Origin of the sequence: Kitasatospora mediocidica KCTC 9733, from assembly GCF_000744225.1 — a bacterium.
In the GTDB taxonomy this organism is placed as follows: Bacteria; Actinomycetota; Actinomycetes; order Streptomycetales; family Streptomycetaceae; genus Kitasatospora; species Kitasatospora mediocidica.
The window spans coordinates 397768-453068 of the sequence record NZ_JQLN01000006.1 but is presented as its reverse complement, the minus strand read 5'-3'; the positions used below and the strand labels follow the sequence as shown (position 1 = coordinate 453068).

The 55301-nt window shown below is 72.6% G+C and carries 59 protein-coding genes and 2 pseudogenes (2 of these 61 only partly in view); 42 read left to right on the top strand and 19 right to left on the bottom strand.

Features of this window, described 5'->3' with window-relative positions; translation table 11 throughout:
• On the bottom strand, positions 1-53 hold the start of the coding sequence (locus tag BS80_RS38115) for a hypothetical protein (protein ID WP_051967293.1). The gene continues 925 nt to the left of window position 1, outside the view; the window shows 53 of its 978 coding nt (coding positions 1-53); the start codon lies at positions 51-53; its stop codon lies beyond the left edge, outside the window.
• A gap of 117 nt (positions 54-170) precedes the next feature.
• On the opposite strand from BS80_RS38115, the gene BS80_RS28345 reads away from it, so the two are divergent.
• Positions 171-575 (top strand): hypothetical protein, encoded by a 405-nt coding sequence (locus tag BS80_RS28345; RefSeq protein ID WP_051967292.1) that lies wholly within the window; start codon positions 171-173, stop codon positions 573-575.
• A gap of 22 nt (positions 576-597) precedes the next feature.
• Here BS80_RS28345 and BS80_RS28340 read toward each other — a convergent pair whose 3' ends face one another.
• Positions 598-1098 carry a pyridoxamine 5'-phosphate oxidase family protein gene (locus tag BS80_RS28340; RefSeq protein ID WP_035804139.1) on the bottom strand — a complete coding sequence of 167 codons (501 nt, stop codon included), beginning with the start codon at positions 1096-1098 and terminating at the stop codon, positions 598-600.
• Between the two features lie 241 nt (positions 1099-1339).
• Here BS80_RS28340 and BS80_RS28335 point away from each other — a divergent pair, with 241 nt between their 5' ends.
• From BS80_RS28335 to BS80_RS28325, 3 genes are read left to right on the top strand one after another with little or no spacing between them, the layout of a single operon-like run.
• Positions 1340-1522, top strand: coding sequence for a hypothetical protein (locus tag BS80_RS28335; protein ID WP_035803431.1), 183 nt, complete (start codon positions 1340-1342; stop codon positions 1520-1522).
• On the top strand, positions 1519-5505 hold the full coding sequence (locus BS80_RS28330; protein ID WP_051967291.1) for a DUF6531 domain-containing protein: 3987 nt from the start codon (positions 1519-1521) through the stop codon (positions 5503-5505). Before BS80_RS28335 ends, BS80_RS28330 begins: the two co-directional genes overlap by 4 nt.
• Complete coding sequence (locus BS80_RS28325) at positions 5506-5817, top strand: hypothetical protein (protein ID WP_035803429.1); 312 nt, start codon at positions 5506-5508, stop codon at positions 5815-5817. It begins immediately after the preceding gene.
• Between the two features lie 5 nt (positions 5818-5822).
• Here the strand turns inward: BS80_RS28325 and BS80_RS28320 are convergent.
• A pseudogene (locus BS80_RS28320) lies at positions 5823-6193 on the bottom strand (DUF4280 domain-containing protein).
• Positions 6194-6388: 195 nt separating this feature from the next.
• Between BS80_RS28320 and BS80_RS28315 the strand changes: the two are divergent.
• The 4 genes from BS80_RS28315 to BS80_RS28300 all read left to right on the top strand — a co-directional run bounded on the left by BS80_RS28315 (position 6389) and on the right by BS80_RS28300 (position 9989).
• The gene (locus tag BS80_RS28315) at positions 6389-6919 is read left to right on the top strand and encodes a hypothetical protein (RefSeq protein WP_051967290.1); all 531 of its coding nucleotides are present in this window, start codon (positions 6389-6391) and stop codon (positions 6917-6919) included.
• A gap of 216 nt (positions 6920-7135) precedes the next feature.
• The gene (locus tag BS80_RS28310; protein WP_035803427.1) at positions 7136-7708 is read left to right on the top strand and encodes a hypothetical protein; all 573 of its coding nucleotides are present in this window, start codon (positions 7136-7138) and stop codon (positions 7706-7708) included.
• A 260-nt stretch (positions 7709-7968) separates the two neighbouring features.
• Complete coding sequence (locus BS80_RS28305; protein ID WP_051967411.1) at positions 7969-9318, top strand: sensor histidine kinase; 1350 nt, start codon at positions 7969-7971, stop codon at positions 9316-9318.
• Positions 9315-9989 carry a response regulator gene (locus BS80_RS28300; protein WP_035803426.1) on the top strand — a complete coding sequence of 225 codons (675 nt, stop codon included), beginning with the start codon at positions 9315-9317 and terminating at the stop codon, positions 9987-9989. The genes BS80_RS28305 and BS80_RS28300 overlap by 4 nt, the downstream gene beginning before the upstream one ends.
• A 384-nt stretch (positions 9990-10373) precedes the next feature.
• Here BS80_RS28300 and BS80_RS28295 read toward each other — a convergent pair whose 3' ends face one another.
• On the bottom strand, positions 10374-11933 hold the full coding sequence (locus BS80_RS28295; RefSeq protein WP_051967289.1) for an ankyrin repeat domain-containing protein: 1560 nt from the start codon (positions 11931-11933) through the stop codon (positions 10374-10376).
• A 463-nt stretch (positions 11934-12396) separates the two neighbouring features.
• A complete protein-coding gene (locus tag BS80_RS28290; protein ID WP_232246711.1) occupies positions 12397-12837 on the bottom strand; it encodes an Lrp/AsnC family transcriptional regulator in 441 nt (146 codons plus the stop codon).
• Positions 12838-12988: 151 nt separating this feature from the next.
• Here BS80_RS28290 and BS80_RS28285 point away from each other — a divergent pair, with 151 nt between their 5' ends.
• The 14 genes from BS80_RS28285 to BS80_RS28220 all read left to right on the top strand — a co-directional run bounded on the left by BS80_RS28285 (position 12989) and on the right by BS80_RS28220 (position 26485).
• On the top strand, positions 12989-13876 hold the full coding sequence (locus BS80_RS28285; protein ID WP_035803417.1) for a tryptophan 2,3-dioxygenase: 888 nt from the start codon (positions 12989-12991) through the stop codon (positions 13874-13876).
• A gap of 43 nt (positions 13877-13919) precedes the next feature.
• Positions 13920-15212 (top strand): kynureninase, encoded by a 1293-nt coding sequence (kynU, locus tag BS80_RS28280; RefSeq protein WP_157536645.1) that lies wholly within the window; start codon positions 13920-13922, stop codon positions 15210-15212.
• The gene (locus BS80_RS28275; protein ID WP_051967288.1) at positions 15209-16558 is read left to right on the top strand and encodes an FAD-dependent oxidoreductase; all 1350 of its coding nucleotides are present in this window, start codon (positions 15209-15211) and stop codon (positions 16556-16558) included. Before kynU ends, BS80_RS28275 begins: the two co-directional genes overlap by 4 nt.
• Positions 16555-18126, top strand: coding sequence for a 2-hydroxymuconic semialdehyde dehydrogenase (locus BS80_RS28270; protein WP_083975468.1), 1572 nt, complete (start codon positions 16555-16557; stop codon positions 18124-18126). Before BS80_RS28275 ends, BS80_RS28270 begins: the two co-directional genes overlap by 4 nt.
• A complete protein-coding gene (locus BS80_RS28265) occupies positions 18123-18923 on the top strand; it encodes a 2-keto-4-pentenoate hydratase (protein ID WP_035803414.1) in 801 nt (266 codons plus the stop codon). The genes BS80_RS28270 and BS80_RS28265 overlap by 4 nt, the downstream gene beginning before the upstream one ends.
• Positions 18920-19867 (top strand): acetaldehyde dehydrogenase (acetylating), encoded by a 948-nt coding sequence (locus tag BS80_RS28260; RefSeq protein ID WP_035803412.1) that lies wholly within the window; start codon positions 18920-18922, stop codon positions 19865-19867. Before BS80_RS28265 ends, BS80_RS28260 begins: the two co-directional genes overlap by 4 nt.
• Positions 19864-20904 (top strand): 4-hydroxy-2-oxovalerate aldolase, encoded by a 1041-nt coding sequence (gene dmpG / locus BS80_RS28255; protein WP_035803410.1) that lies wholly within the window; start codon positions 19864-19866, stop codon positions 20902-20904. The genes BS80_RS28260 and dmpG overlap by 4 nt, the downstream gene beginning before the upstream one ends.
• Positions 20885-21667, top strand: a complete 783-nt coding sequence (locus tag BS80_RS28250; RefSeq protein ID WP_035803408.1) for a 2-keto-4-pentenoate hydratase — start codon at positions 20885-20887, stop codon at positions 21665-21667. Before dmpG ends, BS80_RS28250 begins: the two co-directional genes overlap by 20 nt.
• On the top strand, positions 21660-22100 hold the full coding sequence (locus BS80_RS28245) for a RidA family protein (RefSeq protein ID WP_035803406.1): 441 nt from the start codon (positions 21660-21662) through the stop codon (positions 22098-22100). Before BS80_RS28250 ends, BS80_RS28245 begins: the two co-directional genes overlap by 8 nt.
• A complete protein-coding gene (locus BS80_RS28240; protein WP_035803404.1) occupies positions 22097-22621 on the top strand; it encodes a 3-hydroxyanthranilate 3,4-dioxygenase in 525 nt (174 codons plus the stop codon). Before BS80_RS28245 ends, BS80_RS28240 begins: the two co-directional genes overlap by 4 nt.
• On the top strand, positions 22621-23625 hold the full coding sequence (locus BS80_RS28235; RefSeq protein ID WP_035803402.1) for an amidohydrolase family protein: 1005 nt from the start codon (positions 22621-22623) through the stop codon (positions 23623-23625). The genes BS80_RS28240 and BS80_RS28235 overlap by 1 nt, the downstream gene beginning before the upstream one ends.
• A gap of 5 nt (positions 23626-23630) precedes the next feature.
• The gene (locus BS80_RS28230; RefSeq protein ID WP_035804125.1) at positions 23631-24383 is read left to right on the top strand and encodes an alpha/beta hydrolase fold domain-containing protein; all 753 of its coding nucleotides are present in this window, start codon (positions 23631-23633) and stop codon (positions 24381-24383) included.
• Positions 24384-24560: 177 nt separating this feature from the next.
• On the top strand, positions 24561-25808 hold the full coding sequence (locus tag BS80_RS28225) for a 2-isopropylmalate synthase (RefSeq protein ID WP_035803400.1): 1248 nt from the start codon (positions 24561-24563) through the stop codon (positions 25806-25808).
• Complete coding sequence (locus BS80_RS28220) at positions 25805-26485, top strand: hypothetical protein (protein WP_051967287.1); 681 nt, start codon at positions 25805-25807, stop codon at positions 26483-26485. Before BS80_RS28225 ends, BS80_RS28220 begins: the two co-directional genes overlap by 4 nt.
• A gap of 1 nt (position 26486) precedes the next feature.
• On the opposite strand, the gene BS80_RS28215 is transcribed toward BS80_RS28220, so the two are convergent.
• Positions 26487-26903 (bottom strand): hypothetical protein, encoded by a 417-nt coding sequence (locus BS80_RS28215; RefSeq protein ID WP_157536644.1) that lies wholly within the window; start codon positions 26901-26903, stop codon positions 26487-26489.
• A gap of 180 nt (positions 26904-27083) precedes the next feature.
• Between BS80_RS28215 and BS80_RS38110 the strand changes: the two genes are divergently transcribed.
• From BS80_RS38110 to BS80_RS28175, 8 genes are all read left to right on the top strand, one after another.
• Complete coding sequence (locus BS80_RS38110) at positions 27084-28430, top strand: TolB family protein (RefSeq protein WP_051967286.1); 1347 nt, start codon at positions 27084-27086, stop codon at positions 28428-28430.
• Positions 28431-28558: 128 nt separating this feature from the next.
• Positions 28559-28780 (top strand): hypothetical protein, encoded by a 222-nt coding sequence (locus BS80_RS28205; RefSeq protein WP_035803396.1) that lies wholly within the window; start codon positions 28559-28561, stop codon positions 28778-28780.
• A gap of 450 nt (positions 28781-29230) precedes the next feature.
• Positions 29231-30655 carry an aminotransferase-like domain-containing protein gene (locus BS80_RS28200; protein WP_051967285.1) on the top strand — a complete coding sequence of 475 codons (1425 nt, stop codon included), beginning with the start codon at positions 29231-29233 and terminating at the stop codon, positions 30653-30655.
• Between the two features lie 199 nt (positions 30656-30854).
• Positions 30855-31565: a heme oxygenase-like domain-containing protein gene (locus BS80_RS28195; RefSeq protein WP_035803394.1), complete on the top strand. Its 711-nt coding sequence runs from the start codon at positions 30855-30857 to the stop codon at positions 31563-31565.
• Position 31566: 1 nt separating this feature from the next.
• On the top strand, positions 31567-32820 hold the full coding sequence (locus BS80_RS28190) for an ATP-grasp domain-containing protein (protein ID WP_051967284.1): 1254 nt from the start codon (positions 31567-31569) through the stop codon (positions 32818-32820).
• Positions 32813-34063: an ATP-grasp domain-containing protein gene (locus tag BS80_RS28185; RefSeq protein ID WP_051967283.1), complete on the top strand. Its 1251-nt coding sequence runs from the start codon at positions 32813-32815 to the stop codon at positions 34061-34063. Before BS80_RS28190 ends, BS80_RS28185 begins: the two co-directional genes overlap by 8 nt.
• Entirely contained in the window at positions 34060-35673 is a 1614-nt protein-coding gene (locus tag BS80_RS28180) for an ABC transporter substrate-binding protein (RefSeq protein ID WP_035803392.1), read from the top strand. Before BS80_RS28185 ends, BS80_RS28180 begins: the two co-directional genes overlap by 4 nt.
• Positions 35670-37001 carry an MFS transporter gene (locus BS80_RS28175; RefSeq protein WP_035803390.1) on the top strand — a complete coding sequence of 444 codons (1332 nt, stop codon included), beginning with the start codon at positions 35670-35672 and terminating at the stop codon, positions 36999-37001. The genes BS80_RS28180 and BS80_RS28175 overlap by 4 nt, the downstream gene beginning before the upstream one ends.
• A gap of 6 nt (positions 37002-37007) precedes the next feature.
• Here the strand turns inward: BS80_RS28175 and BS80_RS28170 are convergent, their stop codons facing one another.
• Positions 37008-37715 carry a Clp protease N-terminal domain-containing protein gene (locus BS80_RS28170; protein WP_035803388.1) on the bottom strand — a complete coding sequence of 236 codons (708 nt, stop codon included), beginning with the start codon at positions 37713-37715 and terminating at the stop codon, positions 37008-37010.
• A gap of 192 nt (positions 37716-37907) precedes the next feature.
• Between BS80_RS28170 and BS80_RS28165 the strand changes: the two genes are divergently transcribed.
• Positions 37908-38375: an RICIN domain-containing protein gene (locus BS80_RS28165; RefSeq protein ID WP_035803386.1), complete on the top strand. Its 468-nt coding sequence runs from the start codon at positions 37908-37910 to the stop codon at positions 38373-38375.
• A gap of 3 nt (positions 38376-38378) precedes the next feature.
• On the opposite strand, the gene BS80_RS28160 is transcribed toward BS80_RS28165, so the two are convergent.
• From BS80_RS28160 to BS80_RS28145, 5 genes are all read right to left on the bottom strand, one after another.
• The gene (locus BS80_RS28160) at positions 38379-39533 is read right to left on the bottom strand and encodes a low temperature requirement protein A (RefSeq protein ID WP_051967282.1); all 1155 of its coding nucleotides are present in this window, start codon (positions 39531-39533) and stop codon (positions 38379-38381) included.
• 63 nt (positions 39534-39596) lie between these two features.
• The gene (locus BS80_RS43910; RefSeq protein ID WP_332262206.1) at positions 39597-39650 is read right to left on the bottom strand and encodes a hypothetical protein; all 54 of its coding nucleotides are present in this window, start codon (positions 39648-39650) and stop codon (positions 39597-39599) included.
• Between the two features lie 253 nt (positions 39651-39903).
• Positions 39904-40347: a DUF6325 family protein gene (locus BS80_RS28155; RefSeq protein ID WP_232246675.1), complete on the bottom strand. Its 444-nt coding sequence runs from the start codon at positions 40345-40347 to the stop codon at positions 39904-39906.
• Positions 40348-40445: 98 nt separating this feature from the next.
• On the bottom strand, positions 40446-41054 hold the full coding sequence (locus BS80_RS28150) for a hypothetical protein (protein WP_035803382.1): 609 nt from the start codon (positions 41052-41054) through the stop codon (positions 40446-40448).
• A 49-nt stretch (positions 41055-41103) separates the two neighbouring features.
• Positions 41104-43383, bottom strand: coding sequence for an alpha-N-acetylglucosaminidase (locus BS80_RS28145; RefSeq protein ID WP_083975565.1), 2280 nt, complete (start codon positions 43381-43383; stop codon positions 41104-41106).
• A gap of 161 nt (positions 43384-43544) precedes the next feature.
• Here BS80_RS28145 and BS80_RS28140 point away from each other — a divergent pair, with 161 nt between their 5' ends.
• Complete coding sequence (locus BS80_RS28140; protein ID WP_035803380.1) at positions 43545-43769, top strand: hypothetical protein; 225 nt, start codon at positions 43545-43547, stop codon at positions 43767-43769.
• Positions 43770-43821: 52 nt separating this feature from the next.
• On the opposite strand, the gene BS80_RS28135 is transcribed toward BS80_RS28140, so the two are convergent.
• The gene (locus tag BS80_RS28135; protein WP_035803378.1) at positions 43822-44244 is read right to left on the bottom strand and encodes a nuclear transport factor 2 family protein; all 423 of its coding nucleotides are present in this window, start codon (positions 44242-44244) and stop codon (positions 43822-43824) included.
• 132 nt (positions 44245-44376) lie between these two features.
• Here BS80_RS28135 and BS80_RS28130 point away from each other — a divergent pair, with 132 nt between their 5' ends.
• The 6 genes from BS80_RS28130 (at position 44377) to BS80_RS28105 (ending at position 47047) form a co-directional block, all read left to right on the top strand.
• On the top strand, positions 44377-44949 hold the full coding sequence (locus BS80_RS28130; protein ID WP_035803376.1) for a TetR/AcrR family transcriptional regulator: 573 nt from the start codon (positions 44377-44379) through the stop codon (positions 44947-44949).
• A gap of 53 nt (positions 44950-45002) precedes the next feature.
• Entirely contained in the window at positions 45003-45218 is a 216-nt protein-coding gene (locus tag BS80_RS28125) for a hypothetical protein (RefSeq protein WP_035803374.1), read from the top strand.
• Positions 45219-45288: 70 nt separating this feature from the next.
• Positions 45289-45648, top strand: a complete 360-nt coding sequence (locus BS80_RS28120) for a hypothetical protein (RefSeq protein ID WP_035803372.1) — start codon at positions 45289-45291, stop codon at positions 45646-45648.
• Between the two features lie 10 nt (positions 45649-45658).
• Positions 45659-45871, top strand: a complete 213-nt coding sequence (locus tag BS80_RS28115; protein ID WP_035803370.1) for a hypothetical protein — start codon at positions 45659-45661, stop codon at positions 45869-45871.
• Complete coding sequence (locus tag BS80_RS28110; protein WP_232246674.1) at positions 45868-46245, top strand: fic family toxin-antitoxin system, toxin component; 378 nt, start codon at positions 45868-45870, stop codon at positions 46243-46245. The genes BS80_RS28115 and BS80_RS28110 overlap by 4 nt, the downstream gene beginning before the upstream one ends.
• Before the next feature lie 112 nt (positions 46246-46357).
• Entirely contained in the window at positions 46358-47047 is a 690-nt protein-coding gene (locus BS80_RS28105) for a DUF6445 family protein (protein WP_035803367.1), read from the top strand.
• 43 nt (positions 47048-47090) lie between these two features.
• Here BS80_RS28105 and BS80_RS28100 read toward each other — a convergent pair whose 3' ends face one another.
• The 4 genes from BS80_RS28100 to BS80_RS28085 all read right to left on the bottom strand — a co-directional run bounded on the left by BS80_RS28100 (position 47091) and on the right by BS80_RS28085 (position 51870).
• Entirely contained in the window at positions 47091-49940 is a 2850-nt protein-coding gene (locus BS80_RS28100) for a M48 family metalloprotease (protein ID WP_035803364.1), read from the bottom strand.
• 14 nt (positions 49941-49954) lie between these two features.
• Entirely contained in the window at positions 49955-50440 is a 486-nt protein-coding gene (locus BS80_RS28095) for a hypothetical protein (RefSeq protein ID WP_232246673.1), read from the bottom strand.
• A 195-nt stretch (positions 50441-50635) separates the two neighbouring features.
• On the bottom strand, positions 50636-51142 hold the full coding sequence (locus tag BS80_RS28090) for an HAD domain-containing protein (RefSeq protein WP_035803360.1): 507 nt from the start codon (positions 51140-51142) through the stop codon (positions 50636-50638).
• Positions 51143-51681: 539 nt separating this feature from the next.
• Positions 51682-51870: a hypothetical protein gene (locus BS80_RS28085; RefSeq protein ID WP_035803359.1), complete on the bottom strand. Its 189-nt coding sequence runs from the start codon at positions 51868-51870 to the stop codon at positions 51682-51684.
• A 558-nt stretch (positions 51871-52428) separates the two neighbouring features.
• On the opposite strand from BS80_RS28085, the pseudogene BS80_RS28080 reads away from it, so the two are divergent.
• A pseudogene (locus BS80_RS28080) lies at positions 52429-53013 on the top strand (DDE-type integrase/transposase/recombinase); the annotation flags it as partial.
• Between the two features lie 9 nt (positions 53014-53022).
• Here BS80_RS28080 and BS80_RS43645 read toward each other — a convergent pair.
• The gene (locus BS80_RS43645) at positions 53023-53157 is read right to left on the bottom strand and encodes a hypothetical protein (RefSeq protein WP_269676131.1); all 135 of its coding nucleotides are present in this window, start codon (positions 53155-53157) and stop codon (positions 53023-53025) included.
• Positions 53158-53551: 394 nt separating this feature from the next.
• On the bottom strand, positions 53552-53707 hold the full coding sequence (locus tag BS80_RS41165; RefSeq protein ID WP_157536643.1) for a hypothetical protein: 156 nt from the start codon (positions 53705-53707) through the stop codon (positions 53552-53554).
• Positions 53708-53925: 218 nt separating this feature from the next.
• Between BS80_RS41165 and BS80_RS28075 the strand changes: the two genes are divergently transcribed.
• The 3 genes from BS80_RS28075 to BS80_RS28065 form a co-directional block, all read left to right on the top strand.
• Positions 53926-54141, top strand: coding sequence for a KTSC domain-containing protein (locus tag BS80_RS28075; protein ID WP_035803357.1), 216 nt, complete (start codon positions 53926-53928; stop codon positions 54139-54141).
• Positions 54142-54545: 404 nt separating this feature from the next.
• Positions 54546-54857 carry a hypothetical protein gene (locus BS80_RS28070; RefSeq protein WP_035803355.1) on the top strand — a complete coding sequence of 104 codons (312 nt, stop codon included), beginning with the start codon at positions 54546-54548 and terminating at the stop codon, positions 54855-54857.
• A protein-coding gene (locus BS80_RS28065) for a DUF6879 family protein (protein ID WP_408607438.1) crosses the window boundary here: on the top strand, positions 54850-55301 show its 5' portion. 10 nt of this gene lie beyond the right edge of the window; 452 of the gene's 462 nt are visible here — the first part of the coding sequence; the start codon lies at positions 54850-54852; the stop codon falls past the right edge of the window. The genes BS80_RS28070 and BS80_RS28065 overlap by 8 nt, the downstream gene beginning before the upstream one ends.

Genomic DNA, 55301 nt, shown 5'->3' with positions numbered 1-55301 from the left:
CGTCGACGCCGCCGGGGGGCGGCGGCGGGGCGCCCGCGAAGCCCGGCTCCCACCCCGGCGGCGGGGCCTCGCCCTCGGCGTCGTCGTCAGCGGCGGCAGCGGCGGCGGCGCTCGCAGCGGGCGGCGGACCCGCCACCGGCCCCGGGGGCGCCGGGGGCGCCGCAGGCGGTATGGCGGGCGGCCAGGCGGTCCAGGGGCAGTTCTCCACCCGGCTGGACACCGCGGTCAGCCCGGGCAAGCAGAGCAGCGCCACCTTCCAGGTCCCGGACGGCAGCCTGCTGCTGATCACCGACATCGTCGCCGACGCGCCCCAGGGCGACGAGGGCACCCTGACCGTGAGCATCAACGGTCAGCAGGTCACCTCACTGGCGCTGGAGAACTTCCGCGACTACCCCAGCCACTGGGTCACCCAGATCCAGGCGCCGCCGAAGAGCAAGATCGTCCTGACCGTGGCCTGCCGCAGGCCCGGCACGCCGCCCGACGAGTCCGCCCCGGCCACCTGCGCCGAATCCCTCTTCGTCAGCGGCAGTTCGGCCGCCGCGCCCTCACCGTCCCCGTCGGGCTCCGCGCCGTAGCCGCACGGCAGCCGCATGGCGCTCAGGCACTGCGCTGACGCTCCTCCTGCTGCCGGACCAGCTCCTCGACCGCGCTCGGGAGGGTCGTCTCGAAGTCGATCAGCTTCGCCCAGGTCGGGGTCACGACGATCCGGACCATGCCGTCGTAGAGCGAGCGGACGCCGGCCTCCCACTCGACCCGCTGCTCGGGCGTCATCGTGTACGTGCCGTTCATCGTGAGGAACTCGTCCGGGATGCCCTCCACGACCTCCAGCTCGGCCCGGCCGCGGATGAGCAGGATCTTCGGCGGGTGCACCTCGGTGTCGATGGTCAGCGCGACCATCGGGTTGTGGCGCAGCGCCGGGAGCTTCGGGGCGTTCTTCGCCGTGCACATGACGCACTGCGAACCGTTCCAGAGGAAGCCGATCGGGATGACTCGGGGGGTGCCGTCCTCGGCGACATAGGCCAGCCGGGCCAGGTCACGGGCCAGGAGTTCGCGGCTGAGCGGACGGCTCAGCACCTCGCAGATCGCGCTCGGCTGCATGGTCGGACCCACCTTCCAGCGGTCGTGCACCCGTCCCTGCCAGCTTAGACCGACCGGCAGATGGTGGGTGGAGGAAGTCGCGGGCCTTCGAGCCGAGCGCCCTGGCCAGGCCCGGCCGCGAGGGGTTCGGCGCACGGGCGACCGCGCCAGGTTGATACCTGCATCCGATATGTGATCAGGTGTGCGCTCAGACATGCTGGTCGCGTAGGGGCATGTCGGGCAGATCGGGGTTGAGCGCTGGATGGCGATCGAACTACTGGATGAAGTCGTGCAGTTCCCGCAGTCCGCCGGCGTCGACCGGCCGCAGGGGACGCCGGGCTCGGTACAGGCGTTCGCCGCCCAGGTGCCGGCCCCACACGCCCAGGACGTCACGGGCCGGACCGAGACCTTCTCGGGGAACATCGCGGGGTTGAGCTTCACATGAGCAAGCAGATCACCAAGGCCCTCGAGGACGTCGCCAAGAAGGCCGGGGAGGGCCTGGCCACGGACTTCGCGGGTTCGTACCGCAAGATCCTCACGGACACCCACAAGGGCGCCACGGCCGTCGCCGAGACCACGGCGAAGAAGGAGGCGGGCACGGTCGAGGACCTCGCCGCACTCAAGAGGCCCAAGGGCGCGAGCGATGTCCCGAAGCCGTCGGAGCCCAAGCCCGGCCCGCCGCCGAACGCCTGGAACAAGCCGCTGCAGATCAAGCCGTCCGGTTCCGAGGTCCCCAAGCCGACCCCGCCCAAGCTGCGCAACGACGCGGAGGACCCGAAGAAGACCGCCACGCCCGCGACCAAGCGCACCACCAAGAGCGACCCGGTCGACATCGCCTCCGGGGACATGGTGCTCTCCGCCGTCGACCTCGCGCTGCCCGGCGTGCTCGCGCTGGTGCTGTCCCGCACCCATGTGTCGTCCTACCGGTGCGGTGGCTGGTTCGGCCGCTCGTGGGCCTCCACACTGGACCAGCGGCTGGAACTCGACGACGCGGGCGTGGTCTTCGCCGCCGAGGACGGAATGCTCCTCAGCTACCCCGTCCCACAGGTCGGCGCGGAGGTCGTGCCGACCGAGGGCCCGCGCTGGCCGCTGCGCTGGGACGGCGCGCCGGGCGGCACCCTGCGGGTCACCGATCCGCACACCGGCACGAGCTGGCACTTCGGCGCGCCGTCCGGTGCGCAGGGGCCGCACGCGCGCGAGGCCGGCTCGCTGCAGCTGCCGCTCACGGCGATAACCGACCGCAACGGCAACAGGATCGAGATCCTGCACACCGCCGACGGCATCCCGTACGAGGTCCGGCACACCGCCGGCTACCGGGTGGCAGTCGCGACCACCGGCAAGCGGATCACCGCACTCACCCTGCTCGACGACCGCGCGGGTGACGGGAGCGTCGAGGAGATCCCGTTGGTCGCGTTCGGCTACGACGGCGACGGCAACCTCGACGCCGTCACCGACTCCTCCGGCCTGCCGCTGCGCTACACCTACGACACGTCCGCCCGGATCACCGGCTGGACGAACCGTGCCGGGCACCAGTACCGCTACCTCTACGACCGCGCCGGACGCTGCGTGCAGACGCGCGGCGACGGCGGCTTCCTGGATGCCGTCTTCTCCTACGACACGGAGCGCCGCACCACCACGGTGACCGACTCGCTGGGCCACGCCACCGTGTTCGAGCTCGACGAGTACGGGCGGACGGTCCGCGAGAGCGCCCCCAACGGCGCGGTCGCCGCCACCTCCTGGGACCGCTACGGGCGGCTGCTGTCCCGGACCGACCCGCTGGGCGCCGTCACCGCCTTCGACTACGACGCCGACGGCAACCTGACCCGCAGCACCCTGCCCGACGGCACCGTCAGCACCGCCGGGTACGACGACTCGCACCGCATGGTCGACCTCGTCGCCCTGGACGGCACCCGCTGGGGCTACAGCTACGACGAGCGCGGGAACCTGACGGCCAAGGTCGACCCGCTCGGCGCCCGCACCACCTACGCCCACGGCGAGCGGGGCGAACCGCGCTCCACCACCGACCCGCTCGGCAGCCGGACCCAGGTGAGCACGAACCCGGCGGGCCTGCTGCTGTCCGTCACCGACCCGCTCGGCGCGGTCACCCACTGCACCCGCGACGCCTTCGGGCGCGAGGTGTCGGTCACCGACCCGCTGGGCGGGGTCACCACCTACGGTTGGACGATCGAGGGTCGCCCGGCCTGGCAGGTGGACGCCGAGGGCGGCCGCCAGGAGTGGACGTACGACGCCGACGGCAACCTGGTCGAGCACCTGGACGCCTCCGGTGCGCGCACCCGGTACGCGTACACGTACTTCGGACGGCTTGCCGCCCGCACCGAGCACGACGGCACGCGCTACACCTTCACCTACGACACCCAGCTGCAACTGACGGCCGTCACCAATCCGGCCGGGGCTCGGTGGACCTACCGCTACGACGCGGTCGGCGCACTGGTCGCCGAGACCGACTTCACCGGACGCACCATCACTTACACCCGCGACCTGACCGGGCAGCTGGTCGCGCGCACCAACGGCGCCGGCCAGAGCGTGACGTTCACCAGGGACCTGCGCGGACGCACCGTCCAACTGGCGGCCGCCGAGCAGACCATCCGTTTCGGGTACGACGCCGCGGGCCGGCTCCTGGAGGCCGACAACGGCACCGGCCTGCTGCGCTACCGCTACGACGCGGCCGGACGGACGGTGGCCGAGGAGTACGACGGCGCCGAACTCACCCACGGGTACGACCTGTCCGGGCAGCGCGTGCTGCGCCGCACGCCGGCCGGGGTGGAGAGCCGCTGGACGTACGACGCGGCCGGCCAACCGACCAGCCTGAGCACCGCGTCGGGCACGCTGGCCTTCGACTACGACGCCCTGGGCCGCGAGACGGTGCGCCGCTTCGGCGAGGCCGCGGTGCACCGCGGCTGGGACGCCATGGACCGGCTGACCGGCCTGTCCCTGACAGCCGGCGGGCAGAACGTCGCGCAGCGGTCGTTCGGCTACCAGGCCGACGGGATGCCCGTCGGCAGCACCGACAGCGTGCACGGACCGGTCGCCTACCAGCTCGACGCGCGGGCGAGGGTCACGGCCGTGACGGGGGCGAACTGGTCCGAGCGCTACGCCTACGACCAGTTGGGCAACGTGAGCGGCGGGCCGACGCCCGTATCAGGGGCGGGGACGGGGGAGCCGGCCGCACCGGCCGAGCTGGACGCACGGGGGCTGCTGCGCACCGCCGGGCGGACCTCCTACGACTACGACGGCCAGGGCCGGATCGTCCGGGAGACCCGTCGACTGCTCTCCGGTGGCCGCCTCACCTGGCACTACCAGTGGGACAGCCACGACCAGTTGATCCAGGTGACGGTGCCCGACGGCACGCTCTGGTGCTACCGCTACGACGCGCTCGGCCGACGCACGGCCAAGCGGCACCTGACCGCCGACGGCGCGAGCGTCCTGGAGGAGACCACCTTCAGCTGGGACGGCGCCCACCTGGCCGAGCAGCGGCACACCCGGGCGGGCACGGCCGAGCACCGGACGACGACCTGGGACTGGAGCGTCGGGGGCCAGCTCGCGCTGACCCAGCTCGACCGGCTGGAGCACGGGCTCGCCCAGGAGGAAATCAACCGGCGCTTCCACGCGATCGTGACCGACCTGGCCGGCGCGCCGACCGAGCTGGTCGACGAGAGTGGCGTCGTCTCGTGGCGCCGCCGCGGCACCATCTGGGGCCGGGACAGCGCCACGGGCCGCGAATCGCCCCAGCCCGTGGGTCCGGACGACTGCCCGCTGCGCTTCCCGGGCCAGTACCTGGACCGCGAGACCGGCCTGCACTACAACCTGTTCCGCTACTACGACCCGACGAGCGCCCGTTACCTGAGCCCCGATCCGCTGGGCCTGTCCGCTGCGGACAACCCCTACGGCTACGTCCCCAACCCGCTCGTCGGGGCCGACCCGCTCGGCCTCGACCCGGAGATGGTCGACCTCTACCACGGGACGACCAGGTCGGGTGCGGACAACATCGTCAGCCGGGGCATCAATCCCAACGTCAGCCCCCGCCCGATGGACTTCGGGCACGGCGGTTTCTACGTCACCAACGACCGCAGGCAGGCCGAGCAGTGGTCCCGCATGATCGGCCAGCGGCGCGGGGAGGACCCCGCGGTCCTTCACTTCAGAGTCCCGAAGGACCAGCTCGACGCGCTGCCCGGGCGGCGGTTCGGTCCGGACGACGACGCGGCGCTCGGACAGTTCATCCGCCATCACCGGGCGGACCGGAACGGCACCCGGATGCACGGATATGATCTGGTCGAGGGCAAGATGCTGATGAACATGAACAGCCTGCGCAACCGACAGATCCCGATGCGCCTGAGTGGCCATCAGATAGCCATCCATCATCAGGGCGGCGCCTCTCTATTCGATCAATCACTGGTGGGGATTCTTTAAATGGTCAGCGAATTCATCATCGACGCGGATGCGGAAATGCATCAGTTCTTCTCGGAGATCGCCGACTTCATGCAGGAGAGCCTCTCGATGGACCGGGCCGAGGCGGTGGCCCGGATCAACGCCTACTGGCAGGACACCGCCTTCTCCCCCTACCCCGACCTGGTGTGCCACGAGTCGGACGAGTACTGGGCCTACGGCATCGTCTACGGCGACGTGCCCTTCTGGGACGACACCGCCGACCGCTCCGCTTGGCAGGCCCGCCCGGCGCCCCCGGCGGACTCCCCGGCCTGGACGCTCCCCAGGACGGCCTGACGGTCTCAGGGCGCCTCGGCGCCCTCCTGGCCCGGCACGACGATCCGGATCACGCCGCCCCAGGCGCACGCGCAGGTGCAGGAGGCGGTGAGGGCTGGCAGCGCGTCCACCAGGACCGTCGGCGAGCCGGGCTCCCAGGGGGCGGGCAGCACCGGGACGCACGGCATCGGGATGAGCACACCAGTGCCGCGGCCGTCGCGGCGGCGACCTCGGGGTTCTGCTCGCTCAGGCACAGGCCGAACGGCGGGACGTTCACCAGCGGCTCGACGTCCGCGACCGTCGCGATCGGCAGACCGCCGATCGTCGCGTCCGGGCGCAGCACCGCCAGCACGGCCGGCGGTCCCTGCCCGAACGAGCACGCCAACTCGGCTCCCATGACCACCATCAGGCCCACGGCTCTCTCCTCACGATCCTCACGACGGGCGACCTCCGTTCCAGGCCCGCCGCCCCGCGGGTGCGCAGCGGCGCCCGGGCAGACCCCGGGGCAGCTGCGGCTGCCCGATCGGCCCGGCGGACGGAGGATGGACGATGGAGGATGGTGAATGGGGACGGCAGCGGAGGAGTGGTCACGATGACGGACGGCATGCCGCAGCGCTACGACGCCGGGCGCACGCGTCTGCTCCAGCACTGGCGGCAGGCGGCGGACACCCACCTCTCGCCGACCAAGCGGTCGCTGCTGGTGACCTGGACCAGCTTCGGGACCACCTTCGGCACCACCCGGCTGATCACCCACGGCATCCGGGACGGCTGGCTGCCCTGGGGGAACATCTCGGCCGGCGGCACCCACCTGCACCACTACAACTTCGGCATCGCGGCGCTGGCGGGCGTCGGCCTCGTCGCGGTGCGCGGCGACGAGCGGGCCGTCGGGCACCCGGTGGTCGCGGCGAGTTACGGGGTCGGCGCGGCGCTGATCGCCGACGAGTTCGCGCTGCTCCTGGACCTGCAGGACGTCTACTGGGCGAAGCAGGGCCGGGTGAGCGTGGACGTGGCGTTCGGCATCCTGGCGGGCCTGGGCGTGTATCTGACGGCGGCGCCGTTCTGGCACGAGATCGTCCGGATCGGCCGCCAGCACGCGGGCCGCCACCTGTTCGGCGGCTGCTGAGCCCAGCGCGCTCCCCTCCCGGGGTGCGGTGGGTGCGGGGGTGCGGTGACTTCGGGGCTTCGGGGGCTGCGGGGGCTGCGGGGCTACGGCGACTGCTGTGTCTACGCGCGTCACGAGATGTTCACCGCAAGGCCCCTCCCCAGGTCGACGGCCTAGTGCTGTCATGAGCGCATCCAGTCGGCAACTCGCCGCCGACGCTGCCCTTTTGGAGCTCCGATGCGCTCGACACCACCCCGCGCCGCCGTCACCGCGACCGCTCTCGCCCTCACCCTCGGCGGTCTGCTGACGGGCACCGCGCACGCCGCGGCCGCCCACCCCGCAGCCGTGCACACCGCGACCGCCCGCACCTCGGCGACCTGCTCGCAGGCGTACCTGCCGCTGCCCGACCCCGCCTGCACACCGGGCGCGCTCAACCCCGACGTCACGCAGGCGACCATCGACTCCACCATCTGCGTCTCGGGCTGGACCACGACGATACGGCCGTCCACCTCGTACACGAACAAGCTCAAGGCGCAGCAGATCATCGCCTACGGCTACAGCGACACCAACATGTCCGACTACGAGGAGGACCACTTCATCCCGCTGGAGCTGGGCGGCGCGCCCAAGGACCCGAACAACCTCTGGCCCGAGCCGCACTACAACGCCGGCGGCGGCACCTCCACCCAGAAGGACGCGGTGGAGAACGCGCTGAAGAAGGCGGTCTGCTCCGGCGCCGTCGAACTCGCCCCCGCGCAGGACGCCATCGCCACCGACTGGAGCACCGCGCTGGCGACCCTCGGGCTCGCCTGAGCAACGGCCGAAGGCTGGGCGACGGCCGAAGGCCGGGCGACGGCCGAAGGCCGAGCAACCGTCCAAGGCTGAGCACCCGCCAGAGACCGGGGGTGGGTGGTACCGCGGTACCACCCACCCCCGGCGCCTCACCCCCGGGTACCACGGATCAGGCGCCGCCGGCGGCCTACCCTGGCAGACAGGGCGTCGGACGGGCCGGCGCCCGGCCGAGCCTGGCACCGCAGCCGCGGCCGATCGCCCACTATGGACAGGTGACACCCCTGAGCGTCGACGACACCGCCGGCCCGGCGCCGCAGCCGCCCACCGCCCCCGACGGGACGGACCCGCTGTGGAGCCACCCGCTGGTCCTGCGGCTGGTCCGCGCCGGACAGCGCGTGCAGCGCGCGGACCGCGAGCGGCCGTGGGTGCTGGACACCGCCGTCGTGGTCGTGGTGTTCCTGCTGTTCTGCATCCCCGACCTGGTGCACGGCGGCGGCCCGCGCCACTCCGCCATCGACATCACCCACCTGCCGGTGGCCGGCATGCTCGCGCTCCAGGCGGCCCTGGTGCTGCCGCTGCTCTGGCGGCGCCGGGCACCCACCGTCGCGTTCGCGCTGACCGCGACCGCCTTCCTGGTCCAGTGGTCGATGCTCGTGCTGCTGCGCGCCGACATCGCCCTGCTGATCGCCCTCTACAGCCTCGCGCTGCACGGACGCCTGCGGCACCTGCCCTGGGCCTGCCTGGCCACCGAATGCCTGCTCGCCGTGGTGGCGCTGCGCGTCTCGCCCGCGGTCTCCTTCCTGGACGCGCTGTTCTTCCTCACCAGCGCGGCCACGGCCGCCGCCGCGCTGGGCCTGGCGCTGCGGATCCGCCGCTCCCACCTGGCCTCGCTGCGCGAACGCGCGGCCCGCCTGGTGGTCGAGCGCGACCAGCGCAGCAGGCTGGCCGCCGCCGCCGAACGGACCCGGATGGCACGGGAGATGCACGACATCATCGGCCACAACCTGTCCGTCATCATCGGCCTGGCCGACGGCGGCGCCTACGCGGTCGAGGTCGCGCCCGAGCGCGGCAAGGAGGCACTGCGGCTGATCGCGGGCACCGGGCGCCAGGCGCTGGGCGAACTGCGCCGGATGCTGGGCGTGTTGCGCGAGCAACCGGAGGGCGCCGTGCTCAGCCCGCAGCCCGGCATCGCGGACCTCGACGCGCTCTGCGAACGCGTCCGCGCCGCCGGGCCGCAGGTCACCTACCGCACCAGCGGCGACATGGCCGCGCTCGACCCGGGCGTGCAGCTGACGGTCTACCGGATCGTGCAGGAGGCGCTCACCAACACCCTCAAGCACGCGGGCCCGCAGACCCGAAGCCAGCTCACCGTGGCCGTCGAGGAGGGCGGGCTCAGCGTGCGGGTGGAGGACACCGGCCCGCCGGACGGCGCCGCCGCCGCGCCCCGCCCGGCCGGCGGGGAGGGGCACGGGATCGCCGGGATGCGCGAGCGCGCCACCCTCTACGGCGGCACGGTCAGCGCCGGGCCGCGCCCCGGCGGCGGCTGGACCGTCCTCGCCGTCCTGGACCTCGCCACGCCCAACGAGAACTTCCCCAGCACGCCCACCGACCCGGAAGACAGCACCCCGTGACCACCGTGCTCATCGTCGACGACCAGCCGCTGCAGCGCTTCGGCTTCCGCATGCTGCTGGAGAGCACCCCCGACACCGAGGTGGTCGGCGAGGCCGGGCACGGCGCCGAGGCGGTCCGCCAGGCCGCGTCGCTGCGCCCCGACGTCATCCTGATGGACGTCCGGATGCCCGGCATGGACGGCATCGAGGCCACCCGCCGGATCATCGCCGCCGGCGGGCGCTCCCGGATCCTCGTGCTGACCACCTTCGACCTGGACGAGTACGCCCACGCGGCGCTGCGCGCCGGGGCCAGCGGCTTCCTGCTCAAGGACGCGCTGCCGGAGGAACTGCTGGCCGGCATCCGGGCGGTGGCCTCCGGCGACGCGGTGATCGCGCCCGCGCTGACCCGGCGCCTGCTGGACGCCTACGCGCACCGGCTGCCCGGCAGCGCGCCCGTACCGGACGCCGACCACCCCCGGTTGCGCGCGCTGACCGAGCGCGAGCGCGAGATCCTGGTCGCCATCGGCCGGGGCTGGACCAACGGCGAGATCGCCGAGCGGCTGGTGCTGTCGGAGTCGACCGTGAAGACCCACGTCGGCCGAGTCCTGGCGAAGATCGGCGCGCGGGACCGCGTGCAGGCCGTGATCCTCGCCTACGACCTCGGACTCGCCCGCCCGGGCCCGACCGCCTGACGCATCATCACAGAACCTTCGCCATCTTCCGTGCTGCCCGGAGGGGCTGGCGTGCGGGCTCTCCGGGTGCTCGGGCTGGTTGATTGCAGGAGTTCGAAGATGGCGAAGGCTCAATGGCTCCAGCAGCCGGAGTAGGTCATGCTGAGACAGGGCCAGCTGGCACCTCCCGCGCTGAACTGCCCGTTCACAACGGAGAGTTGCACGGTGGCCCACCCTGTCGGCAGGGAGCGGAAGCTACCCGGGCCCGGGCCCCCGGCACACCACCCCACCCTGATCGGCTAAAGGAACTGGTGGTGGTCGCGCCGCTCGAAGCGGTGTCGGGCAGTGACTCCCTGATCCGCTGAGCCGGCGAAACCGTGACTGTCGTGGGTGTTTGGGAGCGCCTCAGTCCGCCAACTCCCGGGCCGCTTCCGGCCGGCCGAGATGGTGGGCCCAATCCAGGGGAGTGGCGTCGAAGCGCCGGTCGCGGATGGACGGGTCGGCACCCAACTCCAGCAGCAGCCGGATCGACGGGACGTCGTCGGCCGCGGCCGCCTGGTGCAGGGCGGTCTCCCAGGGCTGGTCGGAGGGGATGTCCCCACGGCCGAGCGCGTTGACGTCGAAACCGAGCCCGGCCAGCAGGCGCAGCGCCCCCGGCCGGCCGTTCGCCGCCGCCCAGACCATCGCCGACGGACGGGCCTCCCTCGCTTCGGCGGCAACCCCGGGGCGCGCGGCGAGCAGCCGGGCGACGGCGGGCCCATCGCCCGCCAGAGCCGCGCCGAGCAGCGCGTCCACCGGGTCCGCGGACGGGATCTCCGCGCCGTGGGCGACCAGGTGGTCCACGAGATCCTGGTCGCCGTTGCGCAGGGCCCGGGCGGCGGGGGTGCGACCGTCGGCGAACGGGGTGCGTACGTCCACGCCGTGCTCGACCAGGAGCTTGACCCGTTTCCCCTGGCGATGGTCGACGGCCCAGCCGAGTTGTCCGCGCAGCAGTTGCTGCGGGGTGTCCAGGGCCTCGCCGAGACGGGCCCGCCACGGGCCGCCGTCGCCCTGCCCGAGACCGTAGCCGAACAGCAGGCGCAGATGGTCGTCGTCGGTACCGAACATCCGGTTGTACAGCGCCTGGCCGTCCGACGGATCCGCGCCGGCGTCCAGGAACTGCCGGGCCAGGGCGAGCGAGTCGGGATGCCGGGGCTGTCGCAGCGGTCCCTGCTCGCCCTCCCCGAATGCACCGGTGAGCAGGGTGAACGGGGTCGGCAGGCCGTGCCAGAGGTAGCCTTCGTGCGGATCGGCCCCGGCGTCGAGCAGCAACCGGGCGGCGACCGTGGTGTCCCGGCCGACGGTGCCGTGCGTGCCGTCGGACCCGGCGCCGTCTCGGGCGATCACCCCGAGGCGCGAGTACACCAGGTAGAACAGCGGCGTCCAACGGTAGGGGCCGCCACGCCGGGTGGCCGCGACGCCGGGGCCCGCCGGGTCCGCAGCGAGATGGCGGCGCAGGGCAGCCACGTCGGCGGCCGCACCCGCGGCCCAGATGCTGAGGTCGACGATGCCCGGGTCCTGCGCAAGCAGTTCAGCTGCCTGGGACCAGCGGTCGGGGCCGTCCGCTGCGGTGTAGCCGAGGCAGGCGAATCGACAGAAGCGATCGGCCGGGCTCTCGGTGGCGCGCTCGACGGCTGTGTTTTCGCTGGGATCCCAGCGATAGCGGGCGATGGTCTGCAGGTAGTGCTTCAGCCGGGGCCAGCCGGCGAATCCGTACTCGCGAGCGACGACCAGTTGCGCGGAACTGAGCGCGAACCCCTGGTCGGCGACGAGGCCGTATGCGGCGACCCTGCGGACGGCGTCGGGATCGCCCCGGCGGACAGCACGTTGCAGGGTTCGGCACTGCCCGCGCAGGTGGTCCAGGTCGGCGTCCTCCGGCAGGATCCGATGACCGGGGCTCCGGCCTGCAGCCGGGGCGGGGTTCACGGGGGAAGGATCGGTCGGCACAACGGCCTCCTCTCGTCATGCCTGCTGTCCGCGTGGTCAGGCCGAAAGGAGTGCAGGGCCGTACGCACAGGTGAACCCGGATGGGCTGAGCCCTTCCCGCGGACCGGAGGCGCTCCGTGGCACCGCAGTCCGACAGTAGCGCCCGCCCCACCCGCCCGGAAAGTGCCTCGCCGATCGGGCTCGGCGCACGCCACCGGTTACAAGACCTCCCGCGCCCGCGAGCTCACCCCGAGCCAGAAGCAGGCCAACCGGATCCTGGCCGCCGGACACGCTCCGGCCGAACACGGATCCGCGCACCTGAAGGCACGGCGGATAGAGCCCAGGCTCCCGCGGTCAACCAGCCCGAGCACCCCAGAGAGCCCGCACGCCAGCCCCTCCGACCAGCACGTTCAAAGTTGGCGAAGCTTCACAAATCCTCCACCAAACCGGCTGAGCCCGCGCCTCAGCCCGCCGACGGCCCCGTGGCGGTGACCGAGCGCCAGTCCAGCTGGGTGGAGAGCACCATCGTGCTCGACGGCCGCCCGTACGAGGAGAGCCGGTCGATCAGCGCCTCGAACGCCTCGATCGACTCGGCCTCCACCTTGAGGATGCTGCACGCGTCGCCGGTGACCCGGTGGATCTCGCGCACCCCGGGCCACCGCATCACCTCCGGGTCGCGCAGCAGGCAGGTGGGTCCGTAGCAGGACATCCGGATGAAGGCGGGCACACACCAGCCCGCGCGGGCCGACTCCACGTGGGCGTGGTAGCCGGTGATCACGCCCGCCTCCTCCATCCTGCGCACCCGTTCGGTGACCGCCGGCGGTGACAGGTGCACCCGCCTGGACAACTCGCTGTAGGAGAGTCGCGCATCGCTCTGGAGCTCCCGCAGGATCGCCCAGTCCATGTCGTCCACGGCGGACCTTTCGTCCCAGAAGTGATCATGGCGATCCCGTCGCGAACTCAACGTCGCGGGGCACCGCCGCCGTGGATTCACTATTCCACCAACCCGCTCCCCGGCGCCATCATGAGCGGGCCTGCTACCAGAAGGGTTGACCATGGACGAGAGCGCTCCGACCGCGGTGCTGCGACCGGCGACGGCACGGGAGCGCACCGAGCGCGCGCGGGCCGGCGGAGGCCTGCCGACCCTGGAGTTCGCGGACCGGGTGCCCTACGACGTCTACGTCCGCACCGAGGAACTGCACGCCCTCCAGTACCCGTTGAGCGACGACGCCGGTGAGATGTCGTTCCTGGTGATCAGCCAGGTGATGGAACTCTACTTCGGGCTCACCCGGTTCGAGCTGCGCGAGGTGCAGCAGCTGCTGCGGGCGGACGACGTCTGGGGCGCACTGCTCCCGCTGCGTCGGGCCGCCCTGCACCTGGAGGGGCTCAACGCCAGCTGGCAGGGCCTGCGGTGGATGACCCCGGCGGACTTCAACAAGTTCCGCAACCAGCTCGGCGAGGGCTCCGGCTTCCAGTCCGCGATGTACCGGCACCTGGAGTTCCTGCTCGACCTGAAGACCGCCTCACTGATCCGGCCGTTCCGCCGACAGCTGGACGTCTACGCGGAGTTGGCCGACGCCCTGGCCTCCCCCAGCCTCTGGGACGACGTCATCGCGCTGCTCGCCCGCCACGGCCACGCCGTCCCCGCCGAGTTGACCGAGCGGGACTTCGCCGCCGACCGCCCGCCGCACCCGGCGGTCGAGGCCGCCTGGGTGGAGATCTACCGCGACGGCGGCCCGGACAACCACCTGCGCCTGCTCGGCGAGGCCCTCACCGAGGTGGCCGAGCAGTTCGGCCTGTGGCGCTACCGGCACCTGAGCGCGGTCCGCCGCGCGATGGGGGCCAAGCCCGGCAGCGGCGGCTCCAACGGCCTGGCCTGGCTGGAGCGGAGCATGGCCCGCGAGGTCTTCCCCGAACTCTGGTCCGCCCGCACCTACATGTGAGCCGGCACTGCCGCCTGCCGCCAGCTGAGGGGAGAGAACACCTGTGAGCACCCGACCGAACGTGTCCTGCGAGCCGGAGGCACTGGCGCTCGACGCGGCCGACCCCGGCCACCGCGACCTGTTCCACCTGCCGCCCGCCGACGGCGGACGGTACCAGGAGGCCGCCTACTTCGCGGGCAACTCCCTGGGCCTGCAACCGAAGGCGACCCGCGCCGAACTGCTTGAGGATCTGGACGACTGGCAACGGCTCGGCGTCGAGGGCCACTTGGAGGCCGGCCGGCCCTGGCTGCCCTACCACGAGCTGCTGACCGAGCCGGCCGCGCGGCTGGTCGGCGCCCGGCCCGCCGAGACCGTCGCGATGAACTCCCTGACGGTCAACCTGCATCTGCTGATGGTCTCCTTCTACCGGCCGCACGGCGAGCGGGTGCGCCTGGTGATCGAGGACAGCGCCTTCCCCTCCGACAGCTACGCCGTCCGCAGCCAGGTCCGCCTGCACGGCCTGGACCCGGACACCGACGTGGTCCGGCTTCGCCCGCGCGCCGGCGAAGCCACCCTGCGCACCGAGGACATCCTCGACCACCTGGCCCGCGAAGGACAGCGGGTCGCCCTGGTGCTGCTGGCCGGGGTCAACTACCTCACCGGCGAACTCCTGGACATCCCCGCCATCACGGCCGCCGGACACGCGGCCGGCGCGCTCGTCGGCTGGGACCTGGCGCACGCGGTCGGCAACATACCGCTTCAACTCCACGACTGGGGGGTCGACTTCGCCGCCTGGTGCTCCTACAAGTACCTCAACGCCGGACCGGGCGCGGTGGCCGGCGCCTTCGTCCATGAGCGCCACCTCGCCGACCGCGAGCTGCCCCGCCTGGAGGGCTGGTGGAGCACCGAGCCGGGGACCCGCTTCCGGATGGAGCCGGTCTGCCGCCCGCCGGCCACGGCCGACGCCTGGCAGGTCTCCAACCCGCCGATCCTCGCGATGGGCCCGGTGCGCACCTCGCTGGAGCTCTTCGACAAGGTGGGCATGGCCGAACTACGGGCCCGCAGCCTGCGGTTGACCGGCTACCTGGAAACCCTGCTGGACGACGTCTGTGCCGCGCGGCCGCTCACCGTGATCACCCCGCGCGAGCCGGAGCGTCGCGGCTGCCAGCTGTCCGTACGCCTCACCGGCGCCAGCGCCGCCGAGTTGGCCCGGCGGCTGCGCCACGGCTACGGCGTGATCGCCGACGCACGCGAGCCCGACGTCATCAGGCTCGCGCCCGTCCCGCTCTACTCGACCTTCCACGACTGCTGGCGCGCGGCCGACGCGCTGGCCGACGCCGTGGCGGTGACGGCATGACGGGCCCGGGGGCTGCGAAGGCCGGGCCGCCCGAGCCGATCGCCGTCGTCGGCGCGGGGTTGGCCGGCTGCCTGCTCGCCTGCTACCTGGCCCGCCGCGGCTACCGGGTGGACCTGTACGAACGCCGTCCGGACCCGCGCACCGGCGGTGCCGAGCGCGGCCGGTCGATCAACCTCGCCCTCTCGGAACGCGGACTGGACGCGCTGCGCCGAATCGGCCTGGAAGAGCGGATCATGGCCGACGCGCTGCCGATGCGCGGCCGCATGATCCACCCGGTGACCGGCCCGCTGGACTACCAGCAGTACAGCCACGACGGCGAACGCGCGATCAACTCGATCAGCCGCGGCGCGCTCAACAACGCGCTGCTCGACGCCGCCGAGGCCGCCCCGGGCGTCACCGTCCACTTCCGGCACCGGCTGACCGGGCTCGACCCGGCCGGGGGCGCGATGACGTACGAGACCCCGCAGGGCGAGGTGCGCACCGGCGCCGCGGTGGTGCTCGGCGCCGACGGAGCCGGCTCGGTGGTGCGCGGCCAGCTGGTAGCCCGCCGCGAGAGCGTCGAGGAGGTGGACTATCTCGACTACGGCTACAAGGAGTTGACCGTCCCCGCGGTGGACGGCGAGTTCGCGCTCGACCCCGGCGCGCTGCACATCTGGCCGCGCGGCACCTCGATGATGATCGCGCTGCCGAACCCCGACCGGTCGTTCACCTGCACCATGTTCTGGCCGGCCAGCGGCCCGGGAAGCTTCGAGGCGCTGAGCACGCCGGCCGCCGTCGAAGCGCACTTCCGCACCCACTACCCCGACTTGCTCCCGCTGGCGCCGGACCTGGCGGACGACTACCGGCACAACCCGGTCGGCCGGCTCGGCACGGTGCGCTGCGCCCCCTGGCAGACCCGCGGCCGGGTCGCCCTGGTCGGCGACGCCGCGCACGCCATCGTGCCGTTCTACGGCCAGGGCGCCAACTGCGGCTTCGAGGACGTCGTCGAGCTGGACCGCTGCCTGGAGGAGACCGGCGGCGACTGGCGGCGGGCGCTGCCGCTCTTCGAGCGGCGCCGCAAGGCCAACGCCGACGCGATCGCGGAGATGGCGCTGGCCAACTTCGTGGAGATGCGCGACAAGGTCGCCTCGCCGGTCTTCCGGTGCGTCAGGAGCGTGGAACACGCGCTGGAACGGGCGCTGCCCGGCCGGTTCGTCTCGCGCTACGAGCTGGTGTCCTTCTCCACCGTGCCGTACGCGCAGGTGCGCCGGCGCGTGCGGCGCCAGCAACAGCTGCTCGGGGGTGCGACCGCCGTCCTGGTGGGCGCCGTGGCCGCAGGTTTGTACAAGATCGGGAGGACCATGTGACCAGTCAGCTGTGGCATCCGGGGCTGCTGTCCGGACGGCCGGACGGCGCGCCCCGGCTGCTGCGCAACTATGTCGGCGGCGAGTTCGTGGGCGCGGCCAAGACCTTCGAGAAGTCGAGCCCGGTGACCGGCGAGACGCTCTTCGAGGTCGCCGAGGCCGACGCCGACACCGTCGACGCGGCGGTGGGCGCCGCCCGCGCCGCGCTGCGCGGGCCGTGGGGGCGGATGAGCGAGCAGGAGCGGGCGATCGTGCTGCGCCGGGTCGCGGACGAGCTGGAGCGCCGCTTCGAGGACGTCGTCGCGGCCGAGATCGGCGACACCGGCAAGTCGATCGCCCAGGCCCGCACCCTGGACGTGCCGCGCGGGGCGGCCAACTTCCGTGCCTTCGCGGACATCGCGGCCACCGTCGGGACGGAGTCGTACACCACCGCCACCCCGGGCGGCGGCCGGGCGCTGAACTACGCGGTGCGCAAGCCGGTCGGCGTGGTGGCCGTCATCGTGCCGTGGAACCTGCCGCTGCTGCTGCTCACCTGGAAGGTCGCCCCGGCGCTGGCCTGCGGCAACACCGTGGTGGTCAAGCCCTCGGAGGAGACCCCCTCCTCGGCGACGCTGCTCGCCGAGGTGATGGCCGCGGCCAGGGTGCCCGACGGGGTGTTCAACCTGGTACACGGCTACGGGCCGGACTCCGCGGGCGAGTTCCTCACCCGCCACCCCGGCGTGGACGCCATCACCTTCACCGGCGAGTCCGCCACCGGCAGCGCCATCACCCGGGCCGCCGCCGACGGCGTGAAGGCCCAGTCCTTTGAACTGGGCGGCAAGAACGCCGGGTTGGTCTTCGCCGACGCCGACCTCGACGCGGCCGTCGAGGGCTCGGTGCGCTCCTCCTTCACCAACGGCGGCCAGGTCTGCCTGTGCACCGAACGCCTCTACGTCCAGCGCCCGGTCTTCGAGGAGTTCACCGCCCGGCTGGCCGAGCGCGCGGGCGGGCTCGCCTTCGGCTGGCCCACCGACGAGGCCACCGGCACCATCCCGCTGATCTCCCGCCGGCACCGCGACAAGGTGCTCGGCTGCTACGACCTGGCCCGCGCGGAGGGCGCCACCGTGCTCACCGGCGGCGACGTCCCGGCCTTCGGCGACGCCCGCGACGGCGGTTGGTACGTCCGGCCGACGGTGATCACCGGCCTCGGCCCGCAGGCCCGCACCAACCGGGAGGAGATCTTCGGCCCGATCTGCCACATCGCCCCCTTCGACGACGAGGAGGAGGCGTTCGCCCTCGCCAACGACAGCGACTACGGCCTGGCGGCCACCGTCTGGACCCGGGACGTCGGCCGGGCCCACCGGGCGGGCGCCGCGCTGGACGTCGGCCTGGTCTGGGTCAACACCTGGTTCCTGCGCGACCTGCGCACCCCCTTCGGCGGCATGAAGGCCTCGGGGGTGGGCCGCGAGGGCGGCCGGCACTCGATCGACTTCTACAGCGAACTCACCAACGTGTGCGTGCAGTTCGGCGATGCGGACGGGCCACCCGGGTCGCTGTCCGGCGCCCGGGACAACCGGGGGGCGGGCCGATGAGCGCCGAGGCGGTGCGCGAGGCGGCCGCGATCCTCACCGGCGCCTACCGCAGCAAGGTGCCCTGCCCGCCGCTGCGCGGGAAGGTGCTGGAGGTGGGCGACGTCGAAGCGGCGTACGCGGTGCAGCGGGCCCAGGTGGAGGAGTGGACGGCCCAGGGGCGGCGGCCGGTCGGGGCGAAGGTCGGTCTGACCTCGCCGGCGGTGCAGCAGGCCTTCGGGGTCTTCCAGCCCGACTTCGGCGTGCTGTTCGCCGACATGGCGGTGCCCGACGGCGCCGAGGTGGACCTCGGCCGGCTGCTGCAGCCCAAGGTGGAGGCGGAGGTCGCCTTCGTGCTCGGCGCCGACCTGCCGTACGAGGAACCGACGGTCGCCGACGTGATCCGGGCGACGGAGTTCGTGCTGCCGGCGATCGAGATCGTCGACTCGCGGGTGGCCGGCTGGGACATCTCCATCGTCGACACGGTGGCCGACAACGGCTCCAGCGGGCTGTTCGTGCTCGGCACCACCCCGCGCTCACCGGCGGAACTGGACCTGCGGCTCTGCGGGATGGTGCTGGAGCACCGCGGCGAGCCGGTCTCGGTCGGCGCGGGCGCCGCCTGCCTGGGCAACCCGCTGCACGCGGTGGCCTGGCTGGCGGGTCAACTGGCACGCTCAGGGCGACCGTTGAAGGCCGGCGAGGTGGTGCTCTCGGGGGCACTGGGCCCGATGGTGCCGGTCACCGCGGGCGGCATGTACGAGGCGAGGATCTCCGGCCTGGGCTCGGTCCGGGTCGGCTTCGAACACAGGGAGAGCGCATGACCACCGGCGTAGCCGTGATCGGGTCCGGCAACATCGGCACCGACCTGATGATCAAGGTGTTGACGCTCTCGACGTCGCTGCGGATGGTGGCGATGGCCGGCATCGACCCGGCCTCCGACGGTCTGGCCAGGGCGGCGAAACTCGGCGTGGCCACCACCGCCGAGGGCGTCGAAGGGCTGGTGGCGCTACCGGAGTTCGCCCAGGTGGAGGTGGTCTTCGACGCCACGTCGGCCGGCGCCCACCGGCACAACGACGCGGTGCTGCGCGCGCACGGCAGGACGGTGATCGACCTGACGCCGGCCGCCGTCGGCCCGTACGTGGTACCGCCGGTCAACCTGGAGCAGCACCTGCACGAACCGAACGTCAACATGGTCACCTGCGGCGGGCAGGCCACCGTGCCGATCGTCGCCGCGGTCGGCCGGGTCACGCCGGTGGTCTACGGCGAGATCGTCGCCTCGATCGCCTCCCGTTCGGCGGGTCCCGGCACCCGGGCCAACATCGACGAGTTCACCGAGACGACGTCCCGGGCGATCGAGGCCGTCGGCGGCGCCACGCACGGCAAGGCCATCATCGTCCTCAACCCGGCCGATCCGCCGCTGCTGATGCGCGACACCATCTACTGCCTGTGCCCGGACGCCGACGCCGACCGGGGCGCGATCGCCGCCTCGGTCGCGGACATGGTGGCCGCCGTCCAGGAGTACGTGCCCGGCTACCTGCTCAAGCAGGAGGTGCAGTTCGACCGGGTGGACGCCTACGTCCCGGCGCTGGGACGGGCGTTCAGCGGTCTCCAGGTCTCGGTCTTCCTCCAGGTCTCGGGCGCCGGGCACTACCTGCCCGAGTACGCGGGCAACCTCGACATCATGACGTCCTCGGCCCTGCGGACCGCCGAACGGATCATCGCCCGCCGCGGCGAGAACGCGAGCGAAGGAGCAGGAGCACGATGAAGCAGCTGTACATCCAGGACGTCACCCTGCGCGACGGCATGCACGCCATCGGGCACCGCTACACCGTCGAGCAGGTGCGCACCATCACCGCCGCGCTGGACGCGGCCGGGGTGGACGCGATCGAGGTCGCGCACGGCGACGGGCTGGCCGGCTCCAGCGTCAACTACGGCCACGGCGCGGCCAGTGACCACGACTGGATCGCCGCCGCCGCCGAGGTGCTGACCCGCGCCCGGCTGACCACCCTGCTGCTGCCCGGCATCGGCACCATCGCGGACCTGCGCGCCGCCCGCGACCTGGGCGTCACCAGCGTGCGGATCGCCACCCACTGCACCGAGGCCGACATCTCCGCCCAGCACATCGGCTGGGCCCGGGAGAACGGCATGGACGTCTCCGGGTTCCTGATGATGTCCCACATGAACGACCCGGCGTCGCTGGCCGCGCAGGCCAAGCTGATGGAGTCCTACGGCGCCCACTGCGTCTACGTCACCGACTCCGGCGGCCGGCTCACCATGCGCGACACCGCTGAACGCGTGGACGCCTACCGGCAGGTGCTGGACCCCGGCACCCAAGTCGGCATCCACGCCCACCACAACCTCTCGCTGGGCGTGGCCAACAGCGTCACCGCGGTGGAACACGGCGCCACCCGGGTCGACGCCTCGCTGGCCGGCCAGGGCGCGGGCGCCGGGAACGCCCCGCTGGAGGTGTTCGCCGCGGTCGCCGACCTGACGGGCTGGCAACATGGTTGCGACGTCTACGCGTTGATGGATGCCGCCGACGACCTGGTGCGTCCGTTGCAGGACCGCCCGGTGCAGGTGGACCGGGAGACCCTCTCGCTCGGGTACGCCGGGGTCTACTCCAGCTTCCTGCGGCACGCCGAGCGGGCCTCGGCCAAACACGGGGTCGACGTCCGTTCGATCCTGGTCGAGCTGGGCCGGCGCCGGATGGTCGGCGGCCAGGAGGACATGATCGTCGACGTGGCGCTCGACCTGGCCCGCACCCAGCGCGAGGAGGCCGGCCATGCCCCTGCCGCAGGCTGAAGTGAGTTCCCTCGCCGCACAGTTGGACGAGGCGGCGCGCACCGCCACCGCCATGCCGCAGCCGCGGTGGTCGCCCGGCGCCGACACCGACGACGCCTACGCCGTGCAGGCCGCGCTGACCGAACGGCGCCTGGCGCGCGGGGAACGGCTGGTCGGCCTGAAGATGGGCCTGACCAGCCGGGCCAAAATGGTCCAGGTGGGCGTCTCAGAGGTGATCTGGGGCCGGCTCACCGACCGGATGCGGATCCCCGACGGGGGCCCGGCGGACGTCGGCGCGCTGATCCACCCGCGCGTCGAGCCGGAGGTCGCGTTCCTGATCGGGCGCGACGCGCGGCCGGGCGACGACTTCGCCTCCGTGGTGACGGCGGTGGCCCCGGCGCTGGAGCTGATCGACTCGCGCTACGCGGACTTCCGTTTCTCGCTGCCCGACGTGATCGCCGACAACACCTCGGCGGCCGGCTTCGTGATCGGGCCCTGGCAGCCGCCACCGGCCGGACTCGCCAACCTGGGCGTTCTGTTGGAGATCGACGGGCGGGTGGTGCAGACCGGCTCGACCGCCGCGATCCTGGGCGATCCGCGCCGGGCCTTCGACGAGGCCGTCCGGCTGGCCGGGCGCCAGGGCGTGCGACTTCGGGAGGGCTGGCTGCTGCTGGCCGGCGCCGCCACCGCCGCCGTACCGCTGGCGCCGGGGTCGCAGGTGCGGGCCGTCGTCGAGGAGTTGGGGACCGCAGCGCTGTGGGCGAAGGGAGCCGACGGTGCCTGAGGCCAGGGTGGTGGCGGGCAAGGCGACCCCGCGCGGCCGCTTCCCGCACGTCAAGGTGGCCGGCGGGTTCGTCTTCGTCTCGGGAACCAGCAGCCGGCTCCCGGACAACTCGATCGCCGGCGCCCGGGTGGACGCGCTGGGCACCACCGCGCTGGACATCCGGGTGCAGACCCGCGCGGTCATCGAGAATCTGCGCGACCTGCTGCGCGAGGTCGGCGCGGACCTCACCGACCTGGTACAGGTGACCGGTTACCTGGTGTCGATGAACGACTTCGGCGGCTACAACGAGGTCTACGGCGAGTACTTCGACGAGAGCGGCCCCACCCGTACCACCGTCGCCGTCCACCAACTCCCGCACCCGCACCTACTACTGGAAATCCAAGCCGTCGCCGTGCTGCCGGGCGAGGGCGGACCGGAGGGACGGACACGATGACCGAGATCAGCGACCCGGTGAGCTTCCCGGGGTGGATCGAGGAGAACGGGCACCTGCTCAGGCCCCCGGTCAACAACAAGCAGATGTTCCCCACCGGTTCGGACTTCATCGTCCAGGTGGTGGGCGGTCCCAACCAGCGCACCGACTTCCACGTCGACCCGTACGAGGAGTTCTTCTACCAGGTCAAGGGCGACATGCACGTCGACCTGATGACGGCCGAGGGCCCGCGCACCGTGCACATCCGCGAGGGCCAGATGTGGGTGCTGCCGGGCGACGTCCCGCACTCCCCGCAGCGGCCGACGGCCGGCTCGATCGGCCTGGTGATCGAGCGGGTGCGCGCCGAAGGCACTCTGGAGCGCTTCCAGTGGTACTGCCTGGAGTGCAGCGCCCTGTTGCACGACGTGGAACTCCAGGTGCGCGACATCGTCGCGGACCTGCCGCCGGTCTTCCAGGCCTTCTACGCCGACAACGAGGCCCGCACCTGCGGCAGTTGTGGCGCCCTGCACCCGGGCAGGGGCTGATGAGCGACCCCGTCGTCGACGTCCACACCCATCTGGTGCCGCGCGGCTGGCCCGACCTCGCGGCGGCCTGCGGCGGCACCGGCTGGCCGTGGCTGAGGATCGACTCCGAGCGGGCGGCCATGATCATGGTCGGCGAGAGCGAGTTCCGGCCCATCGGTGCCGCGTGCTGGGACCCAGCCACCCGGCTCGCCGACATGGACGAGGACGGCGTGGACGTCCAGGTCGTCTCGCCCACCCCGCTGTTCTTCTCCTACGACCGGCCCGCCGAGCAGGCGGTGCGGATCGCCCGGATATTCAACGACCTGACCCTGGAGCTCACTTCGGCCGGCTCCGGGCGGCTGCTCCCGTTCTGCCAGGTGCCGCTGCAGGATCCGGACGCCGCCTGCGCCGAGCTGGACCGCTGCCTCGCCGCCGGGCACGCCGGCGTGGAGATCGGCAACCACGTCGGTGACCGCGACCTCGACGACGAGGGCCTGGTCACCTTCCTCCAACACTGCGCCGAGGTCGGCGCACCGGTCTTCGTGCACCCCTGGGACATGGCCGACGGCCCGCGGCTGGACCGCTGGATGGCCCGCTGGCTGACCGGGATGCCGGCCGAAACCCACCTGTCGGTGCTGGCCCTGGTGCTCGGCGGCGTCCTGGACCGGGTGCCGCCGAGCCTGCGGCTCTGTTTCGCGCACGGCGGCGGGAGCTTCCCGTTCTGGCTGGGGCGCGCCGACAACGCCTGGCACCGGCGCGGCGACCTGGTGCGCGGCCGCTCCGAGCACCCGCCGAGCCACTACACCGACCGCTTCTTCGTGGACTCGGTGGTCTTCGAACCCGCCGCGCTGCGCCTGCTGGTGGACACCCTCGGCGAGGACCAGGTGCTGCTGGGCAGCGACTACCCGTACCCGCTGGGCGAACGGCCGGTGGGCCGGGTGGTGCACGAGTCGGCCTTCCTGACCGAGTGCCAGCGCGGCAAGCTGCTCTCCGGCAACGCCCTGCGATTCCTCGGAAAGTGGTGACGGCCGTGGAGGACCGATCAGTCCTGACCCGCCCGACGCCCGGGCCGGACCTGACCCTGCGCCACGGCCACCGCTCCGACCAGGTCGCCGACGCCTGGCTCGGCGACGCCCGCGCCGCCCGGCGCCCGCTCGCCGTCCTGGTGCACGGCGGCTTCTGGCGTCCCGACTACGACCGCACCCACGCCCGCGCGCAGGGCGGCGCGCTGCGCGCCGCGGGGTGGACGGTGGTCTCCGTCGAGTACCGGCGCACTCCCGGGGCCCCCGACCTGGCCGTGCGCGACGTCGCCGCGGCGCTGGCCGCCGTACCGGAGGCATTGGCCGACGCCGCCCCGGCCCCGCACAACGGGTCGATGGTGGTGCTGGGACACTCCGCCGGCGGCCACCTGGCCCTCTGGTCCGCGGCGGCGGCACCGGCGCCCGGGCTGCTGGGCACGATCGCCCTGGCCCCCGTCGCGGACCTCGACGGCGCCCACCGGCTGCGCCTGGACGGCGACGCGGTGGCCGCCTTCCTGGGCGGCCCGCCGCAGGACCGCCCCGACCTGGACCCGGCGCTGCTGGCCACGCCCGTCACCCCCGTCGTCATCGTGCACGGCGACGAGGACGAGGTGGTCCCGGTCAAGACCAACGACGCCTACGCGCGGGCACACCCGGCCACCCGTCGGATGCAGCTCACGGGCGCGGGCCACTTCGCGCTGATCGACCCGCTCAGCGCGGCCTGGCCGCTGGTGGTCGGGGCGCTGGCGGTGTTCAACGGCTGACCCCTCTCACGCGCACCCGACGAATCAGTCCTCGATCACCCGCGGACCACTCGAACGAGTGAACTACAGCCCGAGAGCGCCGAACGGCGCCCGCGACCTTGCGACGATCACCTCACTGGAGCCCGTCAGGCCCCGCACCCGGCCGGTGACCTGACGGCAAGGGATCGGGGGTCCGCGATGGTCCAGGACGTGGTGCGCGAGTCGGCGTTGGCCGGCCGGGTCGTGCTCTGGGAGGAGTCCGCCCGCGACGGCGCCCAGGCCAAGACCCTGATGAGCGCGGAGTTCCGGGTCCGGCTGGCCCGCGAGCACGGGCGGATCTTCGGCGCGGACGGCCCGCGGCACGTGGTGTTCGCCGCCGGCTTCCCGGCGGTCTGCCCCGAGGAGTTCGAGGCGGTGCGCCGGGTCGCGGTGGAGGCCGAGGGCGCGGTGAGCGTGGCCGCGGTCTGCCGGGGCTCGCTGCCGGACGTCCGGCAGGCCGTCACGGCGGTACGCGGCACCGCCCACGCCCGGGTGATGGTGGTCGTGCCGGCCTCGGAGGCGATGGCCCGGGTGATGGTCCACCGCTCCGCCCACGAGGCACTCGAAGCGGGCGTCGCGCTGGTCGAGGAGGCCCGCGGCCTGGACGACGCGGTGGCCGTCGACGTCTGCCTGGCCGACGCCTCGCGCGCCGACCACGCGCTGTTGGCCGCCTACGCTCAGGCCATCACCGGCGCGGGCGCCGGCACCGTCGTCCTGGCGGACACCGTGGGGGACCAACTGCCCACCGAGGCGGCGGCGATGTTCGGCCGGGTGCGGGCGCGCAGCGGGCCGGAGGTGGTGCTGGCCTCGCACCTGCACAACGACCTGGGCCTCGGCCTGGCCAACACGCTGGAGGCGCTGAGAGCGGGCATCCGGGTGGTCACCGGATCCTGGCTGGGGATAGCCGAGCGCTCCGGCATGGTGGCCACCGAGCAGCTGCTCTTCCTGCTCGCCCACCGCCCCGAACGCGCCGCCCGGCTGCTCGGCGACCAGACCGCGCCGGCCTGGTGGAGTACCCCGGACCTCACCCGGCTGCCCGGCATCGCCCGGATGGTCTCCCAGGAGACCGGCGTGCCGCTCACCGTGACGACACCGATCGTCGGCTCCGGCGTGGGCACGATCTCCACCGGCACGCCGTTCGTCCACCCGCAGCTCTTCCAACCGTTCGACCCGCAGGCCGTGTTGGGCATCGCCCCGAGCACCGTGCTGACCCAGCTCGCCAGCGCGCGGGTGGTCACCGCGGTCGCCGCCCGGCTCGGGCACGAGCTGGACCGCGAGCAGGCGCAGCGGGCGATGCACTGGGTGAAGGCGCAGGCGTACCGGCAGGGCAGGGCCGTGGTCGACGAGGGCGCCTTCAGCGGCTACCTCGACGGCCTGACCGGCGCGGCCCCGGTGACCGCCCGATGACCGCCGCCGTCGGGAGTGTCACCGTGGACGACGCCCGGGCGGCGCTGCGCCGGGGCGAGGCCGTGGTGCTGCCCAACCCCGCGCCCCTGACCTGCGTGGTCGCCGCCACCGACGTACAGGTCGTCAACACCACCAAGGGCCGGCCCGCCGACCAGGCCGTCGCCCTCTGGGCCCACCACCCCGACACCCTGCACGCCCTCGGACGCGCCCTCGCCCTCGACACCGAAGCCACCGCGCTGGCCCATCGCCTGCTCACCGAGGAGCGGGTCACCCTGCTCGTCCCGCTGCACCCGGACACTCCGCTGCCCGGCTGGCTGGCACCGGCCGCCCGGGACGGCTGGGCGCTGCTCTTCGGCGCCCGCTGGGCTCCGCTGCTGCCCGTCCTCACCCCCTGCCCGGTGCTCTATGTCAGCAGCGCCAACCGCACCGGCCACGCCCCCGCGGCCACCGCCGCCGACGCCCTCGCCATGTTCCCCGCCGGCACCCCCGTCCTGGCCGCAGCCGACGACGACACCGACACCGGCACCGGCCGACGCCGCCGCCGCGCCACCACCACCCTGCGCCTGCACCCCGACCAGCGCATCGAGTTGCACCGCCACGGCGCCCAGGACCACCCCTACCCGGACCCGGCCCACTACCTCGCCCAGCTGCACGCCCGCTACCGGCCCTCCCCCTGACCTACTCCACGGGAGCCTGCAACGCCCGCAGCGGCCGGACCACCCAGGCCCCGGTGAACCAGCCGATCACCAGGACCAACGGTGTGCCGACGATCAGCGGCGCCAGCCACAACACGTTGATCCAGAGCGCCAACACGCAGGTCTGCGCGACGAACGCACCGGCCCCCACCAGCGCCGCCAGCGGGCTGCGCTCCCGGCGCGGCTCCTCGAAGGGCGGTGTGGTGCAGGACAGCGCCAAGCCGCCCGCAAGGCCGGGCAGGACTCCGTAGAGCGCCCCGAGGACCGGCGGCGCCACCATCAGGAACCAGGGATAGTCGAACCCCCAGCACTCCACCACGACCAGCACCGCCATCGTCAACCCACCCGCCGACATGCCGCATCCGACCCCGCGCAGCACCACCCACAGCCGAGTCCCCATGCTTCCCGCCCCCGTCCGGCATCCCCGTCTGCCGACGCGACGCTACCGCCTCGCACCGCCCGCGTCAGCAGGACCGCAGCGAGCGGGCCGACGCGTGGTTGACGCCCGGCCCGCGCGCCTGTTGGCTCGGATCGTTCGCCCGGACACCACCACCGGGCGGCCGACTCGGGAGGGGACCCCATGTTAGGACTCGGTCGTGCCAGGATCCTGACCGCCGCAGGCGTCTGCGCCGTCACGGCCGCGCTCGCCGCCATCGCCGCGCTGCCGGCCGTCGCCGCGGTGCCGCCGGCCGTCGTCCGGGTGAGCCTGGCCCCGGACGGCACACAACCGGACGGCGGCTCCTACCCGGTGGCGCTCAGCGCGAGCGGCCGCTACGCCCTGTTCACCTCGACTGCCGAGAACCTGGTGCCCGGCGGCACCAACGGCTTCGGCGGCATTCTCGTCCGCGACCTGTGGTCCAAGCGCGTCGAGCGGATCGACGTGAGTGACGGCGGCGCCCCGGCCGACTCCTACTCGACCGCCGGCGGGATCAGCGCGGACGGCCGCTACGTCGTCTTCTCCTCCGCCGCCGACAACCTGGTGCCGGCGGACACCAACGGCGCCACCGACATCTTCGTCCGCGACCTGCGGACCGGGCGCACCGAGCGGATCAGCACCGGTGACCCCGCCCTCGGGCCGCAGACCGGCGACAGCTTCTCCCCCACCATCAGCGCCGACGGCCGCTACGTCGCCTACGCCTCCAACCGCACCGACCTGGTGCCCGGCGACACCAACCAGGCCTCGGACATCTTCGTCTTCGACCGCCGCACCGGAACCACCGTGCGGGCGGACGTCACCGGTGCCGGGGCCCAGACCGCGTTCGGCTCCTTCCAGCCCGCGATCAGCGCGGACGGCTCGCGCGTGGCGTTCGTCTCGCGCGACAGCAGCCTGCTGCCGGCCGGCCCCGGGGCGGTCCGCTCGCCACTGGCGATCCACAAGCCGCGCTTCTACCCCCTCTACGTGCACGACCTGCGCACCGGCACGACCAGCCTCGCGAGCGTGGCGGCCGATGGCAGCGCCGCCCTGGTCGGCGGCGCCTCGCTCAGCCCGGACGGCCGCTACGCGGTCTTCACCTCCTTCGGCGACGACATCCCCGCCCCGACCCAGGTCCTGGTCCGCGACCTGGACCGGGGCACCACGACGGTGGTCAGCACCGCCCCCGACGGCACCCCTGGCGACGCCTCCTCGCACGAGATCGGGATGACGGCGGACGACCGCTGGGCCTACTTCGCCTCCGACGCCGGCAACCTGCTGCCCGGCGGCACGGGCCAGAGCGTCGGCTTCTTCCGCCGCGACCTGCGCACCGGCACGACCCAGCGCGTCACCCCGACCGCCCCCGGCGGCGCGGCCGTCCCGCTCGACGAGGGGGAGCAGGCGATCGACGCGCTGGGCACCACCCTGCTGTTCGCAGCCGGGGACAGCGCTCTCGTCCCGGGCGACACCAACCAGCAGGAGGACGTCTTCGCCGCCCGCCTCTCGCTGCGCTGACCCACACCGCCGTCACTCTCACGAAAACGTGATCGTTCAGGTCATCGCACGTCCGGCTCCGCGCGCCCACTATGGACTCGGCGGCGCTCCCCACCCCCCGGGGAGCGCCGCACAGCTAGGAGCCGATCATGACCACCAGCAGCTCGTTCAAGCCGTGGCGCGTCGTCATCACCGACGGCGGCGTCGACACCCCGACCGATCACCGGACCAGCCAGGCCGCCTACGACCACGTCGTCGCCGAGCGCGAGGCGATCGCTGCCGGCCGATCCGCCGCCACCGCGATCCGCATCCACGTCTGGTCCGACGGCGACTGGTCGCTCTACGAGCTGGCGTACACCGCCGGACACTGACCGGAAAAAAACGTACTCGCCGACCTTCTTCCGGAAGCCGAAGAAATACCAACTGCCTTACCAGAGTGGCAATCCACAGCCTTGACTTCCCGCACCGCAGCTGCGACACATGAACTGTGACGTCAGCGAACCACCTCGCCCCGACGGGCCCGACCGCACCCGCCACCCGGCACACCGTCGGCGTACCCGCGAAGCCGGTCCGCACCAACCCTTGTCGTCGCCACCGATGACCCGGACAAGGGTGACCTGCGGGACGGCCCGTCACCGGAGAACCTCGTGCCGCGTCCGGCACTCGAGAGCCTGACGCGCTCCTCCCCGCGCAGACCGACCCGCTGCCAGCCCCCGGCAGCGGGACTTCTCGGTGCACTCCCGGACTGACACGGCCGGAGACCCCGGACGTCGGCCACCGGTGCACCGGTCCTGACCGGATGGCAAACTGTGGCAGATTCCATGTACTTGATCGGTCCCGGCCAGCTGGGCCAGCTGCTGGGCGGCTGGCAGTCGGCGGACCCGGCCTACACCGCGCTCGCCCAGCGGCTGCGGGTCCTGATCCGGGAGGGGCGGCTGATCCCGGACACCCGGATCCCCCCGGAGCGGGTGCTCGCCGAGCACCTCGGGCTCAGCCGGACGACCGTGACCAAGGCCTACGACCTGCTGCGCAGCGAGGGCCGGGTGCACAGCGAGCGCGGTTTCGGGACGGTCGTCTCGCTGCCGGCCGCCGTCCCGGCCGGCGGGCGGCCCCCGACGGGTCGACCGCGACGCCCGGTCGGCGGCTGGGCGGCCGACTTCGCGTCGGCCGCGCTGCCCGTCCCGGTGCCGCTGCTCGAACAGGCGGTACGGCTGGCGGCGACCGACCTGGCCCGCTCGCTGGCGGGCGGTGAGCACGACCCGCGCGGCCTGCCCGAGCTCCGGCAGGCGATCGCCGACCGCTACACCGCCCGGGGCCTGCCGACCTCGCCGGCCCAGCTGTTACTGACCCAGGGCTCGCGCCACTCCTGGCAGTTACTGCTGAAGCTGCGCGCCAAACCCTCCCAGCTCGTCCTGATCGAGGCGCCGTCGGCGCCGCTGGTGATGGACGCCATCTGGCTGCACGGCGCCCGCCCGTGCCCGGTCGGGCTCGCCGAGGACGGCTGGCACACCGACCTGTTCGTCACCGCGCTGCGCCAGGTCCGGCCGCAGATCGCCTTCCTCACCCCCGACTTCCAGCATCCCACCGGCCGGCTGATGTCGGCCGGCGCCCGGCAACGGCTGGTCCGCGCGGCCCAGCAGAGCGGCACCCTGCTGGTGGCCGACGAGAGCGCCGCCGAACTGCGGCTGGACGGGCCGGAACTCCCGCCCTCGCTGGCCGCCCACGACCCGCTGGACACCGTGGCGCTGCTGGGCTCCACCCGGGCGATGGTGGGCGACGGCCTGCGGGTCGGCTGGATCCGCGCCGCGCCGTCGATCATCCACCGCCTCACCCTCAACAACGCCGCCCAGGGCACCGAGACCGCGTCGGCCGACCAGGTGATCACCACCTATCTGCTGCGCTCGGCCGACCAGTTGCTCGCCGAGCGCCGGGCGGTGCTGACCCGTCAGCGGGAGGTCCTGGTCGGCGCGCTGCGACGGCAGCTGCCCGGCTGGCGGTTCCGGGTGCCGACGGGCGGCCCGGCGCTCTGGGTCGACCTCGGGGCGCCTGTCAGCACGGCGCTGGCCACCGCCGCCGAGCGGTACCGGGTCCGGCTGCTGAGCGGCCCGCGGTTCGGCGTGGGCGGGGTCTTCGACAACTACCTGCGCCTGCCGTACACACTGCCGGAGCGGGCGCTGGAGGAGGGCGTGCGCCTGCTCGCCCGCGCCCACGAGGAGACCACCACCGAACCGCCGGCGGGCGACTGATGTGGCGTCAGCCCTGCTCCGTGCCACCCCGAGGCCGCCTGCCCTGTACAGGCCAAGCCTTGCGAATTGGCTCTTGGCCTGATCCTCCGCTTGTCACATGATGTTGGGAGAGCGCTGAGCCGGAGCAGAAACACCACCCGCGTACGCCCGGCTCACTGGTAACGCCCCGCGAACCTCGCAAGGAAGGGTGTGTACACGCATGTCCATCACCGAGTCGAAGCTCGACCGCGAACGCCTCCAGACGCTGGCCGCAGAGCTGCTGGAGAAGCAGTTCAAGCGCGTTCCCAAGCTGCGTGAACTGCACAGCGGCGAATGGATCGACCGCGACTACTACATCCGGCACATCACCGAGACCGTGCTGCGGATCCGCCTCAACAACGAGGTGGACAGCTACGCGCTCTACAAGGTCGGATCGCAGGACGACGCGCTGGCCGCGAAGCTGGCCAAGTACCTGGCCGAGGAATTCGGCCACGAGAACATGTTCACCCGCGACCTGGAGAAGTTCGGCCTCACCATCGAGGCCCTGAACGCCACTCCGGTCTTCCCCGCCACGGCCAAGCTGATGGGGTACCTGCGGCTGGAGGCCGACCGTTCCGGCCCGGCGCCCACCACCATCTGGGACTGGTTCGTGGAGTGGTACTCCGACCAGTACAACCCGGTCATCACCGAGAAGGCCGCCACCGAGTTCGGCAAGGAGTACGTGCACGGCACCAAGGCGCACATCGCCTTCGACGAGTCGCACGACCACGACGAGTTGATGTTCCGCACCGTCTCGCGCGCGGTCGAGAAGTTCAGCAGCCCCGAGCAGGCCGAGGTCTACCTGACCGTCTTCATCGACCTCATCGGGGACTACTTCAACGAGCTCTACGAGTCCACCGTCGGCGCCCGCTCCGAGGCCTCGGCGAACTGACATGACGTCCCCCCGAACCCCCGGACCGGGCCGCGTCCTGGTCGTCGAGCCGATGTCCTCCGGGGTGGCGCTCCTGCGCGCCGCCCACGACCTGGGCCTTGAGACGGTGGTGGTCTCGCACGACCGCGACGACCGCCGGCTGCCCGACGGGGTTCGGCGGGACATCGACACCCTGCTCACCCTCGACACCAACGACGAGCCGGCGCTCACCGCGGCCGTCACCGCGCTGCACGCCGAGCGCCAACTCGTCGGCATCCTGCCGGGTTTCGAGTTCTACGTCCCGGTGGTTGCGCGCCTCGCCGCCCGCCTCGGCCTGCCGGGGCTGCCCGCCCCGCAGGCCGCGGCGGTCCGCGACAAGGCGCTGATGCGCCGGCGGGTCGAGGCGGCGGGACTGCGTGTGCCGCGCTACGCCCCGGCCTGCTCGGCCGCCGAACTCGACGCCGCCGCCGAGGCGGTGGGCTTCCCCTGCGTGCTGAAACCGACCGACTCGGCGGGCAGCATCCACGTGGTGCGGGTCGACGACCGCGCCGAACTGCACAGCGCCTACCGGAACCTGGTCGGCGACCCGCGCTCCGACCTGGGCCGCCGGCTGGACGGCAAGATCCTGCTGGAGGAGTACCTGGACGGCCCCGAGCTGTCCGTCGAAGGATATGTGACGGACGGTCAGGTACGGATCGTCGCGGTCACCCGCAAGTTCCTGGGCCCCGAGCCGCACTTCGTCGAACTCGGACACGTGGTGCACGCCGATCTGACGCCGTCGGTGCGCCGGGCCGTCGACGCCTACGTCACCGCCGTCGTCGCGGCGCTCGGCGTCACCGTCGGACCCTTCCACTGCGAACTGCGGCTGCCCGGCGGCGCACCCGTGCTGATCGAGCTCGCCGCCCGGATGGGCGGCGACCGGATCCCACAGCTGGTCGAGATCGCCTCCGGCGTCCCGCTGGCCCACCTGGCGGTGGCCGCGCACACCGGCCTCGGCCCCGACGCCGTACCGGTGCGCTCCCCGCGCGCCAAGTTCGCCGGCATCCACTTCCTCACCGCCCCGGGCCTGGACCGCTACCGCGCCGTGCACGGCCTGGACACGCTGCGCGGGCGTCCCGACGTGCTGGCCGCCGAGCTGTACCTGCGGCCCGGCGAGACCATCCCCCCGGCGACCGACTTCCGCTGCCGGCTGGGCCACGTCCTCTTCACCGCCGACTCCTACGCCGACGCCCTGGAGGTCCGGCGGCTCATCGACCTTGGAGTGAGTTTTGAGTAGCCAGTCCCGCGGCTCGCAGCCCGCCCCACTGCTCCTCGTCATCAACCGCTTCGACGACGAGTTCGGGGAGTACCACCGCTTCGTGCCGGACGGCACGCACCGCCTGGCCTACCTGACCACCCCCGACGGACTGCCCCCGCTCGACCTGGACGGCGCGGTGGAGACCATCGTGGTGGACGACCTCGGCTACGACACCCTGCTGGCGGCGGCCCGCCTGGTCGCCGACAAGCACGGCCCGCTGGCCGGGATCGTCGGGCTCTCGGAGTTCGACCTGCTCACCGCCGCGCAGCTGCGCCAGGCGCTGGCCGTCCCCGGCTGGTCCACCGACCACGTCCTGCGCTTCCGGGACAAGGCCGTGATGAAGGAGTGGATCCAGCGGGCGGGCGTTCGCGCCCCCAGGTTCCTCGAACTCACCCCCGACAGCACCGCCCTGACGATCACCGAGCAGCTGGGCCTGCCGCTGATCCTCAAGCCGCGCGACGGCGCCGCCTCCCGCGGGGTGGTCCTGGCGCGCACCCAGCGGGAGCTGACCGCGGCGCTGGCCGGGATCGGCCCCGAGGAGGGCTACGAGGCCGAGGAGTTCGTCGAGGGCGCCATCCACCACGTGGACGGCATCCGCCGTGGCGGGCGGTTCCACTTCGTCACGGTCTCCGAGTACGTCAACACCTGCCTGGAGTACACCGAGGGCACCCCGCTCGGCTCGGTCCTGCTCGACCCCGGACCGCTGCGCGAGAAGCTGACCGCCTTCACCGCCGAGTGCCTGGACGCGCTGGAGCTCCGGGACGGCCCGTTCCACCTGGAGGTGATCGTCACCGCCACCGGCGTGCCGGTCTTCCTGGAGGTGGGACTACGGCCCGGCGGCGCCGGGGTGCCGTTCCTGCACCGCGACCTGTTCGGCATCGACCTCTTCGAGGAGGCGTTCCGGACCTCGATCGGCCTCCCCCCGCGCAGTACCGAGGACGAGCTTCCCACCGGCGCCGGCGGCTGGCTGGTCTTCCCCGAACCCCGGCCGTGGCCGCAGCGGGTCGTCGAACGCAACTCACTGGTCGACGTCGTGCCCGAGGTCTACGCCGAGGCACTGCCGGCCCCCGGCCACCTGTTCGACGGCGAGGGCGGCTACGACCACGCCGGCGGGCGCTTCCTGTTCCGGGGCACCGACCAGGCGGCGGTACGCCGCGCGCTCCTGGAGGCCATCGCCCGCTACCGTCTGGAGGTCGAGGTTCCGACTTCGGTGGACCGGTGACGCGCCGCGCTCTGCGGGTGCAGGTGGGCGAGCCCTCGGCGATCGATCCGGGCCGGGCCTTCGAACACGACGGCGCGCTGATCGCCGGGCTGCTGGCGGATCCGCTGGTGGACTGCGACCCGGCCACCGGCCGGCTGGCCCCCGCCGCGGCCGACGGCTGGCAGGTGGCGCCGGACGGGCTGAGCATCCGGTTCCGGCTGCGCCCGGACGTCCGGTTCCACCACGGCCGCCCGGTGACCGCGCAGGACTACCGCTACTCGCTCTCCCGGGTGGTGCGCCCGGAGACCGAGTCGGCCCTCGCCCACCATCTCTCGGCCGTCGAGGGCTACTGCGAGGTCGCCGCCGGCACCAGCCGACTGCTGAGCGGCGTCCAGATCCTGACGGATCATCAGCTCCTGGTCCGACTGACTCTGCCGTTCCACGAGATCGCGGCGGTGTTCAGCCACCGGGTCACCGCGGCGGTACCGGCCGAACTCGTCGAGGCCGACCCGGCGGCCTTCGCCCGGCGGCCGGTCAGCACCGGCCCGTACGCGGTCGTCGAGGAGTGGAGACCCGGCCACGGCCTGGCGGTCGAGCAGTTCGCCGGCTACCACGGCGCCAACGGCGCCTACCCCGACGGCGGCGCCGGCCAGGCCCGGCGGATCGAGTTCCGGATCCACCACGACCTGGACCAGGCCTACCGGGCCTTCGCGCGAGGCGAGTTGGACGTCACCGAGGTGGCACCCGACCTGCTCGGCGAGGCCGCCGCGAGCGGCCCGGCGTTCCACTGCACCCCCAACCCGATGGTCACCTACCTGGGCTTCCCGCTGCCGGTCGCCCCCTTCGACGATCCGGTGGTGCGGCGCGCGGTGGCGATGTGCGTGGACCGGGAGACCATCGGCAAACGGCACTTCGCCGGGACCAGACCGGTCGCCGACCGGATCGTGCCACCGATGACCGGCCCGGCCGCGCTGCCTCCCGGCACCGCGATCGCCCACCGACCGTCCCTGCACATCACCTACGATCCGGACGGCGCACGAAAGTTGCTCACCGAACGCGGCATCACCCCACCGGGTGCGGTCCGCGTTCTTTTCAATGCCGGTCAAGGACACGAGGGTTGGGTGTCGGACGTGATCCGGGGAATCCGGGACGGCCTCGGCTGGCGAGTCGAGGGCAGACGCCTGGACTGGCCCGCGTATCTGCGCGAACTCCCGCAGGCGACCACGCTCTTCCGGATGAACTGGACCGTGGACTACCTCTCCGCGGACAACGCCCTGCACCCGCTCGCGCACAGCGCGGCGGTGGGCGACAGCAACTACGCGCGCTACCGCAACCCGCGCGTCGACGCCCTCATCGACGGCGCCCGCGCCACCGCCGACGCCACCGAGCGCCGCACCCGCTACCGACAGGCGGAGCAACTGGTGCTGGACGACCTGCCGTTCCTGCCGCTGTGGCAGGGCGCCCTCTACCACCTGGTGGCGCCGGACCGGGTGCGCCCGCTCGGCCCGCCGATGGACGTCTTCGGCGTACCGGCGCTGCGGCAGTACCGGCCGCTCGACCCCGCCGCCACTGCCCCCGGCACCGCCGGCACGCCCACCACCACCGCGTCGACGCCGGGAGCGGACCGATGACGAACGCCGTGCTGCGCTGGGCGCGCACCCAGCTTCCCGCGCATCCGGTCGGACGGGCCGTTGCGGCTTCCGCCCTGATCGGCTGGATCGGCACCGGGGTCTGGATCTCCGCCTCGACACTCTTCTTCACCAGGCTGCTCGACCTGACGCCCGACCAGGTCGGCGGCGGCCTGGCCATGGGCGGCGTGCTGGGCCTGCTCGCCATGGTGCCGATCTCCTCCCTCGCACGCCGCCGCCACGCGGGCCGGGTCGCCACCGTGCTCCAGATCGTCCGCGGGCTGTCGTTCCTGGCCTTCCTCACGGTCCACTCGACAGCCACCTTCTACCTCGCCCTGGCCCTGGTGTCGGTCACCGACGGACCGGGCAAGATGTTCAGCCAGATCGTGGTGGGCCGCTTCGTCCCCGCCGACGAGCGCACCAAGACGATGGCCGGCATCCAGGTGGCGACCAACATCGGCGTCACCGTGGGCGCCCTGCTGGGCACCCTCGGCCTGCTGCGGGTGGACCGCACCGCCTTCGACGCCGTCGTCGCGGTGGTGGCCGTGGCGTTCTTCCTCTCCGCCTGGCTGCTCGCCCACACCACCTGGCGCACCGCCGACCTCGCCCGCGAGCCGGCGCCGTCCGGCCGGGCGCAGCGCGTCGGCACGCCCCCGGGCGACCGGCTCCGGTCCGCGCTACTGCCGCTGCGCGACCGGGGGTTCGCGCTGCTCACCGCCGGCAACGGCCTGCTGTCGCTGCACATCCCGCTGCTCAGCGTGATGACGCCGCTCTGGCTCGCCCACCGGACCTCGGTGCCGCCGGCCACCATGGGCGCCCTGCTGCTGCTCAACACCCTCACCGTGGTGGCCCTACAGGTCCCGCTCGGCAACCGGGTGCGGGACCTGCGGTCCGGCGTGCGCGCCGGGTGGGCCGCCGGGGTGCTGCTGGCCGGCGGCTGCGGACTGCTCGCGCTGGCCGCCTTCGTCCCGACCGGCTGGGCGGTGGTGAGCCTGGCCGCGGCGGTGCTCTGCTTCACCCTGGGCGAGATCGTCCAGGTGACGGCCGGCTGGACGCTCTCCTTCGCCCTCGCCCCCGAGGACCACCGCCAGGCCCTGTACCTGGGCTTCTTCGGCACCGGACCGGAGGCGGTGGCGGTCCTCGGCCCCGCCGTGCTCGCCTGGCTCACCACCCGCTTCGGCGCGGCCGGTTTCGCCGTCATGGCGCTCACCCTGCTCGGCGCCTCGGCCCTGGTGAGCGCCGGCACCGCCGCCCGCGGCGTCCGGCACCCTGCCCCACCGCCGGCCGGCGAACCGGCGGCGCAGTCCGAGGTCCGCGAACGGACCGGCTGACCCGCACTACTTCTGGTACCCGGCCAGGATCTCCGCCATGGTGGCCTCGACGGCGGCCTTGTCGACGCCGAGGCCACTGAGCACTCCGGTCCCGGCCTCGACCTCCAGCAGCGCCAGCAGGATGTGCTCGGTGCCGATGTAGTTGTGCCCCAGTCGCAGAGCCTGACGAAACGTCAGCTCCAGTGCCTTCTTGGACCCGGCGTCGAACGGGATGAGCGCCGGCAGCTCCTCGGCCGACGGCGGCAGGGCGGCGGTCGCGGCCCCCCGCACGGCCTCCGGCGCGATGCCCTGCGCGACGATCGCCCGCAGCGCGATGCCCTCCGGCTCACTGAGCAGCCCGAGGACCAGGTGGGCGGGGGTGATCTCGGCGTTGCCCGAGCCGCGGGCCTCCTCCTGCGAGACGACCACGACGTGCCGGGCCCGCTCGGTGAAGCGGCTGAACCCCTGGCTGGGGTCCAGGGAGTTCGCCTCACCGGGGTCCTTGGCCACGAAGCGCTTCTGCGCCGCCTGCTTGCTGACCCCCATGCTGCGGCCGATGTCGGTCCAGGACGCGCCCGAGCGGCGCGCCTGGTCCACGAAGTGGCCGATCAGGTGGTCGGCCACCTCGCCGAGGTGGTCCGCGGCCATGACCGCGTCCGAGAGCTGGTCGAGTGCGTCGGTGTGGATCTTCTTGATGGCCTCGATCAAGTCGTCGAGCCGTACGGGGTTCGTCATGCGTCAACCTTAGGTTGACGCTGCTCAATCGTCAACCCGCAGTTGACGATCTCCGGCGCCCGGCCCCGCCCCCGTTCAGCCACCCGGGTGCCCGCCACCGGCCCGCCCGGGTGCGCCGGGGCATCGCCCGTCCCCGCTCACGGCACGATCGAAAAGTCGGCCCACCCTCGACGACAGCCCGGAGGACCCCCCATGACCGTCACCAGGCACGCCACCCACCGCACAGTCGCCGCCCTGCTCACCACGGCCCTCGCCCTGCTGGCCGTCCCGGCGAGCAGCACGTACGCCGCCACCGCCGCCCCGCGCCGCGGCGGCCCGGTCAGCCTGGTGAACGAGCAAAGCGGCGAGTGCCTGCAGCTCGACGGCAACGGGGAGGCCCGCACCGCCGGGTGCGACAGCGGCGGCGTGCGGAGCTGGCTCATCGCCGGCGACGGACTGCTCCAGGACACCGCCGACGGGACCTGCCTGGAGGAGGTCGAGGGCGGCCGGGTCGTCGCCCAGCCGTGCCAGGAGGGCAATCCCGCCCAGCAGTGGCAGCCGAAGGCGCAGCACTTCGCCAACCAGGCGACCGGCGGCTGCCTCACCGCCTGGGACGGACGCGTCGCCTCCTTCGGCTGCGACGCCGCCAGCAGCTACCAGAAGTGGCGCACCGAGCAGTAGACCCTACGCGGGCTCGTCCGACCGGGCCGACTCGATGACCAGCAGCCCCAGCAGCAGCGCGGCGGTCAGCGCAAGGGCCGCCCAGCCGCCCACCCAGCGCGCGGCGGGCGCGACCAGCACCATCGCGCCCGCACCCGCCAGCCGCAGCCGGGGCCAGCTCCCGCGGCCGGCCAGGGCCCGGCGGAAGCAGGCCAGCCCCAACAGGTAGAGCCCCGCCCCCAGCGGGAGCAGCAGCCATCTGAGCCCGCGCAGCGGCTCGCCGAACGAGTCGACCGCCTCCTGCATGCCGACCGCGGTGACCGCGATGCCCAGGATCATCACCAGGTAGGCGTAGCCGAAGGAGTACAGCGCCATGGTCTGCCGCCGGTCGGCGGGGGCGCGGTCCAACAGGGCCTCGCTGTCGCGCTCCTCGCGGTCGAAGTAGAGCCACCACTGCGCGGCGCTGAGCACGAGGGCCAGCAGCGCGCCCGGCAGCACGTCGGCGACGCGGGGCTGCTTGGCGGCGGCCGAGCCGACTTCCACGATCGACTCGCCGAGCAGGATGATGACGGCCAGTCCGTGCCGCTCCACGAAGTGGCCCGCGCCGACGGTGAAGCCGCCCGTCCCGACCAGGAACGGCGTCAGGACCTGGAGCAGGCAGGCCAGCGCCAGGATCGTCAGCCGCCAGCCCGACGGCACCAGGCCCGCCGCCAGGACCAGCAGCGCGCTCACCAGGTTCAGCGGCCCGATCCGGGCGATGCCGGGCCGCCCCGAGGTCCGCAGGAATCCGACCGTGTGCACCAACACCACGCCCAGATAGGCCAGCCCGAGCACCAGCCCCCAGGGCCCCGGCTCGAACGCCCGCGGGACCGCCAGCGACATCACGAAGAACGACGCCATCCCGGTGAGCAGCAGCAGCCTGGGCCCGGTGCGGTCGAGGTCCAGCGCGTTGGTGAGCCACGCGTAGCCGGCGTACATCCACCAGGTCAGCGCGAGCAGCACCACCACGCGCGCCAGCCCCTGCGGGTCGGGGTGCACGGCCAGCACCGAGGCGATCTGCGTGATCGCGAACACGAACACCAGGTCGAAGAACAACTCCAGCGGCCGCACGCTCTCGGCGGGCGCGGGCGCGGACGGGGAGTCGGACGCGGGGACCGGCGCGGCGGCTTCATCGGGCACAGCGCGATTCTGACAGACCCGCAGTTCAGCGCGGGCGCGACGGTCCCCGCCGCGGCTCTGGACTCAGAGGCCCAGGACCCGCTGCTTCGCGGCCGCGAACTCGCTGTCGGAGAGCACGCCCTGGTCGCGGAGTCCGGCCAGCCGCTCCAGCGACGACAGCGCCGCGTCGTCCAGCGCCGGGGGCGCGGCGGCGGCCGGCGCGGCGACGGGCGGCGGCGGGGCGCGGCGGCAGCCTCCTGGGCGGCGGCGCGGTCCTGCTGACGCGCGGCGACCCGGCCGCTCACCGCGGTCGCCGTCCCGGCCACCACGGCGGTCCGCGCGGCCGCGCCGATCAGCCCGGGCCGTCCACCACGTGCCATCCGCCGGCCGATCATGACACCGCTCCCGCCGTGGAGATGGCCAGCAGATCCTGTTCGAGCACGTGGACGGGAACGCGCTCGTGCGCCACCAGGACGCCGCCGGCCTCGCGGATCGCGGCGACGGTCGCGGCGGCCCAGGTGTTCTCCCAGACCAGCAACGCCGCCGAGGACCCGGCCGGGATCTCCTCGGCGATCAGCAACAGGTCCTCCTCGCTGAGCAGCCCGCCGACCTCGCCGTCGAGGTCGGCGAAGAGCGCCGCCTCCTCAGCGTCCACGGTCTCCAGCTCCAGGAACCGCACTGTCCCGTCGTCGTCCCGTTTGACGAAGGCGAGATCCATGATCCGGACGATTCCGCCGTCCACGAGCTTCTTCAGCTCCGGCATGATCGCGCCGCTGAACCGGGAGCCCGGAAAGGCGACGACGATGTACTCCACAGGTCCGTGTTCCGCACCCATCACAGCTTCCTCCTCCTGCTGTCGTGGACGAGAGGCCCTTCCAGCCTGCGCCGCCGAACCGCCCGAAGCCAGCCGACGCCGCTCTGCGCCGGTCGGCGTCAGTAGCGCTGGGCCTGGACGACCCGCGGGGTCAGCGTCACCCCGACGTCCTTGCCGCTGGCGGCGATCGGCGCGGCCTTCTGGCCCGGCGCGAGGTTCTGCACGCCAACCACGTCGGTGTCCACCGCCGTGCCGGAGGAGTCGTCGAACTCGACCTTCACCGCGTACGAGGCGGCGGCCGAGGTGCTGTTGGTGATCGTCACGATCGCCGCGTTGGCGCCGCCGGTGGTGCTGGTGGGCACGCCGGTCAGCGTCACGTCGCCGATGGCGTTGCCGGGGCCGGTCACCGAGGCCAGCGCGGCGGTGGCCGCCGCCTTGGCGCTCGCACCGGCCGCCGAGACCGACGCCTCGAAGGAGGCCGCGGCAGCCCCGGCGGACGAGGCGGCGGCCGACACCGCCGACTTCGCCGCCGAGGCGTTCGAGGCCAGCGCGGACGGCGGCGATCCGGAGAACGAGGCGGTGTTGGGCGAGAACGACGACGTGGCGCCCGACGAGCTCGCGGAGGAGCTGGTCGAGGAGCTGCTGCACGCCGACAGGCCGACCGCGACCGTCACCGCCGCGGCGACGACCGCGCCGGTGGTGACCGCGCGCGAGTGCCTTCTGTCCACAAGTCCACCCTGGGTCAACGGCGCGGAACCGGTCCCGCACCTGCTGCCCTCACACTCGCCCGGCCGGGGTTCCCGCCGCGACCGGCACTGGTCCGTCCGGGCGCCCGGACGGACCAGTGCCGGGCTCCCCGGGCGCGCCGAGCGCGTCGCGGACCTCGGCCGCCAGCGCGACCGGGTCACCGGCGGGAACGGTGGGGTAGCGGTCGGTGCGGTGGGCCCAGGCGTCGTCGAAGGCGAACCAGTCGATCGCGGCCGGGGCCGCGCCGGTCACCAGCGCGGTGTCCAGCGTGGCGAAGTAGTCGGCCCAGCGCTTCGCGTACAGGTCGCGGACCAGGCCGGACCACTCGCGGTCGGCGTAGTCGTGCACGCCGGCCTCGCTGGGCCCACGTCCGGCCCAGGTGGTGAGGATCGACCGGGCGTCGTACTCCCACCGGTCGCGCTCCTGCGGCGAGGCCCCACGGGCACAGGCACCGGCCAGCCACGGGCCGAGCAGGAACCGCGGGTCGCTCGCGACCAGCCGGTCGAGCAGCTGCTCGTCACCGTCCCAGCGCGCCGTCAGCTCGCGGAACCGTGGCAGGTCCCCAGCGCCGTAGGCGGCGGCGATCTGCGGCAGCAGGTCGCGCGCCCGGTTGGTGAGCGCCTGCCGGGCGACGTCCACCAGGTCGAAGCGGTAGGCGTCGGTGGCCCGCAGCTCGGCGGGGGCCAGCAGCAGCTGGTCCAGCGCCTGCCGCACGGTGGCCGGGTCGTAGCGCGCGGCGGTCGGGCTCCAGGTCGCCGCGGTGGCCGCGGTCAGGGCCGGCCGAGCGGAGAACAGGCTGTCCTGCGCCTCGCTCCAGGTGCCGGACGGCATGCCGTACGGTCCGCGCCGCAGCAGGTCCCAGGCCGCCGCGGTGTGCGGGTCGACGCCGCCGTAGCGGCGGGCCGCGTAGGCCGCGAACCAGTCCGCCCGGTCGATCGGCCCCGGCTGCCAGGCGAGTTGGGTGAACAGCTCGAACGCGGCCGGATTGCCGCCGGTGGCCTCCGGCAGGTAGGCCAGGCCCGCCAGCCGGCTGCCGGGACGGCCCAGCCACTGCGGGAACCGCGCGGTCCAGACCCCGGTGTTCGCGCCGAGGGTGGTGTGCCCGCCGAAGTTGTCGATGCTCCCGAACGCGTACGGGGTCCCGGCCCACTGAGCCTCGCGGTCCAGGCCGTCCAGCCGGTCCGAGAGGCCGTCGACGACCAGCATCCGGCTCCGGTCGACGCCGCCGAGCAGGGCGGCCGACGGGTTGTCCTCCCAGCCCAGCACCACCCAGGTCGCGCCGGGGTGGGCCGCCTCCAGCGCACTCTGGACGGCCCGGGCGGCCGCGCCCACGTCCACCCCGGCGGGGCTGCCGCCCTCGTGCAGCGGGTCCATCTTGTAGGCGGTGCTGCCGCCGAACGCGGCGCGCTGGCAGGCGTAGTAGGCGGCGGCGAGCCGGTCGAAGACCGGACCGGCCGGGTCCAGCCAGTCCGGCCGCTCGAAGCCGACCCAGTCGCCCTGCCCCACGACGTGCGCCGTCGGGTTGCGGGCCGCGAAGCCGGGCGGGACGGTGCCGAAGAAGCCCGGGAGCACCGGGGTCATGCCGAGCGAGCGCAGTTGGTCGGCGATCCGGCGCCCGAGCGCGGCGCGGTCGCGGATCAGCCGGTCGGAGACCGGGCCGCCGAAGCCGCTCATGTTCTGCAGCAGCCACCAGCTCTGGTGCGCCGGGGCCGGGATCCAGGAACGCAGCTCGTCCGGGCGGTAGCCGAACTGCTGGAGCGCGCGGTAGTACGGGTACTCCGCGCCCTGCTGGACGAAGACCTCGTTGACGCCGTGCAGGGCCAACAGGTCGATCTCGTGCTGGTAGGCGTCGAAGTCGCGGTAGGCGCCCGAGTAGCCGTCGTCGGTGTCGTTCAGCGCGTAGCGGTGCGGCACCAGGGCCGTCCGGGTGATCCTCCCGGTCACGGCGGGCAGGACGGCGGGCAGCCGGCCGAGGCTGTCCCCCGGCCAGCCGACGTCGACGCCCGCGACGTGCTCCAGGTACCACCCGACCCCCGTCAGCAGAGTGGCCGGCGAGGTCCCGCCGACCCGGACCGCGCCGGCCGGTCCGCTCAGCGAGAAGGCGTCGTCGCCGCCGTCCGGCCCGGCCTCCGGGACGAGCGTGAACTGCGCCGCCACCCGGTCGGGCAGCAGCCGCGCCAGGCTCGCCAGGGCGGGGGCGGTGTCGAACGCGGGGCTACCGGCGGCTGCTGCGGGGCAGGCCGCCGCCGACGTCAGGAGCAGCGCGGCCGACAGCAGCCGCGCGAGGGACCGAGCGGGGAGGAGCGCCATGTCGTCCACCCTGACCCGCCACTCCCCCGCAGGAGCGCCGACGTGCGCGGGCCCGGGCTGTGCTTCACCTGTTCCGCCGTGGCTCCCACCGGCCGCCACCCGTGACCGCGCAGCGCGGCGACGGTTAGACAGCGCGACACCCGCTACCCACGGAGGCCCCGATGCGCACCGCCGTCCGAACCGCCCTCGCCGTCGCCCTGCTCGGCGCCGCCGCCCTGGCCGCCGCCACGACCGCGACCGCGGCGGCCGCCAACACCACCGCCTACCCCTCCCCCTCGCGCGGAGGCCATACCTACAGCATCCCCGTCGGGGGCATCAGCGACGTCGGGGACCTCACCAAGGTCGCCAACCTCGGCTCCGACCTGGCCGGCCTGCTCGGCCACTGAACCGGTCCCCGGCACGCCTCACCCCAGGCGGGGCGTGCCGCAGCCGTATGCCCTACTCCGGTGCCAGGACCCGGCGTTCGGCCTCGTCGATGGGCAGGTCGTTGATGCTCGCGAAGCGCTTGCGCATCAGGCCGTCGGCGTCGAACTCCCAGTTCTCGTTGCCGTAGCTGCGCCACCACTGGCCGGCGGCGTCGTGCCACTCGTACTCGAAGCGCACCGCGATGCGGTCACCGGTGAAGGCCCAGAGCTCCTTGCGCAGCCGGTAGTCCAGCTCGCGCTGCCACTTGTCGCGCAGGAACGCGACGATCTCCGCGCGGCCGGTGAGGAACCGGTCACGGTTGCGCCACTCGGAATCCTCGGTGTAGGCGAGCGCGATGCGCTCGGGGTCGCGGCTGTTCCAGGCGTCCTCGGCGGCCTGCACCTTCTGCCGCGCGGTCTGTTCGGTGAAGGGAGGGGCGGGCGGACGGACGGTCATGGCGGACTCCTCACTGTGGCGAGAACGAGCGTTCTCGCGATCGACGGTACGCTAGGAGAACGGTGGTTCTCAAGTAGGCGGCGCACTCGGACGCAGGCGACGCACGGACAGGGGTGGCAGGCAGTGGCGACAGTGGATCCGGACACCGCGCGGACGGCCGCACTCGACGCGGCCGAGTCGCTCTTCTACGCCCGCGGCGTGCAGAGCGTGGGCATGGACGAGATCCGCAGCGCCTCCGGCATCCCGCTCAAACGCCTCTACCAGCTCTTCCCCTCCAAGACCGACCTGGTGGAGGCCTACCTGCGTCGGCGCGACACCAGCTGGCTGCTGTCGCTGTCCCGGTACGCGGACGCCCGGCCCGACCCGCGCGGGCGCGTCCTGGCCGTCTTCGACTGGCTGGAAGGCTGGTTCGCCGAACCGGAGTTCCGCGGCTGCGCGTTCGTCAACGCCTTCGGCGAACTCGGCGCGAGCTCCCCCGGCGTCGTCGAGGCGGTCGCCGACCACAAGGCCGCCTTCCACCGCTATCTGGCCGAACTGGCCCGGCAGACCACACCCGCCCGCGCCGACGCCGCCCGCGCGGACCGGCTCGCGGCCCAGCTCGCCCTGCTCACCGAGGGCGCGATCACCACCGCCGCGATCACCGGGACGTCCGAGCCGGCCCGCCAGGCCCAGGCCGCCGCCCGGGCGCTCCTGTCGATGCCCTGACCACCGTCGGGCCGATGGAGAACACCCGCACGATCGTGCGAGAGAATGAGTGCATGACCGACCAGCAGAGCACCCCCACCACCTCAGCCACCGAGCGTCGCCAGAAGCTGTTGCAGACCATGCGGCAGGGCGGCGGCACCTGGGACTGGCGCCGGGCTCAGCAGACGTACGACCCCATGCCCGAGCAGCGCACCGTCCGCCGCGACCTCCAGCAGCTGTACAAGGCCCGGCTGATCGTCCGCGTCCAGCTCGGGGAGTACGAGGCCTAGGCCGTCCCGGCCCGCTCCCCGACCGCGGCTGCCCCCGTGTCCCGGAGGGCCGCCGCGTCGTTGGACATGGGTGATCCGCCACACCGGCGCCCGCCGGCCGCTGCCCGACCCGCGCGAGAACTGGTCCCTGCGCCTGCCCCGCCCGCAGAGCCCCCCTGCCCCGGCGAGCGCCCGGCGGACCGAGGCCGCACCGGCCCGGACCGGTGCGGCCCTCGCCCTCGACACCCTGCACGTCCCGCTGCACGTCGACAGCTGGGCGGCCCTGGCCACCGCGCTGGACGACGCCGACGTGCCGCTCCAACTCGGCGACGTCGATGTCCTGCGCCAGGCGGCCAAGCTCAGCCCGGAGCTCGTGCGGGCCCTCGCCCGCTGGATCCGCACCGCCAACGCCTCCCCCACGCCTCTTACCGCACCTGATACCACGTGGTAGCTTCCGTGCCATGGCGAAGACCCAAGTGAACCTGCGGATGGACGACTCCGTCGCCGACATGGCCAAGCAGGCCGCCGAGACCCGGCGGATCCCGGTGAACGACTACGTTGCCCAGCTGATCCGGGACGACAACGAGCGGGTCCGGGCCGCCTTCCTGGCCGGCGCTCAGGAGATCCTGGACGGCTACGGCGATCTGATCGACCGTATCGAGAACGCGGCGTGATCCCCGCCCCGCACGTCGACCTCTCCTGGATCCTGGACGTCGTCGAACGGGCCGGCCCGCACGACCCCGCCGCGCTCGACCACGGTGTGGCACTGGCCGCGGTCGAGCGGCACCGGGCCGTCCTGGCCGGCCGCGACGTCTACGCCGACCGGTTCGCGCGGGCCGCCGCCCTGGCCCACACGCTGGGCCGACTGCCCTGGTTGGAGCACGCCAACCTGCGCGTGGCCGTCGCGGTCGCGCACGGCTACCTGCGGGCCGACGGCGTCCCGGTGACGATCGACCAGGACCGGATCACCGCCCTGGCCACCGCGCTCCGGCACCCCCACACCACCGCCGCCGACATCGCCGACCTGCTGCGGAGCTGGCACGACTGACCCCCGGCGGGCCGGGCGGGCCTCCGCGGGCCCGTCCAACAGCACCGCTCCGCAGCAAAGTTGACCAGTTCGCGACGGGACCGGCAGCCGGTTCGGACGGTAGGGTCGGCGCATGCCGCCACCCCCACGCAGGCCCCAGGCGCTGCCGACCCTCCCGTACCGCAAGCCCACCCGCGGGCGCGACTACTGGGTGCTGGACGACGTGCTGGCGGACCCGGACGCCGTACGGTCGCGCTGCCTGGCCAAGGACGACTGGATCGAGGGCTACCCGCACAAGCCCGAGAGCTGGCCGGGCCTGCGCACGATGCCGGGCCTCGAACCGGACGAACTGGCCCGCGTGGAACGGCTGGTCCTCAAGTCCACGGGCGAACGGCGGATCTGGCCCCAGACGGCCCCCGGCGGCGGGACCCTCGGGACCCTCAACCACAACTGCGTCCAGGTGGTCGGCGAGGGCGAGTGCGAACCGCGCCCGCACACCGACTCCCGCGCCCTGTGCCGCTACGCCGCGGTGCTCTACCTCAACCCGCAGGCCCGCAAGGACTGCGGCACCGCCTTCTACCGCCAGAGCGCTCCCGGCGGCGTCCTCGGCGGCAACCTGGTGACGGCCCCGCACCACAACCTGGTGGAGGCGCTGGGCACCCGGTTCGTCGCGCCCGACGCCTTCACCGAGGACGTGAACGTCCCGCCCAAGTACAACCGCCTGCTGCTCTACAAGGCCAACCTGATCCACAGCGCCACCGGCTACTGCGGCACCACCCTGGAGGACAAGCGCATGACGGCGGTCTTCTTCTGGATGGCCTGACGGACGGCCTGACGGACGGCCTGACGGATCCCGCCCGCCCTCGCTAACTCCCCTTGAGGACGGACTCCCCGGCGCTCACCCAGGTGATCACCTCGTCCAGCGCATCCGTCGCCTGCGGGAGGTCCTGCAGTGCGGCGGCGACCCTGGTGGCGTCGTCCTGGTCCAGGCCGCTCAGGCACTCCTGACTGCTCGTCGCCAGCATCGTGACGAAGGTCTGCCAGCTCGGCCTGACCTCGGCGGCCGGGGTGCTGAAGTACGCTTTCGCGTCCTGCCCGAGTCTTCCGAAGTCGGCGCAGATCGACGGGAGCCGGGCCATGATCAGGGCGTCGCCGTCCGCGGAGTGGCTCGCCTCCTCTGAGACGTCGTGCAGCCGGACGATGGTCGCGTTGTAGCGCAGAATCAGGGCCCGGCCGCCCAGGTTGTACCAGGCGTCCGACTGCTCCGACAGTGTCTGGGAGGCGAGGACCGGATTCGCGGAGGGCTTCGCGTCCTGCGCGGCAGCGCCGGTGCCCTGGGGCAACGGGACGATCAGATCGGCGGCGGGAACCCCGATCGCCCCGGCGCACAGCAGCCCGACGGTCAGGCGGCGGACGGCCAGTCCCCGGAGCTCGCTCCTGTCGGGCGCGAAGCCCGCGAAGCGGGTCCGTCGCCGTGGGACCCGCCGCAGCAACCGCCGGACCACCGACGTGACGGCCGCCGTGGCGATGGCCACGACGGTGGCGAGGACGAGCAGGATGCTCAGGAGGTACTGGAAGCCCTGCCAGATCGCGGCCGGCTGCCACTCGCAGGCGGTGGCGAACACGGCGAGAGCCTGGATGCAGCCGTCCGACGCGGACAGCACGAGCATCCCGGCGTAGCCCGCCAGCACGGCGGTGTGGGCCGCGACGAGCGCGGCGAGCAGCTGGTAGCGGTGGACGAGCAGCGTCGCGACGACGGCCGCGACCGCGGCTCCCGCCAGGATGGCGACACTCACCCAGTCCTGGAACAGGATGGCGGCGGTGAGTCCGCGGAGCCGGGCCGGTGGCTGCCACCCGTGCATGAAGGCCTTCACACCCGCGACGACGGCCCAGCACAGGACCCCGCCGAGCAGTCCGGCGAACAGCACGCCACGCAGGGGTGGCAGCGGTTCGCCGTGGGCGGCCGAGTCGTCGACTCCCGGGACGGCGCGGTGCACCCAGCCCCTGGGCCGTGCGCGAACCGCCCATGCCAGCAGCGGTATCACCCAGAGCACGGCGACCGCCGGCAGCGCGAGCGGGACGGCGACGGCGGTTGCCATCAACGACACCGCGATCACGATCGCGGCGAGGGTCCCGGCGTACTGCCCGGTGGGATCCGCCAGATGCGGACCGCCTCCTGGGCCGAGCGGATGGCTCAGCAGTCCCCGCTCATTCGCCAGGATCACCCCGTAGTCCTGCCACCACCAGAACCACGCGCACAGCGCCAGGCACGCCCCCGCCAGGACCAGCGCCATCGGCGGGTGGATCGTCCGCCCGCGCCAGGCGGTGGCCCACAGGCGGGCGCACTGGGCGACCCACCAGGCGAACGTCATGCCCGCGAGCACGACCAGCAGCACGACGACGGGCTCGCCGGGCAGCCACCGGTAGAGCGCGATCCGGTTCGCGAACACCTCACCGACCGTCATCCCGACGCCCAGCCAAAAGCCTGCCCAGGCCCCGGAGAAGCCACCTCCTGTCGTGAGCAGCCGGTGGACCACCCCGCGCCACAGGGCGACACCCACGACCCCGCTGACCAGTGCGGCGGGCACGAGCGCCATCACCAGGTTCCACGCCCACTGATCAACCAGTCCGGGCACGCTCAGGTCCCACAGTTGGCCGTTCACCAGGACGGCGGCGACCCCCGTCAGGAACATCGGCAGCGCGGGCACACCGAACAGCGACGCGGAGTCCGCCAGCGCCTCCCTGCGCAGGTCCCATCGCGGGTGCGTACGCCAGAGCTCGGCGAACGCACGCAGCGCGCGGCTCAGCACCCGCGCGGGCGGTGCGGGTGCGACGGCGCCCCAGATGTGCGGGTCCGCCCCCCATCGGGCGGCGGCCAGGTCGGCGTGGAGCTCCCGGTTGCGCAGCACGTCCGATCGCGCGAGATAGACGACCACCGTCATGAGCAGCGGGAGCACGAGGGCGCGCCAGGCCGGAAGCCCGATCTGGTACGGCTGCGGCTTCTGCAACGCGGTGAGGATGAGGACCGCGAATCCCACCGCGTAGGGCACGAGGACGGCGGCGATGAACGTCCGCCACAGAGCGACCGTGGCGTAGGTGAGGGTGACGTCACCGTTGCGGATGTGGGCCAGCTCGTGCAGCAGGACCGCCTCGAAGTCCCGTGGCGCCGTGGCCCTCCGGGCGAGCAGACCGCCGTGCAGGCACACCGTGGGCCGACGGTTGCTGCCGAACACCACGGCACCGGTCGAGGCGGTACCCGGATCCACCACGACCCGCGGCACCCGCGCCAACCCGGCCACTGCTGCCAGCTGTTCCAGCTGACGCAGAATCAGGCCGTCGTGATCCACCGCCGCCAGGGGGACGACCCGGTTGCGGCGCGTCCTCCAGAGCGGCAGCACGAGGAACAACCCGCACGCCAGGACTACCAGAATGACGGGCACCGCAGGGGAGACCCACGAGGGAAGCAACGCATGATGGGCGAGGCAGGACCGGTAGGCGGCGCTGTGGGTCACGTCGGCAGACGGCGCCTCGCCGGCGACACCGCCGGCCGCCAGCAGGCACTCGTCGCCCTCGTTGAGTCCGGCGCCGGCGAAGGCCAGTGGCAGCATCGCGCTGCTGCTCACGAGTATCAGGACGACGAGCAGGGCGAAACGCGTGGTCGTGCCGGCCACCATGGCCCGTTCGTCCAGCCTGACCCGGGGAAGCTCCGTGGTCATCGCGAACCCCGGCGCTAGCTCGGGGTACCGTCGCCGGCCGGCCCGGACGGACCCTCCGGGTCCGCACCCGGGCCCGGCGCCGCCAGCGCCAGCCTGGCCACCACCGCGTCGGCGATCGCCTCGGCACGCTCCGCCGCCACCCCGCGGTGGGACGCGGTCTCGAGCACCCGCGCGCGCACCTCGGCGAGTTGCCCGGGAGTCAACGGTGGAATGACCGCCGGCGCGGCCGGCCTGCGCAACACCCTGCGAAACACCGCCCGACCGCCCTTGACACCCGCGTCCACCGCGGATTCGGCAAGCTTCTTGGCCGTCTCGTCCAGCGCCAGCCACACCACCGGCGTCACGAGCGTCACGATCTCCCCCAGCCCGAACCCCAGCGGCTCCCGCCGCCCACCCTGCGGGCGCAGCCGCCGCACCGCCGTGGCGTCATCGAACCGAGTCAGGCCGTCCACCAGCACCAGTTCCGTCGGCGCGGTCTCAGCCACCACATCGCGCACCACGTCCCGCACCCTTACCTGCCCCGTCGCGTCACTCCCACGACCGGACGAAGCCGCCCCCGCATTCATCTGCGCCCCCTGCGTGACTCGCCACCCCCTGAATGGACGTGACGTGACGAGTGACAAGCCGCCAACGCCTCAACTCCACGCCGGACCACCGCTGTCACGCTCGTCGCACATGCTCCCCGGACCGCCGGCTCATGTCCAGAGCCGGCGCCGCGGCGGACGATCGAGCAACCGGTCGACGTGCTGACGCTCAAGCCCCTGATACGGGTTGACCGGGAGCAGCAGCCGGTCACGCCGCAGGAGCGAGTTGCGCACCAGCCGGAACGGCATGACATCGTCCAGCCACGCGAACGGCCGCCCGTTCGCGTGACGCAGCAGAGGCGCCCACTTGGCACCGGAGAGCAGCTCCATCAGACGAACCCGCGGATCCCCGGCCTGCGGCCGGTAGCCCGCGAACCGCACCACGGGCAGTGGCGGCAACCCGAGCAGCGGCGCGAGGTGGGTATTGGCGTCCTCCTCCCAAGTAGTGGCCCAGCAAAGCTCGTAGACCTGCTCCAGCTCGCGAAGCCAGTCACCGTGCCGTGGAGAGAGCAGGACACGGAAGTCGAGCACACTGTGGGCGTCGAAGTCCGTGACCGGGTGCGGCTCAACCGGGTTCAGGACACCGTCGACGTCAAGGTAGAGCAAGGGCTTCGACACAGGGCTCCCGTGCGGTGGTGATCGATCTCCTGATCGCCAGGACGCCCGTCGGCGGGAACCGGTTGCCGAACCGTCGGAATCACCGCTACGTCCCGGATGCGGGGCGTCACCGCCGAGGCGATACCGGGCGGCGTCGCCCACCCTGAACCCTCCCATGTCGGACGCATCGAGCCCCCCGCCGAACGAGGCCGAGCCTGAACGCCGGCCAGAGCCCGACGCGAACCAGCGAGACACCCGAACCGCTGCGCTGGAAGCCGAGTTGACCCATGTCCGTAACGAGCATCATGGCGCTTCCGTCCACCTACAGGTCGGTTTCGTCGCGCTGGCAATCGAGTTGGACCCCAGGAGGGACGCCGCGCTCCGCCTCGCCGAACACCACCTACGTGACGCCGCGCACTGTTGAAGGCACCCGCGAGGGCCGACAGGCTGGCGCCCAGGTTGGGCATGAAGAAGCCCTGGCCATCAGTTGACGGCCAGGGTGGGGGCGGGCAGCAACTAGGTTAGGCACTGCCCTGGGTCATCTTCACTGCCGGTCGGCTTCACCGACGACGCAGCAGCGCCCACAACATCGGACCGGTCGCCCCGACGATCGAGGCGGTAGCCACCGGCCAGCCGAGTTGGTGGTGCAGGGATGCCGTGGTCAGCGCGCCATGCGCGTAAACGGCGACGTCCTTCCACGTGACCGGCCGCTCCCCTGGCGAGGAGGAGTCCAAGATGGGCTGTGACATTATGAGGGGGTTCCTCTCTGTGGCTGCTAGACCGCATGACGGAGCAAGCGGGTCACCCCATGCCCGGGGTGGCCCGTTCCGCTGTGTGGAATCCTACGCAGCTTCAGATATCTCTCAAAATCAGCGATTTGACGTCTGCGTAGTCGCAGGTCAGGGCTGGGATGATGTATCCGGCCTACCGCCCCTAGGCGGCCATAAGCACTCCGTAGATGCCAATCTGAACTGACACCGTCGCACCTTTTTGGATCTTCTGTCGTGGTCAATGGTCAGGCGTCACCACAGGTCAGAAGATTTTTAAATCTAGCGCTGCCGCCCATAACCGCACTGGTGCGGTTATGGGTAGTCGATCGGAGTGCGACCGCCTGGAGCGGAGTTAGATCGGAGTTAGTTTCGTGGGCAATTCGTCTTGCGCGCGTAAGACGAATTTTCGGCATCCACGCCTACGTCATCGACCGCAAGGTGTCTGAGAATCCCGGCACCTCTGCCTCGACGCGAGCGTTCGCCGCTTGCTCGGCGGCCTCGCGCTCGTCCACTGTCAGCAGGTCCGGAGCACGCCGACGCGCCACAAGTCGGCCGATCCGACGCTACGAGCACGCGGCGCCAGACGAGTTGCTCCGCGTGGACATCAAGAAGCTCGGCAACGTCCCCGACGACGGCGGCCACCAGGTCCTCGGCCGGGCGGCCGCGCGCAAGAACCGTTCCGGCGCCGGCTACTCCTACCTGCACAACGCCGTCGACGACCACTCCCGCCTGGCTTACAGCGAGATCCTCTAGGACGAGTGCAAGGAGACCGCAGCCGCGTTCTGGGGCCGCGCCCAGGACTTCTTTGCCCAGGCCGGGATCACCGTCCAGCCCGTGCTGACCGACAACGCTCCTGCTACACGTCCCACCCCTGGCGCGACGTCCTGGCCGCCGCCGGGGTCAACCACAAACGCACCCGTGCCCTACCGGCCCCAGACCAACGGCAAAGTCGAACGCTTCAACCGCACCCTGCTCGACGAATGGGCCTACGCACGGCCCGACCGCACCGAGCAGGAACGACGCGACGCCTACTCCGGGAGGCTCCACGCCTACAACCACCACCGCGGACACACCGCACTCAAGGGACAGTCACCCGCCAGCCGCGTCCCCAAACCTCACGGGCCAGTACAGCTAGGCCTGGCGGAACCAGGCCGTCAGGCCCCTGACCACACCGCCAAACTTCCTGTGGATGGCGGCAGTTGCAGGCTTCAGCGCCTCCGAGGCGGCCTGCATCGCCTCCTCGGCCTTCTTGCCGAGGTTCTTCATCTACCCGGCCGCCGCGACGGCCGCAAGGCCAAGCGGCAGGACGGGCAGGGCCGCCAGCACCAGGACGCCGATCAGCCCGGGCGACACCCGAGCCGATGCCCTGGAGGGCTGAGGCCGTCTGCTCGATCGAGAGCGTGAAGAGGCGGCCGAAGTTGCGGGCGACCTCGCAGCCCCCTAACCGACCTCCCGTAGACCAAACCTGACCCTGCCGAGCTCACCTCGGGCGAGGTCGACGTTAGCCCCGAGCCGCCAATAGCGTCCAGTGAACGCCCTGATCTGGGCCTGGGCCGGCGCAGTGTCCGCATCGGTCCGGACCCGGGTTCGTCGCTCGCGGGTGAGCGCAGCGATCCGGTCAGCGGCCTCGCCGGTGTCGGCGACGACGTTGACCCGGACGCTACGGTCGCGGGTCAGCTCCCGCAGACGAGCGGTCACGCCCCCCGGCGTCAAGGTCCAACTTGACCTTGAGTTTGGTGTACTTCTCCAGCATCTCCAGGTGCTGCTTCAGGCGCCGGCGGAAGTCCGAGGTGTCGGGAAGCACTCGGATGTGCACGCGCCCGGCTTCCTCGCCGCCGGGACTCCCCGTTGTCCTTCGTCCTCATCGTCGAGCGATCACTCCCGATCCACTTGGATCGGGATCAACCTACCCATACCGCTACTCTTGGAATTCTCGCAATTACCCTGTGCTACGAAAGGCTAAGTCCAGTTTGCGCTAGGGAATATGAGGGGATATCGGCTCTGAAATACTCTGTAGGAGATCAGAGGTCTGCTATGCAGCTTGTACCTGTCAGATCGTCAGACCTTGCGGCCGTCGGTTATGACCCGATAGCCAGCCTGCTTGAGGTGCAGTTCCTGGACGGCAGGGCCTACCAGTACTCTGGCGTTCCGGCGGTCGTACACCAGCGACTCATGACAGCTCCCAGCAAAGGCAGATATTTCGATCGGTTCGTCAAGAGGGCCAGATACAGCTGGGCCCGGGTCCGGTAAGCGAAGCAGCCGACGCAGCGTCAGCGAGTCTGCCAGCAGTCGCAGACTCGGCGAATAGACACGGGCAGATGACAACGGTCAGCCGGTTCACTCAACGGAGATTCACCGGCGCGGGGATTTGACTCTGCCCTGAGCTTGAAGACCCCGCTTTATGTAAGTCGGACCGGTGCGGGCCGGGTCGGCGCGGTGGAGCGCGCGAAGCAGGACATCAGCGATTGGTGTCGCGTCTGCGGCCCAGACGACCAAGCAACCGAGGAGTCCGGCTCATCTTGCGTGGAGGTGCCTTAGGGGTGTGACTCTGGCCGGGTTCGTGCAATTTCGTGCATGCGGGGTTGTGGTGCTGACTCACAGGGCTGACGGTGGTGCACGTCCCTGCAACAACTCCACAGAGGTTGGAGATCGTCATGGCACTGGATTTCGTGGGCATCGACCCCAACACCGGCGGCGGAGGCTCCCCTACCGTGTGGGTCGAGGACGAGACGGAGGAGATCATCGTGCAAAGCTGGACGGCCGATGACACGCTCTGCGAGAAGATCGCAGGGACCGAGTGGGTTCCCGGCCATACGCTCGGGATTCCCGCTCATGAGTCCGTGATCCGTATCCCGGCCCGCATGGTGCCGATCCTGAAGGAGGCTGTCGAACGTGTCGAACGTGCCCGACTTCACCGCTCTGCTGAGGAGTGCTCAGAGGACAGCGGTTCATCTGGAGATGCGTGACGCCTACGCCGTGGGCGACGAGGCCGAGGAGATCGACCGCTTCGCCCGCACCGGCGAGATCGACCTTGACCCCGAAGCGTCGTGGTGGCCCGAGTGGCTGGGACTCGTCCGTGAGACGGTCGGTCGTGGCGTGGTCATGCGGCGGGCCCGGATCGTGTCCGAGCCGGTGACCGACTACATCCGCTGGGAGCACGCGGTGACCCCGATGAACCTGGCGGCGGGGGAACTGGTTCGGTGGCTGCCGAGGAGTCAGGCATCGGACATCGCGCTGCCGGGGAACGACTTCTGGCTGATCGACGGCAAGCTGGCGCTGTTCCACTTCTTCACGGGGTACGGCGACTGGGCCGAGCCCGGGTTCTCCTTCTCTGAGGACCCCGCGACGGTTCGTCTCGTCTCCTCCGCGTTCGAGGCTGTGTGGGAGCGTGGCACCCCGCACGACAAGTA

Coding starts and splice junctions, on each gene's coding strand:
- BS80_RS28225 (WP_035803400.1), top strand. CDS start 24,561: ATGGTCCAGGACGTGGTGCGCGAGTCGGCGTTGGCCGGCCGGGTCGTG.
- BS80_RS43645 (WP_269676131.1), bottom strand. CDS start 53,157: ATGAAGAACCTCGGCAAGAAGGCCGAGGAGGCGATGCAGGCCGCCTCG.
- BS80_RS28105 (WP_035803367.1), top strand. CDS start 46,358: ATGCCGCCACCCCCACGCAGGCCCCAGGCGCTGCCGACCCTCCCGTAC.
- BS80_RS28235 (WP_035803402.1), top strand. CDS start 22,621: ATGAGCGACCCCGTCGTCGACGTCCACACCCATCTGGTGCCGCGCGGC.
- dmpG (WP_035803410.1), top strand. CDS start 19,864: ATGAAGCAGCTGTACATCCAGGACGTCACCCTGCGCGACGGCATGCAC.
- BS80_RS28290 (WP_232246711.1), bottom strand. CDS start 12,837: ATGGACTGGGCGATCCTGCGGGAGCTCCAGAGCGATGCGCGACTCTCC.
- BS80_RS28240 (WP_035803404.1), top strand. CDS start 22,097: ATGACCGAGATCAGCGACCCGGTGAGCTTCCCGGGGTGGATCGAGGAG.
- BS80_RS28070 (WP_035803355.1), top strand. CDS start 54,546: ATGGCACTGGATTTCGTGGGCATCGACCCCAACACCGGCGGCGGAGGC.
- BS80_RS28215 (WP_157536644.1), bottom strand. CDS start 26,903: ATGGGGACTCGGCTGTGGGTGGTGCTGCGCGGGGTCGGATGCGGCATG.
- BS80_RS38110 (WP_051967286.1), top strand. CDS start 27,084: ATGTTAGGACTCGGTCGTGCCAGGATCCTGACCGCCGCAGGCGTCTGC.
- BS80_RS28285 (WP_035803417.1), top strand. CDS start 12,989: ATGGACGAGAGCGCTCCGACCGCGGTGCTGCGACCGGCGACGGCACGG.
- BS80_RS28325 (WP_035803429.1), top strand. CDS start 5,506: ATGGTCAGCGAATTCATCATCGACGCGGATGCGGAAATGCATCAGTTC.
- BS80_RS28195 (WP_035803394.1), top strand. CDS start 30,855: ATGTCCATCACCGAGTCGAAGCTCGACCGCGAACGCCTCCAGACGCTG.
- BS80_RS28170 (WP_035803388.1), bottom strand. CDS start 37,715: ATGACGAACCCCGTACGGCTCGACGACTTGATCGAGGCCATCAAGAAG.
- BS80_RS28175 (WP_035803390.1), top strand. CDS start 35,670: ATGACGAACGCCGTGCTGCGCTGGGCGCGCACCCAGCTTCCCGCGCAT.
- BS80_RS28190 (WP_051967284.1), top strand. CDS start 31,567: ATGACGTCCCCCCGAACCCCCGGACCGGGCCGCGTCCTGGTCGTCGAG.
- BS80_RS28345 (WP_051967292.1), top strand. CDS start 171: ATGGCGGGCGGCCAGGCGGTCCAGGGGCAGTTCTCCACCCGGCTGGAC.
- BS80_RS28085 (WP_035803359.1), bottom strand. CDS start 51,870: ATGTCACAGCCCATCTTGGACTCCTCCTCGCCAGGGGAGCGGCCGGTC.
- BS80_RS28340 (WP_035804139.1), bottom strand. CDS start 1,098: ATGCAGCCGAGCGCGATCTGCGAGGTGCTGAGCCGTCCGCTCAGCCGC.
- BS80_RS28075 (WP_035803357.1), top strand. CDS start 53,926: ATGCAGCTTGTACCTGTCAGATCGTCAGACCTTGCGGCCGTCGGTTAT.
- BS80_RS28165 (WP_035803386.1), top strand. CDS start 37,908: ATGACCGTCACCAGGCACGCCACCCACCGCACAGTCGCCGCCCTGCTC.
- BS80_RS28125 (WP_035803374.1), top strand. CDS start 45,003: ATGACCGACCAGCAGAGCACCCCCACCACCTCAGCCACCGAGCGTCGC.
- BS80_RS28135 (WP_035803378.1), bottom strand. CDS start 44,244: ATGACCGTCCGTCCGCCCGCCCCTCCCTTCACCGAACAGACCGCGCGG.
- BS80_RS28205 (WP_035803396.1), top strand. CDS start 28,559: ATGACCACCAGCAGCTCGTTCAAGCCGTGGCGCGTCGTCATCACCGAC.
- BS80_RS28275 (WP_051967288.1), top strand. CDS start 15,209: ATGACGGGCCCGGGGGCTGCGAAGGCCGGGCCGCCCGAGCCGATCGCC.
- BS80_RS28315 (WP_051967290.1), top strand. CDS start 6,389: ATGACGGACGGCATGCCGCAGCGCTACGACGCCGGGCGCACGCGTCTG.
- BS80_RS28200 (WP_051967285.1), top strand. CDS start 29,231: ATGTACTTGATCGGTCCCGGCCAGCTGGGCCAGCTGCTGGGCGGCTGG.
- BS80_RS28220 (WP_051967287.1), top strand. CDS start 25,805: ATGACCGCCGCCGTCGGGAGTGTCACCGTGGACGACGCCCGGGCGGCG.
- BS80_RS28145 (WP_083975565.1), bottom strand. CDS start 43,383: ATGGCGCTCCTCCCCGCTCGGTCCCTCGCGCGGCTGCTGTCGGCCGCG.
- BS80_RS28115 (WP_035803370.1), top strand. CDS start 45,659: ATGGCGAAGACCCAAGTGAACCTGCGGATGGACGACTCCGTCGCCGAC.
- BS80_RS28310 (WP_035803427.1), top strand. CDS start 7,136: ATGCGCTCGACACCACCCCGCGCCGCCGTCACCGCGACCGCTCTCGCC.
- BS80_RS28265 (WP_035803414.1), top strand. CDS start 18,123: ATGAGCGCCGAGGCGGTGCGCGAGGCGGCCGCGATCCTCACCGGCGCC.
- BS80_RS28155 (WP_232246675.1), bottom strand. CDS start 40,347: ATGGGTGCGGAACACGGACCTGTGGAGTACATCGTCGTCGCCTTTCCG.
- BS80_RS28260 (WP_035803412.1), top strand. CDS start 18,920: ATGACCACCGGCGTAGCCGTGATCGGGTCCGGCAACATCGGCACCGAC.
- BS80_RS28250 (WP_035803408.1), top strand. CDS start 20,885: ATGCCCCTGCCGCAGGCTGAAGTGAGTTCCCTCGCCGCACAGTTGGAC.
- BS80_RS28140 (WP_035803380.1), top strand. CDS start 43,545: ATGCGCACCGCCGTCCGAACCGCCCTCGCCGTCGCCCTGCTCGGCGCC.
- BS80_RS28335 (WP_035803431.1), top strand. CDS start 1,340: ATGGCGATCGAACTACTGGATGAAGTCGTGCAGTTCCCGCAGTCCGCC.
- BS80_RS28330 (WP_051967291.1), top strand. CDS start 1,519: ATGAGCAAGCAGATCACCAAGGCCCTCGAGGACGTCGCCAAGAAGGCC.
- BS80_RS28100 (WP_035803364.1), bottom strand. CDS start 49,940: ATGACCACGGAGCTTCCCCGGGTCAGGCTGGACGAACGGGCCATGGTG.